The sequence below is a fragment of the Enterocloster sp. OA13 genome, assembly GCF_022440595.1.
Lineage (GTDB): Bacteria > Bacillota > Clostridia > Lachnospirales > Lachnospiraceae > Enterocloster > Enterocloster hominis.
On record NZ_JAKNTF010000001.1, the window covers coordinates 4,671,395 to 4,729,065 of the forward strand.

Below are 57,671 nucleotides of genomic sequence, written 5' to 3' on the forward strand. Positions count from 1 at the left end.
CCGAACAAACAGGCCGGGAACTCCCGGTCAGGAATATCCGGTCTTTCTATCTGTTTCAGGATTGTCTCCCTCAACTGTAATTTATCCATGGAAAACCTCCTGATTGGTTTTAATCTGTTCATGGCTGTCTGTTAACTGTCTAAGGTGGACAGCCAGGTCCTCCCCATGCCATTGGTGGGGTCCTTCGCATATTTCATGGATTACCAGGCCGGGTGCGTCCATCAGCCTGTATGCATTCCGTATAATGTCCACCTGCTCCGTGACATTGGCAATCCCACGCGGCCCGTTCAGCCTGTCACCCCTGCAGGACTGGATAAGAAGGGGTCGTGGGGCAATCAGGCTGGCAATGTCCCCCATATCCAGGTGTTCCCAAAGATGGGGCACATAGTTGCAGGAACAGTTCCGGTTCAGGGCCAGCAGCGCATCCCGGTATCCATACATGTAGCCGCTGATCACAGCCAGCCTGACCCGTTCATCCATGGCTGACAGCCAGAGGGTCTGCATCCCTCCGCCTGAAAATCCCAGGCAGCTGACAGCCTCCGTATCCCATTCCCCGCGTTCCATAAGGTAATCCACAACGCGCATCAGATCCCAGGCCAGCATTCCGGCCACAGGGATTCCCAACGGCTCCCCCATATGGGCCAGGCGGTAACAGTCGCCCTTCATGGCGGCTGCCGCATCCCTGGTGTCCTCCAGGTCCTCGCGCCGTTCCCCGAAGCCGCGGCAGTCCGGACAGACCGCCACATACCCAAGTGTGGCAAGCTGATAGCCGTAGTCATAGTTATACTGCCGGATTTTATCCCGGATTGGCTTATAACCATCCAGTCCGGCCACTGAATATTTTCCGGCCCCATTATGCCCGGGCGGGCATAGGAAGGGACGGGAGGAGGGTCCGGCTCCCGGCGGCACCAGCACGAACATGGGCATCCATACATCCGGTTCCACCTGGATCCTTATGTGTTCCCGCCTGATTCCTCCGGGTAGCAGGAGCACATCCTCCAAAACCGGGGACAGGGCGCAGTCCTCCATCTTATCAAGCCCCAAAAGCCCGTGCAGAAGGGACCGAATCCCGGACCGCCACTGCTCAAACTCCTCCCTGGTATTTCCCCGGAAGGAATCCTTGCGGGCATACCTGTCAAACTTCCTTATCATGGAGGGAAGGGTGCCATAACACTGTCCAATCACGGGCAGGCCGTTATTAGGGTCAGTCATCCTTTGCTTCACTCCTGCCGGCAGCAGGTACTGCGGCCCCTGCTTTTTTCTTCTTCAGGTGCTCTGACAGAAGCGGCCATACAACGCAGAATACGGAAACCAGCAGCAGGGCACAGGAAATCGGGCGGGTGAAAAACTCCTTATAACTGCCGTGGGCATAGCTGATGCCCTGGCGGAAATAACGCTCCAGCTTGCTGGACAGGATGAAGGCCAGCACCAGCGGGGAGGTGGGAAGTCCTGACATGCTCATGAAGATTGCCAGCAGGCACAGGGCAAGCATCACGTAAATGTTAAACATGGTATTGGAAATCCCGTATCCGCCGATGTAGCAGATGACCAGGATGACCGTGTACAGGTAATGGTAGGGAACCTTCAGTATGTAAGGGAACCACCGTTTCCCAATGATCTGTACGATGTAAGTCACGATTGCAGACACCATGACGCAGGCAAAGATCAGCATGGCCAGGTCAGGCTGTTCGGTCATGAACAGGGGGCCTGCCTGAAGTCCGTGGATGGTCAGTCCTGCAATCAGCATTGCTGTAATGCCGTCGCCGGGGATTCCCAGGGCCATCATGGGGATGAGCGCCCCGCCAAGGGAGGCGTTGTTCGCTGTCTCAGAAGCCCACACACCGGCCGGATTTCCTTTTCCGAAGCTCTCCGGGTCCTTGCTGATGCTTTTTGCATAGCCATAGGCAACCATGTTGGAGATACCGGAGCCCATACCCGGAAGGAAGCCAATCCACAGGCCGGATACAAATGCAAATACAATGGTCTTGATATTCTGCAGGATATCCCTCAGGCCCACTCCCAGACCCTTCATGTCCACCATGTCGGCTTCCGGCATCTTTGCCTCGCCCTTCGCGGAGTCACGGATGATCTGGCACATTGCAAACATTCCTAACATCTGGGCAACCGTACTGATGCCGGAACTTAAGTACACATTGCCAAAGGTGAAGCGGTTGGAACCATTAATCGGATCCATGCCGATGCAGCCCATCAGAAGACCGATTCCTGCCGCCATGATACCCTTGAAGATATTTCCCTTGGATAAGGAAGCAACCAGGGTGATGGCGCAGAAACACAGGGAGAAATACTCCCACGGCCCAAGGTGCAGGGCAAACTCGGCAATCACCGGGGAAAGCACGGTAGCCAGGGCCACGGAACCCACCGTTCCGATGAAGGAAGCCGTCATACCGATTCCCAGGGCTTTGCTGGCCTGCCCGTTCTTGGTCATGGGAAATCCGTCAAAGCAGGTGGCGATTGCGGACGACGACCCCGGGATACCAATGAGCACAGCGGAAATGAATGTGCCGGACACGCCTCCGATCCAGATGGCAAGCAAAAGCACAAAGGAGGTCTCAGTGGGAAGGCCAAAGGTAACCGGAAGCAAAAGGGCAATGCCCAGGGTCGCGGAAAGTCCCGGAATGGCCCCGAACACGATTCCCAGGGAAACCATGGCAACAATCAGCAGCAGATTGATTGGCTGCAGGCAGACCATTAACGCACTTATATATTCTGTCATTTATCCTGTTCCTCCTTTTCCTTATTCAAACAGCCGCCCGGCCGGAAGCTTTACCTGGAAGCCAAACACGAACATGGCGTAAAGGCCTGCGGTTACCAGCACGGAAATGATGACTGCGGGAACGGGTTTCACCTTGCTGACACCCTTCAGGTCATAAATCAGGGCAAAGGTGGCAAAGGGCGTTGTCATAAGGAACCCAAGCCAGGTCATGGCAAAGGCATAGACAATCAGAAGCAGGTAGCTCTTAGTAATCTTCAGGGCGCCGCCCTTTGGAAAATACGGTTTCTCTTCCTTTGCGCGTTCCTTAATTCCCTTGATGATCAGTGCAATGGAACTCATTGCAATCAGTACGATTGCCACATAGGGCAGAAGGCGCGGGCCTGGCTCCAAAAGCTTGGCTGGCTGCTTGATGGACTGGGTTGCTAACAGGAAGAACGCACACCCCAGAAGGCCCACAATGCCGGTAACTGTATCTCTGCGCATTTTCATGGATAATTCCCCTTTCTTTTAAAATGTCCCGGGAGGTTTCTCCCAGGACATCCGGTAAATCGTTACGTATATAGGTACTGCCTGAACATGACAGGCCTACTCCTGGACAAACATATCCAGTTCCTTGGCAATCTCCACAAACTGGGCATACTCCCCATCGTGGATTTCCTTGGATTCAGCAAGGTCATGCCATCCCGGGATATTACCGATACCGGCAATACCGGCGCTTACAGTCTCATCCTCGCAGACAGCCTTCATGGCGGCGTTCATGTCTGCAACCATGGTCTCATCCATGCCGGCCGGTCCCAGGAGGTAGTGGTAAATGGACATTACGCAGTCATCAAAGCCCTGTTCCTGAAGGGTCTTATAGTTGTCCGGCAGCGCTTCCGGATACTTGGAAATGGTGGTCCCGTCAGAGGATACGGTGCCGATTACCTTCAGCTTGCCCGCTTTCTCATATTCCTGTGCATTACCAACGCCTACAACACCGATGTCAATGAACCCTCCTGCCAGGTTGGTCAGACGGTCGGACTCGGATGCACACTCAACGGAATTAAGCTCGATACCGGTGGTGGAGGTCAGCATACCAAAGAGGAAGGTGTTGGCGCCAGCCGCAGGCATACCTGCGTTCAGCTCGCCCGGATGTGCCTTTGCATACTCAACAAATCCAGCGAAATCATCATATGGGGCGTCGGCCGGTACCGCCAGGGTTGAGAAGCCATTGTCCTGCAGGCAGGCAATCAGGGTGAAATCTTTCATCGGGTTGACCTCGGCGTTGCCTGTTATGTACTGGATGTTCAGGGCTGAGGTGGCAACGGTCAGGGTTGTGCCGTCCGGTTTAGCCGTGGCAACGGTCTGATGGCCGATGGTGTTGCTGTCATAGTTGGTAACGGTTGTCTTCAGGCCGTAAATCCGGTTCAGCCCTTCGCTGTAATAACGGATGCCAAGATCGGAGCCGCCGCCTGCCTTGCCAGGCACCACCAGGGTAATGGTTTCCTTTTTAGGAAATCCGATGTCATCTCCTGATGCTGCTGCTTCATTCCCAGCGCCGCCGTCCGCCGTGGTGGCTGCCGCCGTGGTATCACCTGTGCCGGTTTTGCTGCCGCAGGCAGTCATTCCCAGTACTGCTGCTGCCATAACCCCTGTCATTAAGAAACGATACATACTCTTTTTCATAACGTTTTTCTCCTTTTATTCCACTTTTTAGGCAGACTTATCCCGCCTGATTTTAAGAACTGACTCTCAACACACCGCCTGGAAGAAACTGGATATATAGGGAAATATTGTATAATCTGTCTGTTTTTAACCCTTCGTGTGTTTACATTTTGTATTATATAGTATTTATAAAGATTTTACAAAGCAGATTTAATTATAGCTTTCATACCACTTTGGTTATAGTAAAACTTTTTCTTCTTGACACTCCGCCAAAATCATATATGATGGAAATAAATCCTGCACATGCCGTTACGGACCGAAAGGAGGCAGCCATGACCACGCGCCAGCTTTATTACCTTGTTACCATTGCCGACCTGGGAAGCCTTTCCAGCGCAGCCCAGGTGCTGGGGATCTCACAGCCCGCACTGAGCAAATTCCTGACTGAGTATGAAGCATCCCTGGGCTTTCTTATATTCCTCCGGTATCACCGCCATCTGACCCCCACTTCCGTGGGCAGGTACGTCATAGACTGCGCCCAGAAGATTCTGGACGAGCAGACCCGTATGCTGCAGATGCTCCGCGCCGTGACGGACAGCAACCACGCCCGCATACGCCTGGCCACCGCGCCCAACCGGGGCGCCATTATCTACAGCCGTATCTATAACCAGTTTTCACACCGTTATCCGGACATCTCCCTGACGCTGACCGAGCTTTATGCCCGGGACCAGCCGGGGGCCATCCTCCATGGACAGATTGACCTGGCCATCGGTTCAGGCAGGGATTCCGATAAGGTGACGGACCTGCCTATTGCCTATGAGGAACTGCTGGTATCCCTTCCGGTCTCCCATCCCCTGGCAACGGCGGAGAAAATCCGCCTGTCCGACCTCAGGGATACCCCCTTTGTACTACAGGGGCCCAGGCACAGTATCCGTATCCTGGCAGAAGAGCTTTTTCAGGAAGCCGGATTTAGTCCGGTGGTAACTTTTGAATCCAATGACGTCATCCTGGTGGACTCCATGCTGCACCAGGCCGTGGGAGTGGGGCTGGTGTCCCAGGCACATGTGTTTCCATGTGAGGAGCTGGTTTACCGCTCCCTGGACCCTCCCATCCACCAGACCCTTCATATCCGCTATCCCCTGGGGCATACCCTGACAGAACCGGAACGCTATCTTGCAGGCCTTCTGATCCATGAGCGGTTATCCGATTCCCGCTACAAGGCCATCCCCTCTGCCGGGGCAGAGGAGCTTCTCAGGATGGTGGACCAGGACAGCCAGCCAGCGGCCGACGTCATTTCCCCGTCCCAGGCAGCCATCCGCGCCCACACAGCCCACTATACTGCCCCGGAGCTTAACCTGAACACCCAGCTTCTCAAGTACGTCATCGCCATTGTGGACGAGAAGAGCCTGACAAGGGCAGCGGAAAAATACTTCCTTACCCAGCCAGCCCTGTCCCGCCATCTGCACAACGTGGAGGGCATGCTGTGCGCCCAGTTATTCACCCGGGTGCATAACCGTCTTAAACCCACTAATGCAGGTAAGGTATTTGTCAACTTCGCCCGTAACATACTTCAGATTGAGGCTGAGATGACGGCCCATATCCATGCGTACCAGACCGGACATGGAGGCGGTATCTACCTGCACTGCGACCCAGGGCTGTCCGGCATCCTGCACAGCCAGGTGGCGGACAGCTTCAGCAAACTCCATCCGGATGTCAACCTGTACATAATAGAAAGCGGCCGCGAAACCGCCCAGGAAGCCCTGCTCAATGCATCGGCGGACTTCGGCCTTTACTTTTCCTGCGAGGAGGAGCATCCAATCCTGGACAGCCGAATCCTGGACGAGGATGAGCTGGTGTACTGTTTTGGGACAGAGGATGAGCTGGTACGCTGTTTTGGGACAGAGGATTGCCCCGACCCGGTGCAGGATATCCGGGTCCCTATTCCGGTTTCCACGGCCATGCAGCCCCGCCGGATCATGCTCGCGCCTCAGGACAGCGCCCTTCGCATGGAGCAGGACCGCCTCCTGGGGGAGTGGCCCGGACGGCCTGGAGCGGTTGTGTGCGAGGCCCGGCCGGATATCCTGCGGACCCTGTCCGTGTGCGGTGCCGCCGCCACCATACTTCCAGCCCGTTCCCTGGGACAGGAGGCATTGTCCCGGTGCAGGTCCTTTGAGGAACCGCAGAATTATTATCTGCTGCTGGTCCATCACCCGGGACGCAACCTCCCGGCCTTTGTAAAGGACCTGGTCCGGCTGCTGAATGATACATTTGAAACTTATTTTTCCAACCATGACCAATGATAACAAGGAGGCCCATGATGAACCAGTTATTCTGTCACCCCGAAACCATTACAATCAAGAAAGCAGTGTACTACGACATTGCCCCCATCCCCTTGCCCACGCCGTTTAAGGACGGCACCGGCGGCGTACGGCATGCCTCCTTTTTCAAAGGCTGGATGAAGATATATGATGAGGACGGCTTCTGCGGGCAGGGACCGGCCGGCCCTTTGATGACCGACTTCTTCCTTCCCAGGATGTTGGACGCCCTCGGGAAATCCAATGGGGAATGGATGGAATATTTCTGGTGGGAAATCCGCAATTTCGGCTATCAAAGCCCCTATATTCCTGAAATGACCAACCTGGACTGGCTGCTTTTAGACCTTCTGGCCAACCGCGCAGGGCTGCCCCTGCACCGCTTCCTGGGAGCTGACCGGGACTGGGCCTGCGTGTATAAAGGGGGCGGTTCCGTCCTTCTAAGCGACGAGGCGCTGATTTCGGACCTGCAGCGTTTCAAGGACGAGGGGTATAAAACCACGAAATTCAAAATCGGCGGCAGCGGCGCTGACTTCTCCCAGGACATACGCCGTCTTGAAAAGGCCCGCCAGGCGCTGGGGGACGGTTTTGGGATTGCAGTGGATGCCAACCAGGCCTGGGACGCCAAAACAGCCTTTGCCTTTGCAAAAGAAGCAGCCCCCTTGGGCGTGGCATGGCTGGAGGAGCCGGTCCACGCCTATGACATGGATGCCTTAAGGGAGCTTCGGGACCTGTTAGACGAGGCCGGGATTGCCATGGAGATTGCCATGGGCGAATCCGTGCGCAGCTACCACACCCATGTGGCCTACGCGGAACATGGCGTGGACCACCTGCAGCCCGCCCGCCTTTACTGCATCGCGGAAAACATGCGGGTCCGGGAATACGCCCGCCGGCACGGGTGCCGGATCTCCACCGGGGGATTTACCTTCCAGAACGCTGCCCTGGGAGCGCTTTACTCAGAGGACGAACTGTTGGAATACCACCAGCCCCTCAACGAAGTGCTGGTCCCCTACTTCAGCCTTGTATCCGAAATGAAGGACGGGCGCTTCTATCTGCCCGATGTCCCGGGACTTCCGGTGCATCTGGATTTTGAGCGTCTGGAACGGGACGGGCTGCTGAGAGGGATACGGTTTTACTACCATAAATGATAAAAAAACATTGACATATGTTTTTCTTTGGGATATAGAAACCCCCTTTCACCAGACAGTTCAGCCTGATGAAGGGGGCATTTTCATTTCAGGGACGTGTTTAAAACCTGCTATCCGGCGTCTGTGCATCCCACATTCCGGGAGAATTTAAGGCTTTTTATTGTACTCTCAGGCATTTTACATTATAATGGAAAATAATAGACTTTTTGTCAATATGTAACCCGGACAAAAAGGCACAGGATCTGAAGGCTGTCAATGAGGAAATATCATGAAAAAAATAATTAAAAAGCATTTGCTTGTCTGTAATTGTATTGCAGTTGTTTCATCTGTCTTAATGGGCATCCAGGGATGCAGGCAGGACAGGGAACCAGAGATTGAGGTGGCGCTTTGGAACCTGGATGTTTACGAAGATTACACGAAGCAGGTCCAGGATCTGGTTCCTGATGTAAGGATTAAGTGGGTCAAGGGCCAGCGGGACCTTGGATATTACAGACAGCTGGCTGAAACCGGCAATATCCCCGATATCATAACGGTCCGTAAGTTTTCCCTGAAGGACTCCCTCAACCTGGATCCCTATCTTATGGATCTGACCAAAACAGAAGCAGCGTCCGCTTACTACGATATTTATCTTGAAAATTATAAAACCCTGGATGGAAAGGTGTTCTGGGTTCCCATGTCCGGCACGGTGGATGGGATTGTAGCAAACAAAAGGCTGTTTGACAAATATGGCATTCCTGTCCCTAAGGATTTCGACAGCTTCCTATCAGCCTGTGAGGCGTTTGACAAGCATGGAATCACCGGATATTCCCTTGATCTGCACCAGGATTACAATGCCCTGCACCTTTTACAGGGTATGGGAATTGAAGAGCTGTCCTCCGTTGATGGGATTATTTGGAGAAGAGACTATGAGGACGGAACGATAAACCAGCTGGATACCAAGGTATGGTTGCCGGCTTTTAAGAAACTGGAACGGCTTAATATGTCAAACATCCTGGACCAGGATACGATGTATTCAGATGACCTCCTCTGCTATGATAAATTCATGGACGGAACACAGGCCATGGTCAATATCAGCAGCGAAAGTTTTTCCAAAATCCTTCCCGGCCAGGACCTGGAAATCCTCCCCTACTTTGGCAGGGAGCAGGACTTCCTGCTGACCTATCCCACATTCAACGTGGCCGTCAGCAAGGGTGTGGAAGAAAACAGCAGGAAAAAGGAGGCGGCCTGGAAGGTCCTGATGGCCATGACATCTTCCCAGGCCCAGGAAGTGCTGAATGAACATACGGACGGATTGATTTCTTATAAGAGGGACATTACCTTTGAATACAGCGGCGCCATGAGTATGGTACAGAAATATCTGGAAACCAACCGCACTTATCTGCGCCTTGGCTCTGAGGAATTTTTTGGAATTTCCACAAAGACCCTGGATGGGATGCTGGAAAACCATCTGTCAGCTGAACGTGCACTGGACTTAATGAACACATATCTGTCCCATCCTGAATGAAGCATAGGGATTACCGCCCGCCAATACGAATGAAAAGCTGGAAACCATATGAATCCAAATAAAAAAAGAATGTATGACCATAGCAACCGATATAAACATATGCGCAATACAATAGTAATCAGCTCATTGATTGCCATTTCAGGCGTTATCTGCCTCATGTCCGTTTTCCTGAAAAATATGGAAAATAATGCCAGAAAAGAAAATGAATATCATCTATCAGAAATTGCGTATCAGGTAGCCGATAATATAAATTCCAAGCTGAATCAGAATTGGTCCTTACTGCATAGTATCGATTATGATTTAAGCCTGTTTTCCCGGATTCCGGATATGGATACCCGTGAATACAGGCAGAACATGGTAAAGGAATGGAAGTTCAGCCATATTTATCTCATTGATGATGCAGGAAACTGCCGGGATGAATACGGGCAGAAAAGCCGGCTCATATCCAGGGACAACTCCATTGCGCTTTTAAAGGACAAGACGGATGTCTCATTTTTAAGACGGGATGTAAATGGCAATGCCACACTGTTTTTTGCAATTCCGGTGGAGAAGAAGCAGGACAGCTCCGGAGCCATTTCCGCCATTGCCCTGGAATATAAGCTGGATACCATTCTGGACATCCTGACCATATCGGCCTTTGAAAAGAAAGGGGTATGCTATGTCATCGACCAGAACGGGAGCAGGCTGTTCAACACCCAGACTGACAAGGCCATTAAGGATTATAATCTTTTCAATTATCTGGAGTACGCATCAAGGGATGGTAAAAACAGCGCTGAAGCGATTCAGGCAGCCATGGACAGCGGTTTGAGCGGGGTAACCGTCTATACAAAGGACGGATACCAGGAATATATCAGCTACACGCCTCTGGAAAACGGAAAATGGACCCTGCTTCTCTTTGTGGGCGGGGATATCATCGGGGCAAACATGAACCATTTTTCCAGGAATGTATTTTCTACATGCGCGGTAATTGTGTTTCTACTTATCCTCATAAGCGGATTTATATTTTTCAGGCTTAATCAGATTGCAGACAGAAAAAGGGATGCCGACGTATATAACCGCGAGCGGATGCTAAACCTTCTGATTGACCGGGGAAATGAAGTATACATGATGTACAACAGAACAAAACGCTGCCTGGAGTATGTAAGCCCTAATCTTGAAAGCGTGATGGGCTGGAGCCGGCAGGAAGCAGAGCAGCTGTTTTCAGAGGGCGGGGACGGGGACGCGGATGATATTGCCGGGATTAAGGATGAATTAGCCAATTGGGACAGACAGGGGGATTTTGTAGGTTCCATACACAGACATCTGAACCGGAATACAGGGGACCTGCGCCGTATACGCCTTCAGGTCAATCCCGTGCACCTTGATTCGGAAGAAGTATGGATTGCCAATCTTTCCGATATGACCAAGGAGTGGGAGCAGCGTGAGGATTTAGAGCAGGCGCTTATCGCTGCCAACAGCGCTAATATTGCTAAAAGTAATTTCCTTTCCAATATGAGCCACGACATCCGTACGCCTATGAATGCCATCCTTGGAATGGCAGACATCGCAAAGCAATATGCAGCGAACCCTGAAAAAGTAACAGGCTGTATGGAGAAGATTTCTTATTCCTCAAAGCACTTATTGTCGCTGATTGACGAGGTGCTTGACATGTCAAGGATTGAAAGCGGGAAAATGCTCCTGGATAATACGGCCTTCTCACTGTCCTGCATGCTGGAAGGCATCGTATCCATGTTCCAGGCGCCAATCAAAGAAAAAAAGCTAACATTCCACATGGAGAAAAACCATATTGAAAATGACTCCCTCATAGGGGACGAATTCCGCCTCAGCCGTATCCTGGTAAATATACTGTCCAATGCCATAAAATACACGCCCGAACAGGGAGAAATCTCATTTTCCATTGCTGAATCCGAGCCGGACAAAGAGGGCTATGCCAGATACCGTTTTATCATAAAGGATACTGGCCGGGGGATGACGGAAGAATTTTTAAAAACCATCTTCCTGCCATTTACCAGGATGGAGGAAAAAGATGGAAACCATACCCAGGGAACCGGGCTTGGCATGGCCATTGCAAAAAGCATGCTGGATTTGATGGGTGGAAGTATCCATGTTGAAAGCGCGCCGGGGAAAGGAAGCACCTTTACTGTTGATGTGGAACTGGAAATGGGGGATGCCGGGGAAAGCCAGGAAGAAAATAAGGAACCGGATACCATCCCGGGCAGACGTTTTGACTTTACCGGAAGAAGGATATTGATTGTTGAGGATAATGAAATTAACGCGGAGATTTTAAACGAGCTACTGCACATAGAAGGCGCCCTGACGGAAAGGGCAGGGAATGGGCAGGAAGCCGTGGATCTGTTCATGCAATCATCTCCTGGTTATTACGGCCTTATCCTGATGGATGTCCAGATGCCGGTCATGAATGGATATGAGGCTGCTTCCAGGATCCGCGGCCTGGACCGGCCGGACGCAGGGACAATCCCAATCATAGCCCTGACCGCCAATGCCTTTTCCGAGGACAGGAACAGGGCTTTAGCGGCCGGTATGGATGCCCATGTGGCAAAACCCATTGATATGGCAAGTCTCAGCAAAGTGCTGGGTGAAGTATTTTCCTCATGAGGAAGGAAGCACCCACTCGATGCTCCCAGCGGATTACTTAAATGTCCTTACAGACACCGCCCACCCTGTGGTTCAGACAGGGCGGGCATTTTATTTACTTATTTTCCATCACACCAATCCTATGCCTATTCCGTTCCATCCATATCAGCTGATTCCTTTCCACAGCTGTTTAATGAATACATGACTTCTCCATACGGCACTGTTATATCGATTGGCCCTGCAGCGTACGGCGCAATCGTGCTTTCATCAAACAGGATATGGATTCCATCCTCTAAGAGCAGCCAGTCCTAGGGTGTGTTTGAAAATTGCTTTCCGTCAGCTGTGCGTCCCACTTTGTGGGAGATTTGGTCCCGATGAGGGAGGCGTAGCGGGCTACGTTGACCGAATTGGGACCAAATATACCGCGAAGTGGGGCGTGCAGATGGCGGGAATGAATTTTCAAACACACCCTAGTCAAATGCTATAGTTATATTTTCTGGTTGAACAGTAAACATTCCTTCCTGGCCATCGATTTTAGACTTAATTGTTCTTTTAACAAAGGCTGTGATGTCAGCTTTCAGCTGTCCGCCGCCGATATCACTTATTTTCAGTATTCCTTTGTCCGGAGTAATTGTATAATATGCATGGGTATTATAGTTGTATTCCGGAAAGCCGGTGGGAAGGAGACAGCAGTTGTTCAAGTGCAATCGAAATCCGCCCTCTTGTCCTACCCAAAACAGCCCATTCTCTTTCCGGCTTTTTTTCGGATTTATTATCATTTTTGAAATGCAGATGTGTTTTTTCTGCCTTCTTCTCTGCTCTTTTTCCGGCTTTAGATCAGCCACATCATTTGAGCCTGTCACAACCAAAGAACAGGAACAAAAACAGGTTGAGCTTTGTTTGGATTGGTTCTGGTTTTGAATTTTCCTTATAAATACATTGTTTTCGGGTGCTTTCCTTTTCTCGTTTTCTTTTTCTCTTTGCTCTTTCTCCATTTTGAAAACAGAGAGTGAACAGAAGGAAAAGGGCAGAAATTGATTGGAAAGGAAAGACGGAAAACAAAAAGCAGAAGTACCGGGATTGTTAAGTCCTGATACTTCTGCTTTGTTTTTACTTTATTCTATTTTCGACCGGAACATTGAGTTAAAGCCGGTGGGATGGGAACAGCAGTGTCCCCCGCATTCACACTATGTTCATATTTCATTCAAAAACCTTTTACACAATCAACATTATTTCTTCATGTTTTCCCTATATACTTTAACCATAGACAGTTAGAGATAGCTGCCACACAAAAACGCTTACAAGATTTTTTTCATAATACTCGAGCTGATAAGAAATTATCAGCTCTCCTCCCTTTTAATAATACTTTTTAAAAAACGTATCATCCCCAGGATGGTACGTTTTTTCATGGTATGCATATTCACTTCTGTCAGAAAAACAGGATTTTGCCCAGTCCCAGAAGGAACAGGATGACAACAAGCCCCACAACCAGCTTCATGGCTGCATCCTGGTCTGCAAGCCATCCCCACAGGCCCTCCTTCGCTTCTTCCTCAGACTCACTGCCGGATCCGTCTGTCTCATTCTTCTTATGATCATCCCCAGTCCCTTCCTCCGGCATATCCAAAAATACCACAGGGGCCTCCTGGTCCTTCTTCGTCTCCTCTTTGGCAGACTTAAGCGCTTCCCTGGCTGCTTTCCAGTTACTTTTATCCACATAATAATTTGTAAACGGAACGATTTCCACAATTCCTTCTTTAAACCTGTTGGTAGGCACGGTATTCTGGCCTTCCTCCACATAATACGGCACATTGGCGGCCTTTAACGCTTCTTCCAGGTATACGGTGTCAACATCATGCCCGTTGGACAGGAGCACCGGCTCCTTTACCATTGAGAAAGAGGCCTCAAAATCAGATGCAGCATCAATCAGCTGTTCCCCGCATTCCTCACATACAATCGCATCCTGCGGGAACCGTTTCCTGCATTTCGGACAAATCCTTCTTGTTTCCATAGCTGCTCCTTTCCGGGTTCCGGCCCTGGCGCCTCGCAACACTGCCTGAGATGCACCGGCAGGACCTGGGTCTGTCTTTTGTTTTGCTGTACGTCCATTATAGCTGTACTGTCCGGTAATTTCAAGGGAAGGTTTTCCCATATATCCGGCACCGGTTCATCCTCACGTCTTCCCTGCCCTGAATCCCTCAGGCAGGGTTACCTCCTTATATAAAAACAACAGGGCAGTCAGGTTTGGAAACGCCATAAGCCCGTTCCATATATCCGATAACATCCACACAACGTCCAGCCTGGCCTCGCTGCCAAGAAACACCGCCCCCAGGAACAGCAGCGGATAGACCCTGGCCGCAAACCATCTTCCCGCCTGTTCCCCCAGGCCGGTTCCCCTGATGAAATAGGCGGCTGCCTGCTTCCCCAGATAAAACCACGCCATGATGGTGGCAAATGCAAACACAACCATGGAACCGCTGACCAGGTATTCTCCTGCAATCCCCAGCCGGCCGCTGAAACACCAGGCGGCAAGGGCAGCCCCCTCATAGGGCACCGCATCCAGGGCCGAATCCGTCATGCACAGGATGACCAGGGCCGTAAGGGTACACAGTATCACGGTGTCGAAGAATACTTCAAACATGGCCCACATCCCCTGTTCATGAGACGTTGTGTCCTCGGCCGGACCGTGAAGCACGGCCAGGGTCCCAAGCCCCGCCTCATTGGAGAACACGCCCCTGGAAATACCGTAACGGATGCTGCGGCTTACCACATAACCTGCTCCCCCTCCCGCGGCTGCCTCCGGACAAAAGGCGGATGACACCATGGATGCCAGGGCGCCGGGAATCCGGTCATAGCAGGAAAATATCACTATCAGCGAAAATACGATATAAATACCGGAGGCAGCGGGCATCAGCTTCTCAGCCACATTGCCAATCCGGTTTATGCCCCCGCAGATGACCAGCATCAGGATTCCTGTAAATACCAGTCCTCCTGTGAGGGCCGGTACCTTCCATGTATATTCCATGGTGCTGATGGCTGAGTTGGCCTGCACCATGCTTCCCATACCCAGGGAGCACATCAGGCACAGGAAACTGTAGAGGATTCCCATGCCTTTTATCCCAAGCCCGCGCTCCATATAGACAAATGGCCCGCACACATAATGTCCATCGCTGTCCTTGTACCGGTACCGGATGCCCAGCATGGTCTCGCTGTAGGCTGTTATCATCCCAATCAGGGCCGACACCCACATCCAGAACAGGGCGCCGGGACCGCCTGCGGTCAGGGCCGTGGCCACCCCTGCAATGTTACCGGTCCCCACCGTTGCCGCCAGGGCCGTGCACACGGACTGGAACTGGCTGATGCCCTTTTTTTTGCCGGAATCAGTTCCATTTCCTTCTCCCGTCCCCTCCGATACCTTTCCTGACAGGATACGTCCTGCCGTGTTCCTCCACCAGTATGAAAATCCTCTTATCTGGAAAAAATGACATTTAAGGGTAAAAAATATGCCGACTCCCAGGAATATCACAAGGGTCCATGGCCCCCATACCATGCCATGGATCTGCTCCAGCCGTTCCATCATCTGCTGCCTACCGTCCAGCGTCTGTTCTTATTAAATGTCTTATTCCGGGAAGCGGCACGCTATGACAATTCCAGGAATTTTCTTATGGATGTACCTCGCATTTTATAGTGGTTTATGATAAAATAATGAATAGGTATTATAAAAGAATGAATGAGAAAAGAGGTATGCCGATGCCAGGTTTTACAACCCATTACGTTCTAGGCATGAAAGCATACAATGATATGCCGCAGAACAATCTGAAGTTTATCATTGCCAAGTACCGGTGGCTTTATCAGCTGGGATTGCAGGGTCCGGATATGTTTTTCTATAACCTGCCTATCCTGCGCCACCGTGACCACCGCAATGTGGGTTCCCATATGCACGAACACCATGTGAATGATTTTTTCCGCTGCTGTTTCCTGCAGCTTGCCAGGATTGATTCACGGCAGCAGCGGGAAGAGGGACTGGCCTACATGTGCGGTTTTATATGCCACTATATCGGCGATTCCATATGCCACCCTTATGTCTACGGACGGATTGAGTATGATGTCCATCATCCGGGCGCTTACTACCACGGACTCCATGCCAAGCTGGAGAACGACATTGACGCCCTGCTGCTTCAGAAGTATAAGAGGAAGAAGCCGTCCCAGTTCAACCAGGCTGCAACCATCTGCCTGAACGGCATGGAGACACAGTTCATCTCCCGTTTCCTGTCCGACTGTATCAATGAGGCATTTTATCCCCTCAGCTATAAGAACCGCTACCAGGTCACCGCGCCCATGATCCACAGATCCATACTGGCCCTGCGCTTTGGCTGCCGTACCTTATCAGACCCCAACAGCAGGAAGAAGGACCGGATTGAGTTTTTTGAGTCCATTTTCCTTAAGAATCCGGTGGCTTCCAGCAAGCTGGTGACGGATGTGGTTGAGAATCCGGCCTGGAGCCTGAACCTGCATCATGAGACATGGTGCAATCCATGGGATAAGCGGATTGCCTCCAAGGCGTCCTTCCCTGACCTGTTCAAACAGTCCCTGGGCAAGCTGAGCACCATCTTTTATATGATTAATTCCATGCTGGACACGGGACAGCCCCTCCGTACGGGCAGCCTGGAGATGCTTTTATCCGAACTGGGCAACTACTCCTATCACAGCGGACTGCCCTGTATTGATGAATGAAACCAGCACAAAGACAGAATAAAACATACGGTTTCCCGCTCATATATCACGGGAAACCGTATGTTTTTATTTGGGCTTTCTCTTATTCGATTACCTGGTCCCCATCCTTAATGCAATAGGATGTCCTGATTCCCAGACGTACCATCCAGTTCTTGGTTTCCTGGGTCAGCCACGGACCGGTGCCAGCACCGCTGCCTCCGTCGTTATCCCACAGCCACTGAGGGGTAGGCCACAGGGCAACACTGGGTTTCAGGGCCTTATAAACTTCATAATCAACACCGTTCTGTCCATGGTGGGCCAGCTGTACAACATCGCACTTGAGGGCGCGCAGGTCGTGGTCCGCCATGAGCATCTCGCCTCCGGCCCTGGCAAGATCCCCCAGGAACACCACATTGGTTCCGTTAAGGCTTACCATGTATGCCACACTGCTGTTATTCACAAAGTCACTGGTGGCCTTATAAGCCTTGTTCAGTACCTGTATCTTGGCAGGACCTGCATCAATGACCTGACCGGACACGATGTCACCGTGAAGCGTGTCCTGGGGCACAAGGGCAAATGCCCCCTTGAGGTAGGCAACCATGTTGGCAACCTCTGCATCCTTTTCAGCATACCAGCTGTCCTCGTGGAAGGAATAGTAGATTCCGTCAATGGTTATCTCACCATTGTGCTTGTAAAGTATATCGGCAAGGGCTCCTGCATGGTCTGAATCAGGATGGGTGATAAGCCAGGCCTTAACATGGCCGCCCTTCTGTTTAATCTGGTTTAAAAGATACTCCGTGTTGTTGGTCCATCCGCCGTCCACAACAATCAGCCCGCCCTCTCCGTTTTCAATGATAACGGACAGAAGCTGTGCATTGGTATCGTGGTTTGCCAGCATGGTAAGGCGCCCTTGGCCAAACAGTGAGGACGTGTCTGTCTTTGGTGTGGAAACCTCCCCAAACTGGGCCACCTGGGCCTTGGCCTGAATCACAGGCTGGCTGGCCGCCGCTGCCTGGCTGGAAACCGCAGTCTGGCCTGCGTTGGCCTGTCCGGCTGCCTGGCCGCCGTTAGCCTGTCCCGCAGTCTGGCCGCCGTTAGCCTGACCGCCGTTGGCCTGCCCCGCTGCCTGGCCGTTGGTTGATTGGATCTGCTGGATTACAGGAGCCGTCTGGCCGGACTGAGCGGACTGGTCCTGGTCATCTTTTATGATAATCTTATCCGGTGCAGTAAGGGCCTGTCCCTGGGCCTTGAATGGCTGTGAATCCGTCATTGCAAAGCTGTCCATCCCTCCGCCTGCTGTCATGAACATCATCATGGCAAGCAGTCCTGCTGCCGCCTGTTTCCAGTATCTGTCAATTCGCATCCCCATAATCTCCTTACTAATTCTGGGCTGTCAGCGCCCGCTGTTCGCCTGCCTTCATGGTGTCGTTAACCAGATAAGTATCGGTCTTGCCTTCCTCATCATAGAAGAACACCTGAACGCACACATCATGCTCATCAAAATAGCTTCCGTAATAGGTCTTGTCCGCCTCTTCCTCATCCGGCGCTTCATAATAGAAGTTCTGAGTGGCGATGGAGGACCCCACTGCCTTGAGCACTGTCTCCGCATAGACAACGGCAACCTCGCCCGTGGTCTTATGGGTAACAGGAAGCAGCACGGTAAGCAGGCCGCTGCCCCCGTCGTATCTCACGTCCATGTCCAGTACATAATCGGCAAACTCACCGTAAGGGTCGAGGAAGCTGTCCCTTAAATCTTCCCTTACTTCGGGCCAGTCAATGCTGATATTCTTATCCACTTCCACATCCGGGACCCCATCCCCTGCAATGGTGCCTCCGGTTGGGGATACAATATTACTCTGGGTACATCCGCAGAGCAGAGCCACTAAAGCCGCTAATATCAATGATAATTTTCCAATTTTTTTCATGATATGATAAACCTCCTTTTGTCAACGGTACTATTATAACGAAGATCCATACAATTTAACAGTCCTTTTTTCTTACAAAATTATTGTTATTTTTCCAAATACTACTTGCTTTTTCCATGGACAGGTGATAATATGTTCAATATAATTTCTATTTTTGATTTTTTGAACATTTGAGGAGGACATCGAATGAAACCGGAACCAAACACACCCCAAGGCACCAGCTTGAAAAAACGTCTGGACTGGATAACCACCATCATACCTTTTATATGTATTGTCATATTATGCTTCCTGTTCATGGCATTTCCCCAAGGCTCCACGTCCATCCTGGAGTCGGTCCGTTTCTTCCTGGGCGACCAGCTGGGAAGCTATTATCTGATCATCGGTCTGGGGGCGCTTATCTGTTCCTTTTATATGGCATTTTCCAGATACGGCAAAATCAAACTTGGGAACCTGGAAAAGCCTCAGTACTCTGCCTTCCAGTGGGGCTCCATGATGTTCACCGCGGGACTGGCGGCCGATATCCTGTTCTACTCCCTCTGTGAATGGATGCTTTATGCCAATGAAAGCCATATCACGGACATGGGTGCCAGACAGGACTGGGCTTCGACCTATCCCCTGTTCCACTGGGGCCCCATCCCCTGGAGTTTCTATATCATCCTGGCAGTTTCCTTTGGGTTCATGATCCATGTGCGCAAGCGCAGCAAGCAGAAATACTCTGAAGCCTGCCGCCCCCTCCTTGGAAAAAAGGTAGACGGGATATGGGGGAAGCTTATCGACCTTACCGCTGTATTTGCACTGCTGGCAGGAACCGCCACCACATTCTCCCTTGCAACCCCGCTGCTTTCCATGGCCTTCAGCCGGGTGTTCGGCATCCGTGAAAGCAACCTGCTGACCATCGCCATCCTGGTTGTGATCTGCGTGGTATATACCATGGCCGTATACTTTGGTATGAAAGGCGTTGCAAAGCTGGCGGCTTCCTGTGTCTATCTGTTTTTTGCACTGCTGGCCTACTTCCTGTTCCTGGGCGGCGAGACACGCTACATCATCGAGACGGGCATCACTGCCATCGGCAACCTGACCCAGAATTTCATCGGCATGGCAACCTGGACCGATGCCATGCGCACCTCATCCTTTCCCCAGACATGGACGATTTTCTATTGGGCATACTGGATGGTATGGTGCGTGGCAACCCCGTTTTTCATCGGTACGATCAGCAAAGGCAGGACCATACGCCAAACCGTGCTAGGAGGGTATTTCTTCGGTCTGGCAGGTACCTTCACCTCCTTCATCATACTGGGCAACTACGGGTTAGGCCTTCAGATGCACGGGAAGCTGGACTTAATGGCGCTGTATGAACAGACCGGAAGCCTTTATGAGGCAATCATCGCGGTGTTTGAGACAATGCCCCTGGCCCAGGCAGGGCTGGTGCTCCTGGCCGTTACCATGATTGCATTTTACGCCACCTCCTTTGACGCGCTGACCATGGTTGCCAGTTCCTATTCCTATAAGGCCCTGGGCGCGGATGAAGAGCCGGATAAGATTGTAAAGTTATTCTGGGCCGTCATGCTGATGCTGCTGCCCATAGCGCTTATCTTCTCGGAAAACTCCATGGCAAACCTGCAGACGGTCTCCATCATTGCTGCATTTCCCATTGGGTTCATCATTGTTCTTATTGTATGGAGTTTCTTTAAAGATGCCAGGCATTACCTGGACAATGAAAAACAGATTTAAGATTTTCTTCCATAAAAAAAGCATCAAAAACGAGGGCCGCCCTTTCAGCCCTCGTTTAGTGTGTACACCGCATAGCTGTTATTCTCCTTATCCCTTACTGATCCTCCCAGAGGATACTCTGTATCCTGTCCTCGGCTTCCGTCTCGTCACTTCCCTTAAAGTAAAAAGTCAGAAATCCCGTCATCCTGAGATTCTTAACTTCATCATAACGCTTCACGTTCGCCGTGGTCTTATCACTTGTCACATAGATGTCGCAGTCAAATTGATTTGCTGTCTGAATTAAATAGGAGATGGGGATTGCCTTGAATACCTTCTCCTTACTGTCAACCTGTCTCGTTAACATAGAATCACCTCAATTCAAAAACAAAACCAACTACTTGTTACCACTCTCCCTCGAATAATTATACATGCCCCTATATTGAAAGAATAACATTTTTTTCCTTTAAATGCAAGGGACAATCTGGAAAACTTGTTTATTTTTTGTAAAATGTTAATAAAATTAAGTTAAAAAATATCCTGATTTTACGTCATATTGTCAAAAGACAAAATAAATGGTAAAATCAGGAAATTTTTGTAACCAAACACTTATGGAGTGTTAAGATGCACTTACATCCAGGCCTTTCACTGCCCAGGTATAATTCTGCATTGCCTGCTGCAGGTTCAGGTCAGCGGACCTGTAGGCTGCCCTGGCCTGGAGGTATGCCAGTTCCTGCTGCATATATCCAATCTGGCTTAAGCTGCCTGTCCTGTACTGGATCTGGGCTGCCTGCCATGTATTCTGGGCCGCCTGCCACGCGGTTGTGGCGGAATCATATTCCACTTTCTTTTCCAGGATGGTGTCGTAAAGGGTCTGGATATTGGAGCGTACCAGGTCTTCGCTGTAGGCGACGTTGCGTACCTTGTTCTTGGTCTGGGTGGTGTTCTTTGATATGATCTGCTCAATCTGGTCCATGCCGCCGCCCTTGGCGCCCCTCATGGATATAAGGCTGTAGTTGTTATTGACCGCCTTTTCCTTATCCGCATTCACGTCAATGGCCGCAATGGCCGCCACATCAGAGGTTGGGACTGCCCCGATGACCGGATTGCCGTCCGACCCCCAGCCGGTAAAGGTGCACAAGGTCTTTTTAATGCTTTCAGCCTGTGTATCCAGCGCAGCCAGCTGGGACCTTGCCGAGGTCAGGCCGGAGGCGGCGCTGATTACATCCGCGTCAATGGCCAGGCCCTGGGCCTGCATGGTCTGCTGTATGTTCCTGGCTGTTTCTGCAATCTCCACGCCCTTGGATGCCACGTCCCGGTTCAGCATAATCTGTTCATAACCGTTCATGGCCTGCTGGAGGCTGTAGACGATTTTGTTTACACCGCGCTGGATCTGCTTCAGGTTCTTGTTGTCGTCCCTTATTCCCAGTTCGATGTTGTACCCCATGCTCTGTGCCCCGGAGCGGTAGCCCTTGGCGGTTGCCTTGGCTACCATCAGGTCCCCCATGGCATCTGCCGCTGAAAGCGCACCTGATTTTATGGCGTCCTCCAGGTCATCCGCCGCATCGTCCATTTCCCTTGCAGCCTCAAACATGGAGTTCACGATGCCTGCCTGCTCCTCCTCATAGGTATTATAGTAGGTATCGTATGTATTCTTTATGGGCGGATAGAAATTCTTAACCAGATCCTCAAGCTCATCATAATCCATCTGATTATCATAAAGCCTCTGATACGCCTCTGTGAATTCCTGGTCCGGGGCTACCTGTGGAAGCGCCAGGGATGTCACGGCGCCGGATGCCGATATGACCAGGGCCAGGGACGTTGCAGCCAGGCTCTTTTTGTGTCTGTTCTTCATAATCATTACCCTTTCTAAGCAACTGTCTTACCTTGGCTTTAGCTGAATGTCAGTCCCTTTTTTATCCAGTCATACTTTTCCATGGCAAGGGTGAGCTGCATTTTACCGGTTTCCACGCTGTTTTTGGCTGTTGTGTAACTGGTCTGCTGCTGAATCAGTTCCAGCGCGCTTATATTGCCTGTCGCGGCTTTGGCCGAAGCAGCATTCATGTTCACAGTCTCCAGCTGAAGCTTTATATTGGCGGCGTCCAGGGCGTCCTTTGCATCCAGGACCGCATTGTACTGGGTCTTCAGGCTGCTGTATACCTGGTTGCGCTTATCTTCCAGGTCCGCCTTGGTGGCATCCGCCTGCTCATTGGTCTTCAGGTTCTTAAGTTTATGTTCATCGGATTTGATTCCATAGTTATTCGCAATGGCCTGTTCCCTGTCAGCATCCGGGTTCATTGCCCCAATCCTTGCCAGGTCCGGCTCAGGAATATCCCGTATCTCAGGCTGGGAATCCGCACTCCAGCCCAGCATAAGCAGAAGGGAACGGTATACATTGTCCGTTGATTTCTGTGTGGACAGGATGTTGGCGTCTATGTCCTGAACACTCTTGAGGGAGGTCAGCACATCGGTCTGCGTGGCCAGGCCCGCTGCCTGACGGGCAACCGTGGCTTCATAGGAAGCCTGGGCCAGGGCACGGTTGGCATTAAGGTTTTCCATGGTGTAGGCGGACTGTTTGTAGGTGGTCATCAGCTGCTGGGCCTGGAATACCAGGTTGGCCTCTGTCTGGTCATATGAAATCTTGTACATTTCCGCGTCCATGAAGTTCTTGTCTGCTGTCTGCGCAAGGGTATTGCCTGCAAAATCCAGGTTGGCTGCGGTCATCCTCCCTATATAGCTGTCCGTGTCGGTGGAACCTGCGTCATCCCACAGATCCATGGCGTCACTCAGAAGCTTGTCATTGATTTCCGTCAGATCCTGATTCTTCTTATCACTGAGCGTGGAGCGGTTACTGCGCACAGTGGGGTTGTATTCATGGATTAAATCGGCCAGTTCCCCGTACTCCATCACATTGTCCCTGAGGGACGCCCATTTATCGGCGGAATATGCAAATTCCGGGCTGATATCCTTGCTGATATCCGGCGCCGGCGGCTCTGCCACTGAAAAGTTCTCATCGGGTTTGCTTGCCAGGGTGGCGAAGGCGGTCATGGGCGTGGTTCCGGCAATTGCCGATGCTGCCAGAATGACTGCTGCCCGGTATCCATATTTCCTGTCTCTGATATTCCTCATATTGATTCTCCTCTTTTTTCTGTATGCCCTTTCATATCTTCCTGACATGTGCCTGGGCAGACCCCGTTTTCCAGAATCTGCATTTCCTTCCTGGCCACATCCAGAAGCTGGTCCTTGCCTGCAACATTTTTATAATACATGGTTATGGCCCTGATGACGATGAGCATGAGCATATCCACCAGATATGCCAGCATTTCCTTCTCAATGGGATAACGCTCCCCATCAATCGCCTCATGCACCTTCTCCACAAACTCCATGTACGTGCTGTCCTGGAACAGGAATCCTTTTATGCCAAACAGGTGGGTCTGGTTCACCAGGCTCATATCTGACAGCATGTTCCTGTACATCCTATACCCCAGGCCATCCTCTCCCTGTTCCATCACGATTCCCAGCAGCCCCATGGCCGCTTCAAACGGATTGCCATGCTCTGCCCTCAGGAATTCAAATATCTTCCTCTGGCAGTTATCCCTGAACCCGCGCAGCATATACCGCATCAGGTCATCCTTATCCTCAAAATATGTATAGAAGCTTCCCCGTGAAATGTCAGCTTCCTTGATAATCTGGTTAATGGATGCAGATGAATAGGGAACCCTGGAAAACTCATGGACAGCGGCCTCCAGTATGACCTGCTTCTTTTCTTCCTTTAACTTCAAAAAACGTTGTGTCGGCATAGAACCAGCCTCCTTGCTATCATTCGTATCCTCATATTCCCTAAAATGACATAATGTCATTGTGACATATTGTCACGAAGCCAATTATAAACACTTATGGCATGGATTGTCAAGAAAGGAAGCATTAAATTTCCATTAAAAATCACTCCGGCGCCGGGGAACTATTGTTTGGAAGGTAAAAACAGGTAAAAAAAATCCGGGGAACCCCTTACGGGCGTTCCTCGAAATTCTCAGTTCTGTCAACAATATAGATTGGCCTGTCTTTCAATTCAGTGAACAGGATGGCAATATATTCACCGATGATTCCTATAATAATGAACATCATTGCAAACATGAAGCAGAGCAGGACCACGATGGTGGCGTAGCCGCTGGGAGCACCCCTGCGGGTCAGGAGCGTGTAGACCATGACCGCAAAGCCCAGGAGGGCGGAAAAGATGCCTGCATAGATTCCCAGCTTCAGGGGCATATTGGAAAAACACAGGATTGTGTTGATGGAGAATACAAACAGCTTCTTGATGCTGTATTTGCTTTCACCTGCAACCCTGGCCCTGGCCTCATATTCAATGGTGGTCTTCTTAAAGCCCACATTCTGTACATAGCCCCTCAGGAAACGGACCTTTTCACGGTAGCTGTCCTTAAGGACCTGGGCCACATGACGGCTGATGGCAAAAAAGTCTGAGGCGTTGGACTCAAAATGCACGTCTGAAATATGGTTAATCAACCAGTAAAAACCGGAAGAGGTTATGTTCTTAATGACCCCGGCCGTCTTATTCCTGGTGCGGACCATGTTGATGACCTCATAGCCTTCCTTGAACCGCTCCAGGATGACCGGGATACATTCCGGCGGGTGCTGGAGGTCTGCGTCCATGCAGATGATCCCGTCCCCGCTGCTGTAATCCAACCCCGCAATCATGGCCGCCTCATGGCCAAAGTTCCGGGAAAAACTGACCACCTTGACCGCGCTGTCAGAAGCAGACAGACGGTCAAGTATGGCAAGGCTCTGATCCGAGCTTCCATCATTGACAAAGATAAGCTCATAGGCCCAGTCAATGCCCTTTAATATCCCGGTGGTTTCTTTGTAAAATTCTTCCAGCGCTTTTTCTTCGTTGTAGACTGATACCACAACTGATAACAATCTGTCCATGAACTATGTCTTAAGTCCTTTCTTTAGTCATATACCTCAATCTCAAGGCTGGAATGGGAGGGAACCCGCTGTTCCTCTGGCGGAAGCTTCATATATTCCCCGTACACCAGGGTAAGGACCTGGTGCCAGCCTTTTGGTATCATAAGCCGGGTGTCCTCAAAATCAATATCCTCCACCTCATCGCACCAGTCCTTATCCAGTGTGACATACAGGAAATCCGGCTGGTAATTGCTGTAATAGCGCAGGCGTCCCTTGCTGTTCCTGTCTTTAAGGGCCAGGGCCTTCTGCATGGCAAATATGGCCTTCATGGGGATGACACGTCCCACCATGGCAAGGCCGCCCACGAAGATTTTGTTCATCAGGCTGTATTTGCTGAAATCCAGCTTATCCCGGTGGGCCATGGCCATGCCGTAAACAACCATGTGCAGGAACTTCGTAACAGCCGCGCCCGCCCTGCCGGCCGGAAGCCTGTCAATGACAAACAGATCCACCCACAGGTGGTTCAGCTTGCCTTCATAGAAAGCCATCTGCGGGCTGTCCTCATGGCACCGGCTGTTCTTATAGATGATGCGGGCCGTAAAGTCATAGAATCCCTTCCCGCCCCTGAAGCTGTTTGGTTCCAGCAGTTCCAGCCCCTCAGGCAGCTCCCTCCTCACCACCTTCATGAAGGCCTCATACTGGTTCCTGGTAAATGCCACATCCGCGTCATCATCCCAGGGAATGAATCCATTGTGGCGCACGGCCCCAATCAGCGTGCCTGCGTCCAGCATATATTTTATATTGTATTTGCGGCATATCCTGTCAATCTCCTTGAGGATCTTAAGGTTAGCCCCATGAACCTTTCCCATGTCATAAGATGGTTTCATTCCACTGCACTCCTTCAGGGCCTTGGGCCCTTTCATCCATTGTTATTGAGGCGCTGCCGGCCAGGACCTTATGCCTCCACTGCCTGGCGGATTGTCTTAGCCATATAATCAATCATATCATCTGTCATGCCAGGATACACGCCTACCCAGAAGGTATCCGACATGATCCGGTCCGTGTTTGAAAGGCTGCCAACAACCCGGTATCCCTCTCCCCTGCTTCTCATCTCATCAAAACAGGGGTGTCTGGTCAGGTTCCCGGCAAAGAGCATCCTGGTCTGTACGCCTTTGCCTTCCACATACCGCACCACCTGGTTCCTGTCCACGCCTTCCCTGCAGGTAATAAGGAAACCGAACCAGCTGGGGGTGGAGTGTTCCGCGGGTTCAGGAAGGATCAGCCTGTCCTCCAGCCCTGCCAGTCCCGCCTTTAAACGGGCAAAATTCTGGCGGCGGCGTTCCACGAAGGATGGGAATTTGTCCAGCTGGGCGCAGCCCACGGCTGCCTGCATATCTGTCGCTTTCAGATTATATCCGAGATGGGAATACACATACTTATGGTCATACCCCAGGGGCAGTTGGCCGAACTGCCTGTCAAACCTGTGTCCGCACATGTTATCGCGTCCGGAGGGGCATACGCAGTCCCGTCCCCAGTCCCGGAAGGAGCGGATGATTTTATTCAGCAGCGGATTATCCGTGTACACGGCGCCGCCTTCCCCCATGGTCATATGGTGGGGCGGGTAAAAGCTGGAGGTGCCGATATCGCCGATAGTCCCGGTAAATCTTTCAACTTCCTTCCCATCCTCTTCCATGGTATACCTGGTTCCCAGGGCGTCACAGTTATCCTCCACCAGCCACAGATCATGGCGTTCACAGAATGCCTTCACAGCCCTCAAATCAAAGGGGTTGCCAAGTGTGTGCGCAATCATCACTGCCTTTGTCTTATCAGACAGCGCCTCCTCCAGCTTTGTCACGTCAATATTATACTGGGGAATGGTCACATCCACGAACACCGGCACGGCGCCATACTGGATTGCAGGCGCGACCGTGGTTGGGAACCCGCATGCAACCGTAATGATTTCATCTCCCCGTTTCACACGGCGCTCCCCTAAAAGAGGGGAGGTAAGTGCCATAAAGGCCACCAGGTTTGCCGAAGAACCGGAATTCACAAGGGAACAGAACCTGACGCCCAGATATTCCCCAAGCTTTTTCTCAAACTCATCCGTAAACCTGCCAGAAGTAAGCCAGAACTCCAGGGCGCTGTCCACCAGGTTCACCATCTCGTGGTGGTCATAGACACGTGAAGCATACGGTATCCTATCCCCCTCCTTAAATGGTCCCTTCTTATTATGGAAGGTATCACAGTACTCCTCCACCAGACCCAGAATCTGCTCCCGGGCTTCATTTTCCGTCATATTATCAAATTTCATATCATCATCTCCTGTCCCAAAATCCCAGCGCCGTAGGGCGTGTTTGAAAATTGCTTTCCGTCGGCTGTGCGTCCCACTTTGTGGGAGATTTGGTCCCGATGACGGAGGCGTAGCGGGCTACGCTGACTGAATCGGGGCCAAATATACCGCGAAGTGGGGCGTGCAGACGGCGGGAATGAATTTTCAAACAGGCTCTAGGGCGCCGCCTACTCAAAAAACTCCATGATCTGCCTGTCCATCACATCCAGCATTTCCTGTCCGTCCAGATAGGCCTTGGACCATTCCACTGTTTTTTCAACAGCCTGTTCCACACCGTACCTTGGACGCCATCCAAACACACGCTTAATCTTAGAACAGTCCAGCTTCAGGAAATTAGCCTCATGGGGGCCTCCGTCGTACCGGTCCACCCATGTCATCCCGCCGCCCCATGCGCGGCAGAAGATATCCACCAGATTCCCGGTGGTCACGCAGTCCCTGTCATCCGGTCCCACATTATAGTATCCCTGGAATTTCCCATCCTCATACTGTCTCATGGCAATGGTCAGATAAACCGCCAGCGGTTCCAGCACCAGCTGATAGGGCCTGGTGGAATGCGGATTCCTTACTATTATATCTTTGCCGGAAGCAGCCGCCCTTACACAGTCCGGAATGATCCTGTCATTGGCAAAATCCCCGCCGCCGATTACATTACCCGCCCGGGAGGTGGACACAGCACACCGCCCGTCCGCCAGGAACGACTTCTGATAGCTATGGGTCACCAGCTCCGAGCAGGACTTACTATTAGAATACGGATCATACCCATCCAGTGGATCGCATTCCCTATAGCCATACTCCCATTCCCTATTCTCATACACCTTATCCGTGGTCACATTCAAAAAAGAACGCACGCTTTCCGTGAGCCGCACACACTCCAGCACATTCACGGTCCCCATCACATTGGTCTCATACGTATACACCGGCTCCTTATAAGAGTCCCTGACAATCGGCTGTGCCGCCAGATGGAACACAACCTCGGGCCTGACCCGGTCAAACACCTCCCGCAGATGCTTAAGGTCCCGTATATCCCCAATCACGCTGTCCATACAATCCTCCAGCCCCGCAATCTCAAACAGATTCGGATCCGTCGGCGGCTCCAGCGCATACCCCGTCACCTGTGCCCCGGCCAGCCCCAGCATCCTGCAAAGCCAAGCCCCCTTAAACCCAGTATGTCCGGTAACCAGCACACGCTTACCTTTATAAAAATCTCCCAATTCCTTAATGGTCATAAAAAACACCTCACTCAATCCATCAATCATTACGCAACGTTTTTTCCTCCCTGGCGTTCGCGGAAGCGTAGCAGGGCTGCGGTATTCCTTCCTGCTAAAACCATCTTTTCACGCCGGCACTTAGGCGCGGTCTTTCACGCGCCTTAGTACCGCTGCGTGGAAAACAAGCGCGAGCGGGTTGCAGCAGGAAGGAATACCGCAGCCCTGCGGACCTCCGCCAACCCTACCCCCATATCTTCCACGGCGCCTTCCCCGACTGCCACAGTTCCTCCAGCTTGTTCATCTCCCTCTGGGTATCCATGCACTGCCAGAAGCCGCTGTGATAGAAGGATTTAAGCTGTCCCTCCATGGCCAGCCTCTGCATGGGCTGCTTTTCAAACACAGTGGTATCGTCTTCCAGATAATTGAAGATTTCCGGTTCCATCACCATGAAGCCGCCATTAATCAGGGCGCCGTCGTTATCCTCCTTCTCGCGGAAGGAAAGGATGGTATTGTCATCATCAATGTCCAATACCCCCTTCATCTGGCCGATGTTCACCGTGGTGATGGTGGCTGTCCTGCCATGGGACCTGTGGAACTGTACCAGCTTATCCAGATCAACCGTGCTCACACCGTCCCCATAGGTCAGCATGAAGGTTTCATTGCCGATGTAGGGCTGGATCCGTTTCACCCGCCCTCCGGTCATGGTGTTAAGGCCGGTGTCCACAAGGGTCACCTTCCATGGCTCGGAATAATTGTTGTGGACTTCCATCTTGTTATTGGCCAGATCAAAGGTTACATCTGAGGTGTGAAGGAAATAGTCAGCAAAAAATTCCTTTACCACATACTGCTTATATCCAAGGCAGATGACAAAATCGTGGAAACCAAACTCAGAGTAATATTTCATGATATGCCACAGGATGGGCCTTCCGCCGATTTCAATCATTGGCTTTGGTTTTAAATGGCTTTCCTCACTGATCCTGGTTCCAAGTCCGCCTGCTAAAATAACAACTTTCATCTTTATCCTCCATTGTGTCCCAACAGCCCTCCATGGGGCTGCCCGTCATCTGAATACGTTCCATCCATGTTCCTTCAGGATCCGCAATGCATCCTGTATCTTGTCCACACCCTTCCTGTACTCAAACAGGTCGGATAGTTCCTTGTCCATGGCCTTAAGCTCCTCCTCATCCATATCTGGCACCTGAAGGGCCATGGCCGCCATATTTTCAAAGTTTTCTTCCCTGTACGGCGCCTTCTGGATCTCATGGTAAGTAGTATAACCATTTCCTGACAGGATTGCAAGACAGAATAGTGCAATCAGGCACCGACGCCATATGACCCAAACGGTATGGGACGTTCCTGTGGAATCCGGATTTCCATTTACATACTGGTTTCCTCTTTGTTTCCCATGTATATCCCGTTTCATTCCCCGGTTCCCTTGTACATCCTGCTTTATTCCCTGGTTCCACGCAAGGGCAAAGGTGATGACCATTCCAAGGATCCCTACCTGGAACTGCAGGGCGTACCTGGAACTCAGGGCATATGACTCGCTCTCAAATATATACCTGGATATGAATATGAGTATATGGTTCAGTCCGCCTCCCACCAAGAGCATCATGGGGAGCAGTGTTTTCTCATAAAACCGGAACCTCAGGTTAAGCCAAAGCGCAAACAGGTATCCGCAGACCACAAAGAGGCCGATGAGATAAATCGTGCGGTCCGTAATCATGCCCTGTTTCACCAGCTCCTGCAGCTCCTCCCCTCCCACAAGGATACCGGCAAAGGATTTAAGCAGGAAGCGGACGGGAAATGCAGGATGGTCGGAAAGGATTTCCATCAGGGAACGCCCGGTTGCCCCGGCATGTTCCTCCACTGCAAATGAGTTGCTGAGGATATAGAGAAGCAGCGGAATCAAGGTACAGGCCATATAGGCGATGTAGCGCATGTCCCATTCATTTTCCCGCATCCTGCCCCGGACCATGCAGAATAAGTAGGACATCAGGATTGTCACTGCGTAGATTGCGCAGTAAGGGCCTGCCGTTCCCAGTATGATAAGCCATGGAAGCACCAGAAGCTTTATCCTGTCCCCGTTCTTTTCCTCACCGGCCCATACCCGGTCCAGCACCAGTTCGTGGTAATAAAAGCAGGCAAAGGCGAAAAAATGGGACCAGCCGCTGCCGTTTGTAAGCATTTCCCATTTATTAAGACTGAACATCACTGCCATGAGAAGCGCAAACCAGCCAATCCCAATCCTTCTGTTTTTACAGTAAATCCCAAGTACCCAGCCAGCCAGCCCCAGGCTTATAACCCCCAGGACACGTTCCAGGGTAACGGAGAATCCAAACAATCCCACATTGATGATCCGGCACAGATAGTTGATGGGAATCCGGGTAAGCACGTCCGGCACAAAGAATCTGGCCGGGTCATACACATCGGGAAGATAGCTGTTGACCAGACGGATGTAGTCGGAATACACCACGTCGCAGGTGGAATTCTTAACATACCAAAGGCAGAAGCCAATGCCAAGAAGGGGCAGAAGCCAGTATATGATTTTTCTGTACCTGGATGTGTCCATGGTTCCTCTCCTTTTCTGATGCGTATTTACCTGGGCGGATATCGCTCCGGCAGGGCATTGCCTACCTCGCCGTCATATGCACAATTGCAGCCAGACGGTCCTTACCGCGTTGTTCCTGGGCATTGTGCATATAGAAATTATAGTCAAAGGTCAGGTGTACCATCTGCCACGGTTCAGCTTCAATGGTTTCATTCACCACGGTGGAGCGCACCGGGATTGTGACCGGATCATCCTGGTCCTTTGTTATCTTAATGCCCTCGCCTCCGCTCATGACGCCCGGATATATGATTTCCAGGTCAATCATCCCTGTCTCACCTGCCATGACCGTCAGGCTGGCATGTTCATCCATCCATCCGTCATCATAATATCCATACTCCACATTCAGCTTCAGGTCCTTTACGAACTGGGTGATATCCTGGAAACCATTGTGCTCCGGATCCTCCCTCAGCACAAGCATACGGTCGTCCACCAGCCCGATGTCGCGGATACTGTCAATGAATTCCACGCTGGTTCCCTCCGCCGTCCGTTCCTTGTCAAAGACCTTAAAAAAGGTACGGGCTGTAAAATCACTCATCTCATAGCTGTTGCCTATGATGTAAATATTCTTTCCGAACAGGCTGTCTCCATACCGTCCGTATGTTTCCTCCGCCAGCGAATTATAACGCAGCTGGCTGGGCCACAGATACAGGTTCGGGTACTGCGCCCGGTAAAACAGCTCCACCGGAAGCATGAGGAATACATAACAGATAAATGCCGCCCCCCAGGGCCACAGACGTTTCAGGTAAAGCTCCGGCTTCACCCCTTCGGTCAGGACCCCGTACATGTACGCCAGAAGCAGAAGGGCTGCTGTCAGGGAAACATAGACCCACCGCATCTCCACCCGGATGGTCACGCTGGAGGACGCGATACAGGCCCCGATGAATAAAAGGAACAGGGCCAGGTTACATAGTACCTTCCCCTTCACGTCCTTCCTCTTATCCTTTATGACCTTTATAAGGAAGCCCAATACAATAACGGCGATGGCCACGTCAGCCAGCAGGACCAGAATCCTGATTGACAGGGGGCTCTGTCCCCACGGGCAGCCGTTGAGATGTTCCGGGCCTGCATTCATGCCGAACACATACGCAATCTGGCTCAGCCCATAGCGGACCGTATCTGCCAGGCTGAAGGTATCCGCCACCTGGGTCCCTCCGGTGCCCGCAGGCAGGACGCTTCCGATGGTAAATGCGCGGATTACCTGGACCAGCAGGAAGGACACCAGGCCGGCGGCCCATTCCGCCAGATTCTTAGACCGCTTGATAAGCAGTACAAGGAGCAGGAGCGGAAACAGTACCATATACCGTTCATGTACAAAGCACACGCCGAAATACAGGGCGCAGGACAGATAATAATACTTCCTGCCGTCCTCCCCGTTCATGTAACGGTACAGGTACCAGAGGATACCAATGGCCATCCAGAGCGCCATGGTTTCCATCAGCCCCAGGACCTGGCCGATCTGGTAATAAGCCATCCGGCTTATGAGATACATGAAGCCGCACAGGAAGCCGATTCCCTTGGAGCGCGAAAGCCGTCTTCCAATCAGGTAGACCGACCAGGCAACAGCCGTGTTCAACAGGATGTTAAACGGCACGAACCAGTTCACATGGTTACCGACCACCGCCATCTCAAGCCAGGCCGCCAGATAGTAAAGGAAACGGAACCTGGTGCTTCCCAAAGGGAACACATACTGGAGAAAGCCCTGCTCGCCATAACAGGACCAGAAATACAGGTCATCCATATAAAGCCCTTTGATTTCAATATTCCTGTTCACCCACACTGCCATGGCCAACAGGATTCCCATGAAAATCACATGGTCTTTCCACTCATATTTCTTCTCCATCCTGGAGAAACCAATCCTGGTTCTCGACCGTTCTTTTGTCTCCACAGCTTATGCCTCCTTTGCAGTACCTTCTGCGTAAATTCCCCGGTGTCCATGTCAGTGCCGCCCGGAAAGGACCTCGCCGGGACATGGTCATGACTTCAGTCCGATGAAAAACTGTAATTATTGTGGAAATCCCCTACCGCCGCCTCCGGATCCGCAGGCAATACCGGCGGCAGCGTGACCCTGGCCGACAGATTGCCCCACTCATACTTAAGATCCGTAAGGCTGCCCTCTTCTATCATATCCTCTATCATCTCAAGGGCACGGGGCTGCGCTGCCAGATATCCTTTTTCCACAAAAAAATACTCTGTGCCCGCATATTCCAGGAATTCCTCAAAATATTTAAGCCTCTTCACCAGATATACATTGCCTCCGCTGCCAGTGACATCGTAATAACTCTGTACACTGCAGGATATATCCAGGACATCCGGATGGTTCCCGAACGCCAGCACCCTTGTCCTTGGGGAAAAGCCGGATACAAGGTTCATGCACCCTATTTCCAGGTCGCGCTGACGCGCCTCCCTCCGGTGGTCATAATATCCCATATGCTTTAACCGCACCGGCGTAAAACCAGGCTGCCCAGCCCAGCTGGTCAGGCATGTAAGCGGGACATTCACTATCATGAAACAGATGACCGCCATACCAATCCCACGTCCCAGTCCATGCATTCCGTCAGGAGCCGTACCACGGCCCAACAGGCTTCCTTCCATCCTCATGGAAATGATGACCAAAAGGGAATAAAACAGGATGAAATAATTGCCATCCACCTGGGACAGTGTGTAAATGCTGGCAATACATCCCAGTGTCATGACAGCCATCAAAACCCTGTCAAATACTTCCAAGGGCGTCCGCGCCTTTCTGCCCCTTATGGCAGAAACACTCCATATAAACAGGAACAGTGTCACAAGTCCGGTTCCCCAGGCAATGACCACATGGTCCATGTCCACGGAGACAGGAGCCGTAAGCATTTCCCCAAGACGCCTGCCCAGGCGGGCCAGTTTTTCCCCGGCTGTCAGCATGGACGGGTCCCCAATCACATGGCTGAAGGAGAAGGGGTATCTGACCTTCCATCCCAAGCGCTCACAAAAGCCGGCAAATATGGAAGTCACCGGAACCCCGGTCATGAGCCATGTGCGATACCATAACCCGGCTGCGGCGCCTGCTGGAAAAAGAAGCAGAAGCCATCCCTTTTTATCTCCCAGACTGAACCTGCCTGTGGCCATGAGACAGATAAGGGCGGTTCCCCCAAGGGCGGTTGAAAATACCAGGGCCGTGGGCTTATATACCAGGGTCAGCAGATAGGTTGCCACCGCCATGAGAAGCCATGGCGTCCTTTCCTTTTTCTCAAATGCACGGCACAGGAAGTCATATATAATCAGCTGGTGCAGCAATGTGATGATATCGCTCTTGGCCGTGGCAGCCATGTTCATGATTCCCGGGATGGAGGAAAGCACAGCCGCCGCAAAAAGCCCCATTCCCAGCCCCCTTTTGCGCCTTACCATAGACACTGCCAGTACCAGGACCGCAATTGTCATCCACAGGGAAAACGCCAGCACAAATCCATAGGTGGGCGTGCCGCTCAATGGAAGGGCCAGCACCTCCAGACCCTTACTGTAGGTGTAGACCAGATTAATCATACCCAGGTTTTCATAGATCCCCTTCCCATTGTCCAGCACGAATGCCGAGCGCAGCCCATAATGCAGGGAGTCATAATCCAGCTCTATATTCAGACGTCCAGCCTGGATCAGGACCATGGTGATGATAAATGCCAGAAGCCATGGATAGGTCTTACAGGACTGCTGCCGCAGACATCCCGGCGTTCCTGGCATCCCCGGCGTCCCCGAAGTCTCCGGCATTCCCGGCATCTTCTGCCCAATCCGGCCTCTTCGGACAACCAGATACGCCTCCGCCCCAATTGCCGCACCGCCCAGAACCAGCGCCAGCACACGCCAGAACTTAATCCCGCCATGGCCTGTCAGGGATATGAGACACACAATCACCATCCAGAACGCGCTTCCGGTCACCAGGGACATGGACAGTTCCTCAACAGATGACCGCCGGATTTTCCAAGCAAATAAGCGGTGGATCCATCTTCCCCAGAGAATCAGGACCGCCACATAAAGGCCGGATACGGCAATCGGCACCAGGATCTGGTGGCACCAGGTAAAAACCGCCGCGCCGCCAGCCACACAAAGCCAGCAGGTCCTGGGGTTTCCTGCATTCCCGGCTCTGGATATTTTATCGACCGGGTTTCCATTCCCACCCGTTTTGCCACCTGCTTTCCCATTCCCGCCATAAGCCTTCCTGAGCCAGAACAGGTTCCATGCAAATACAAGCGCAACCTCCCCAAACATGATCCATGTGGCTTTTGACTCCAGGACACTCCTTAAAGGCCCGGCCATCACTTTGTAATACGATATGATAAGAAACGCTCCTGTCAGCCCCAACAGCACTGCCAGAAGCAGATTCCCCCTTTTGCTACCCTTCATATTCAGAATCCTTAATTTTTTTCATCACTCATATTCACCATAAGCAGTTTTATAAAAATGCATCAGCAGCCGGGCAGCCGGCCCGGGCCAGAACCGCCTGAACATGGCTTCCTCCTCCTCTGCCCTCCTGCCCCCCACGATACACGCCTTGGTGGTGGCTTCATCATGGACCCGGTAATACAGAAGAGGACGCTCGTCACAGATAAACCGTCCCTTTTCACAGGCCAGCTGATATAAGTTATCCCAGTCCAGGGCAAACCTGTATTCCGAACGCACCAGGGGTGTGCCCAGCAGTTTCTTCTGATAGGTTGTGGCAGGACAGCAGATGGGATTGCCGAAAATCAGGGACATTTTCTTAATCCATGCCCGGTCATTCAGGGCCGGAACCCGCAGCGGAAGGCGGAGGATACGTTTCACCCACAGCATGGCGTCACCTGTGATCAGCCGTCCATTTTTCACAATCACATAGTCCGTGGTGAACACGGTCATGTCAGGATATGCCCTGTAGGCGGCCAGAAGCCGCTCCACGTATTCCTTATGGTACATGTCATCCTGGTGGGCAATGGTGACCAGCTCACCGTCCGCCATTTCATATGCAAAGTTCCAGTCATCCCTTATATTGCTTTCGCCGTTCCTTACGAATACCTGGATGCCGTATTTCCACGCCAGTCCGTCTATGTATGGGCTGGGGGTGGAGGTGCACAGTATGATATGGCTGGGCACGCTCTGGGAAACCAGGGAGCGGATCAACGGTTCCAGATAGGGCGAATCCTTGTAAGCGCATATGGAAAACACATGCTTATACTTCATAAAAATGTTCCTCCAGCATCAGGCAGAGGGTATGGTAAACCGGCAGGTGTAATTCCTGGATTTTAAATGTCTCCTGCTCCGGCACAACGATGGACACATCGCTGGCCCTGCCAAGCTCTCCCCCGTCCTTGCCCGTAAGGCCGATTGTCCTGATACCCGCAGCTTTTGCCACCGCCAATGCATACATGATATTCTTAGCATTGCCCGAAGTGGAGATTCCTATGAACACATCCCCGGGCCTGCCGTAACCGTAAAGCTGCTGGGCATAGGTCAGTTCCCCATTCACATCATTGGAAAATGCAGTGGACAGGGATATATGCCCGGTAAGCGCAATGGCCGGAAGGCTTCCCTGAAGATGTGCCGCCAGTTCCCCGCCCCGCACCGGATCCGCTGCCCTCAATGCGTCAGCAAATTCCCCGGCTACCGGACGGCGCTTGACAAATCCCTTCATCAGCTCCCCCACAATGTGCTCACTGTCAGCACAGCTTCCACCATTTCCCGCAATGAGGACCTTTCCCCCATGCTCATAGCATTCCTTCATCATCTCATAAGCAGCAAGGACATCCGCCTTCACCGCATCAAGCACCGGATACCTTCCGGTCAGTTCCTCCAGATATTCCATTTCCCTCATGGGATTCACACCTGTCCTTTCTCTACAATCCACCGGGCGGCAATCAGCAGGTCCTCCGCATAAAAGTCATATGCCGGGCTTACCCCTGTGCGCATGTCCTCCTCGTGCTGATCCCTGCCGTATCCGGTTCCCACCAGGATGGAGGTAAGGCCATAATTCTTCCCCGCCTCCACGTCCAGCAGCTTATCGCCCACCATGAAGGAGTGGGCCTTATCCACGTCAAACCGCTCTCCGGCCATCTCAAACATCCCGGTTCCGGGCTTGCGGCACCGGCACTGTATCTTATATGGTCCAATTCCATGCACCGGGTGATGGGGGCAGTAGTAAAATGCATCAATACCGGCCCCGTCCCGCTCCAGCAGTTGGTTCATATGCAGGTGAAGCTTCTCTACGTCCTCCGTCCTGTAATAACCCCTGGCCACACCCGCCTGATTGGTCACCACCACCAGACGGTATCCCGCCGCTTTTAACATCCTCAGCGCTTCTTTAACCCCTGGGAGTATGTGCAGGTCCTCCGGTTTGTAGAGATAGCAGACCTCTTCGTTCAGCGTCCCGTCCCTGTCTAAAAAAACAACCCGTTCCATGGCTTTTAACCGTCCTTTATATGTCAAACTTATATTCCCCATCCGGCATATGGACACTGACCTGATCATACTGCCATCTGTCATCGTCCATGACCCAGCTCTGGGCGCCCCGCAGTTCAAAGTTCCAGTCAGCCAGCTGACCGCCCACCTGTTCCATCCTGGCCGCCACCTTGTGGCGCACGTTATACGGGCAGTACATAAGCAGGTAACCGCCGCCGCCAGCGCCCAGAAGCTTACCGCCCAGCGCCCCTGCCTTCAGGGCCTCATCGTAAAGCTCATCAATCTGGGGCGTCGTGATCTTGGCGCTCATGCGCTTCTTGCTCTGCCATCCATAGTCCAGAAGCTTCCCAAAGCTGTGAAGGTTGCCCTTTAAAAGTTCATCCTTCAGGGCATAGGCCAGGGCCTTTACCTCGCACATGGCCTGAAAGCTGTCCTTTTTCTCATAGTTCTGCACCTGGTCCTTGATGATGTTGGCAGACACGTGTATCTTACCCGTGTAGCACAGCAGCAGGTTGTATTGGAGTTCGTGGATGATATCCTTCTTGATACGCAGCGGATTCACCACCACATTATTGCGCCCATGGAACTCAATGAAATTAAAGCCGCCAAATGCAGCCGCATACTGGTCCTGGTATCCGCCGTCTATGCCCAGGTCAATCCTCTCCACCTGGTAGGCCAGGTCAGCCATGGCATACGCGTCCATCATGATTCCCTTCCACCGGGCCATGGCCATCAGCATGGCCACCATGACGGTGGATGAGGTTCCAAGGCCGGAACCCGGAGGCGCGTCGCACTGGAGGTATACCTCGCATCCCTGCTTGATATCCATGGCCTTGAGGGCCGCTGTCACAAGGTCCAGTTTTCCGTCATAGACATAATTCTCATTGGTGTTATATTTGACCGTCATATCAAAATCAATGGAATTGACAATAATCTGGTCATCCTCCCTGGGAACAATGGAGCAGTACGCGTATTTATTGATTGTACTGCCGATGATGGCGCCTCCCTGCTCCACGCAGAATGGCGCTACGTCCGTCCCGCCTCCGCCAAAGCTTACCCTGAGAGGCGCCCTTCCTCTGATTACCATATGTTTCTCCTTCCGTATACCTTCCGTATATGAACATACCGGGTTTCCCGGCAATTACATAGGCTAAACCACCACCTGGTTCCTCACATCCTCCTGGAACTGGCGGTATGCCTCCGGGATCCCGATGTCAATGAAGTATCCGTCATTGACAAAACCTCCCAGGCCTTTCCCCTCTGTTAACCACTTTGGGATCATGTCATTTTCCAGCGATACCTTGCCCTCGGGTATGGTATCCATAAGGCTGCGCCTCATCAGGTAAATGCCGCCGTTGATGGTGCCCATCCTGGTTTCCTCTGTTTTCTCGTTAAATGCAGTCAGGAATCCCTTCTCATCCAGGATGGCCTGGCCGTATCTGGACACATCCGGCACCTCCCGCAGCACCAGGGCCATGTCCAGATCCAGCGAGTCCTGAAGCCGCTTCAGGCGTGTATAGTCAATCTGGTAAAATGTATCCGCATTCAGCACAAAGAACCTTTCCTCAGTGACAAAGCGTCCCGCGTTCTTAATCGCGCCCGCCGTCCCCAGCAGGGTTTCCTCATAGGCATAGGAGGCGTGAAACCCAAACCGCTCCCCATCCCCAAAATACTCCTCCACCATGGTTCCTTTGTATCCAACGGCAAATATGATATCCGTCATGCCGCTGCGCACCAGTTCCCTGGTAACGTATTCCATGAAAGGCCGTCCCTCAATCAGGGCCATTGGCTTGGGCCGGTCGCTTACCACGCTGCGAAGCCGTGTCCCAAGGCCTCCGGCCAAAAGTATTGCCTGCATCATACTCCTCCTTCTTCCTGTGATGTGTACAGCTGAACATGGGATTCCTGGCTTTCAGACTGAAAGCCACACCGGTCCATCCTCATAATCACACCCGGAAGTCCTCGTCAATCACCTTCCAGGCGCCGTCCATGCTGAAATGCTTCTTGATATAATCCTGGGTCCTGCGGCACAATTCCCGGCAGCGCCCGTTATCATTGTAAAGCCCCACCACCCGGTCCGCAAACGCTTCCGGCTCATCCGCAATCTCCAGCACGGACTCCACAAACGGAATCCCCTCCGCACCCGTGGATGTGGTCACAATGGGGGCGCCGTTATAGATGGCTTCCACCACCTTGCCCTTGACCCCTGCGCCATAGCGCAGCGGGACCACCACCAGCTTACAGGTGGAATAAAGCGCCTCCAGCTCTTCCTCGCTGACAAAGCCCTTTATGATGATTCCCTCTTCCTGGCCAAGCGCCTGTATCTCCTCTGTCACCTTCGAGCCTACCACATAGAACCGTATGCCCGGGATCCGTTCCCGGATGGCAGGGAATATCTCCTTTGCAAACCATAAAACCGCATCCGCATTGGGAGGATGGGCAAAGCCGCCCACAAACAGAAGGCCTTCCCTCTTAGCAAAGTCATCCTGTATACCGGACAGGAACGTGTCATAGACATATGCGGTAATGGCCTTTGCGTTGATGCTTCCGTCAATGGCATGGATCGCATCTATCTCCACATAGGACGGATAGTAGGAAACCGCCGCCTTATGCATCATGGTCAGCTCCACTGATTTCCAGTAATCCGCCTCCCGCTTGATGTTAATATCCCCGGTCAGCCCATACTCCCTGCCCAGTCTGAGGAAATGAAGGTCGTGTCCGTAATAGATGACCTTCATCTTCGTATAATCCTTAATATAATCCACATACTTGGTGGCAATATGCGGTCGGTTCAGATATGCATAGTCCATCTCGTCCCCATTTGTCTTAAGCCAGTCCCAGATGCCGGCTGCATATCCATCCCCGTACAGAACCTCTATGCCCATCTGCTGGAGCGTGGTGGAGTATGGTTCTTCATGGAGGAAGTTGTCTCCCAGGAATTTTACCACAAAACCCTTTTTCAGGAACATTTTCAGGTACTGGTACGTGGTCTTGGAACCAGCGTCCTTATCAAACGTGGGCACATAATGGTCCACCACCAGGATGATTTCCTTTCCCTGGCTGCGCTCCCTTGCCCTAAAGGGGTTGGGATTGCCTGTATTGACACACTGCTGTTCCAATTCCTCCGCCCATTTCTCCTTAAGCTTCCTGCTGTTTTCCACCTGGTAGCGTTTTAGCCCGGCTCCGTTTACATCCGTGCCATTGGACACTCCCTCAAAATGGATTACCTTTGAAAGGGGCTGATACACGACCCGGTATCCCGCCTTCCTCACCTCGAAGGCAAGGTCTGAATCCTCACAGTACGCAGGGGCATACCGTTCGTCAAAGCCTCCTATCTGCTTCCACAGCGCGGTGGACAAAAGGATGGCTGCGCCTGATATATAGTCTACATCTTTTACATAATTGTATTCTGCCTTGTCCGGATCATCCAGACGTCCATAATTCCAGCCGGAACCGTCACTCCAGATGATCCCGCCCGCCTCCTGGAGACGCCCGTCCGGGTAAACCAGCTTGGATCCCACCATGCCGATGGTGTCATCCGATTCAATCAGGTCCACAAGGGAGGAAAGCCACCCCACAGTCACCTTGGTGTCGTTGTTCAGGAACATGAGGTATCTGCCCCTGGCCGCCCTGGCCGCCTGGTTGCAGTTTTTCAAAAAGCCCTGATTGGTCTCATTGCGGCAGATAACCAGGCCTTCCACATACTGCCCCAGACGGGCCGTGGCGTCCGTGGACACATCGTCCGCAATAATCACCTCATAAGTCACATCCTTTGTAAATTCCAGGATGGACTGGAGGCACGCATAGGTATAATGCACCTGGTTATAGCATGGGATTATAATGGAAACCAGAGGTCCGTCCCAGCCATCCGGGCCTTCCCCGCCCTGTCCCGGCACCTGCGGGAATATGAGCCTGCCATACTTAAGATAGTCCTCTCCTATCTTAAAATCCCCGTCAATCTGGTTGCGCCCTGAACTGGTGGCGTAAAGCCTGCCATAGCGGATTGGATGCTTAACCGTATTAAAGCAGTAATTCAGGACCTTGCGCTTTTTCGTCCCCTTTGGAAACGCCTTATTGACCTGGGTGCCCAGCCTGCGGCGCGCCTTGAATATCAGGGCCTCATGTCCGTTTAAATAAGTGGCCAGCTTGCCCAGTTCCTCAATCTCATGGCGTAAATCCTTAATCATCACTTCCAGGTTGGCAACATGATTGTTGGTAAGGCGCTGCACTTCCTGCTCCTTGCGTATCTGGAAATTCTTTTCCTCCACCTCTGCCTGAAGCGCGTTTATCCTGTCCCTGGCCTTGGTAAGCTCTCCATCTGTCTTCTTTAACTCATTAAGGCCTGTAACCTTCTGGCTGTACCTTGCCAGATATCCCTGGCTGCCATCCCCGTGCACATAGGACTGGAAGGCTTCTTCCATGGATGCATACAGCGCCGCCATCTGCCTGGATATGGAAAATTCCTCTAGAAATCCCTCCAGGCCCGGGTACTTAAGCAGCCCCTGGTATTTATAATAGAAGTAGGCAAGGTTGCGGTACTGTACGAAGTGGGCCGGGACCGGGAAATCGAATACCCACTCATAGTCCAGGCAGCAGAGACTTTCATCCCCTGCCGGACCAGCCTGTTTAGCCGGTCCGCGGTCATCCGCATCCCCCTTCACAAGCATCAGGTTCTCGAACAATCCGTCTATATTACTTACTTTATAGGAAATGTCGTCTATATCCGGTATTTCCCCAAAGACCTCCGTAAACTCCGGTGTCACGGCAAATGGCATGGTCTGGTCCTTGTCCACATCAAAAATCACCTTCATGGCCGCCCGGATATCCTCCACCGGAGCCTTCCCGTTCCTGATCCGGCTGCCCAGCTCCTCTGCCAGGGTAATCCCCCGAAGGAACCGGAACCGCACCGTCATGCCGTCCTCTGCCAGCAGCGGCTCCAGTACACGGACCGCCGGGTTAAATGCCTTCAGCTGGGCGTATTTCTTTGCAAAGGAAAGGATATGCCAGCTTCCCTCGCTGTCCAAGGCCGCCTTTTCCACATACCGTGTTCCATTTTCTTCCAGAATGCTGGTGCGTATCTGAAAGCCCTGCTTCCTGGTGCGGTTATATTTTACATAAACCGTCTTCTGGAGAGGCGCTTCCTTTGACGTAATCAAAAGGAAGCCATTGGAAAACCTGGGGAAATCCCCCTCTTCCAAAAGCATGTCATAAACTTCTTCCTCATTCAGGCAGGCATATCTGGGCCTGTCATAGGATACGTCCATATGGGAGATGTCGCCCTTGCCCGGAAGATACCGGTCCGAATAAATGGATACAGGAAGGCGGTAATCCGGCATGGGATAATAAAATTCCGTACTTGTAAAACCGGCTTCATGAAATGCAGACAAAAGGCGGCCCTTTGTATAGGATGCCTCCTCGCCGTCATGGTCACCGCCCGCCAGGAACCTGAGGCCCATTGCATTTTCACAGGCAAATACAAGCCTGCCTCCGTCCTTCAGATATCCCGCGGCCCTGCGGACCGTTTCCTCAAGCGGTTCCTCACGTCCGGGTCCCACAAGGAAAACCCAGTCATACAATGACTTCCGGCCTTCCAGGTCTCCCCTGTCCGGCAGGTCTTCCCCGCCTTCCAGCCCATAGGTTATATTTCCCCTTGCCTGGTTCCGTTCCCGGTTCACTAAAAGGTTCTCATCCCTGTCATCCACCACGGTCACGTGGGCGCAGCGCTCTGCCAGAAGCCCGGTAAACACGCCGTATCCCGAGCCGATCTCCAGGACCTGTTCCTGCCCGGTCAGATCCAGCCATTCCAGAAGGTTTTCCCGGATTGGCGAAAGGGCGTGAAGCACCTGTGGGCGTTCATCCTGTTCCAGGGCCTGGTCCATGCCTTCCCGGGTACTGCCATATGTCTTGAACAAATCTAAGATTTCATAACTGATATCCTTCATGAATGTCCTCCGCCACAGCTTTTCTTCTCCGCCTTCACCTGGGATTCCATATCATAGACACCCACCGTGTTCTTATTGGAGATAACCGTAATATTCGTCACATTGTACAGGCGGTGATAGACCACATGTTCTCCGTGCTCAAAGCCCGTACAGGACATGCTCAAGAGATATTCCCCTCCCTGAAGCGTCATTTTCTGGGAAAATTCCACCGTGTATTCGTCCCCGCGCTTCACCGGCTTTATATCCGCGCCTTCAAACATGGTATTGGTCCCTGTCAGGTCGCTGCCCTTCTTGTCCTTGATGGTGTAGGTGAAAATGGGGGCCTGGATATCCGTATTAAAACGGATGCATTCCCTGATGGTGAAGGTTTCCCCTTTTAACAGCAGATTGGTAAGATTGCCCCGTTCGTCAAACAGGCCAAGGTCATAAATCTCAGCCCGGCCGTCCCCGTATTCCGTCCTGTCATAATTAATGGTCAGCTGGTCCTTCATAAGGCCTTTGCCATGTGCGGCACTGCCGTCCTGCCGGGCGCCCGTCCCTTTCCGTCCGGAGCCATCCGGCTTCCCTCCGGCCTCTGCGCCTTCCTGCCCCATCTCCATGCCGCCGGAAAAATCAGACATTTCCACTTCGTTTTTCTTCTCAAGTTCCGCTTTCAGCGAATCCAGCTGGCCAGCCAGTATTTTCTTATATAAATCCACCATATGTCCGGGAGCGCCTTCCGACACAAATTCCCCTTTATTAAGGAGGACGACCTTGTCGCAGTACTTGATGATACTGCCCATATCGTGGGTCACCATCAGGATGGTGGTTCCCTTCTTACGTATCTCCTCCATCCTGCGGTAACACTTGGACTGGAAGAAAACATCGCCAACGGACAATGCTTCATCCACAATCAGGATTTCCGGGTCCACATTGATGGCTAACGCAAAAGCCAGCCGTACAAACATACCGCTGGAATAAGTCTTGACCGGCTGGTACACAAAATCCCCGATTTCCGCAAAGTCCAGGATATCCTGAAGCTTGGCGTCCATCTCCTTTTTCGTGTATCCCATCATGGTGCCGTTCATATATATATTTTCAATTCCTGTATAATCCATATTAAAACCAGCGCCCAGCTCCAGAAGGGCCGATATCTTACCATCCACCCTGGCCTCTCCCGTGGTGGGCGTCAATACCCCGGTAATGATTTTCAATATAGTGGACTTGCCGGAACCGTTGGTTCCGATGATTCCCACTGTCTCCCCCTTCTTCACATGGAAGGAAAGCCGGTTCAGTGCATAAAAATCCCTGTGGTAATTCTTATGGGAAATGCTCATGGATTCTTTCAGACGGTCAATGGGTTTCTCATATAATCTGTATACCTTGGTCACGTCCGCGACCTTAATGGCGTACTCACTGTCCTTTTCTCTATCTGGCATAACTGTCTCCATCCTAATACTGCATACTTTTCCACTTTAGGCATAAGTATAGCATAGAATGTGGGATTTTTATACCTCTAACAATATTTTTCAAAAAAAGTTAAGGATTACCTATTGACAAATACAACTGTATATACTATAGTTACAGTAACAACTGTATCAAAATTAATTACAGAAAGAGGAGGCGTAAAATGACGAAATGGACCTATCTCATAGCGGCGGCATTTATCTGTACCGCGGCATTGACAGCCTGCAGCACAGCCAACAGTGCCGGCGCGGCACCAGGCCAGGGTAATATGGCCGCACAGGGTTCGCAGGACAGTATGGATTCCAACGATTCAAAGGGCAGCATGGACGCCCAAGCTTCGCAGGGCAGCATGGACGCCCAAGCTTCACAGGGCAACATGGACGCCCAAACTTCACAGGGCAACATGGACGCCCAAACCACACAGGGCGAAAGCGTCTATCATAAAATCTCAGCAGAAGAAGCCAAAGCGATGATGGATAAAGGCGGCGTTACCGTGGTTGATGTACGCAGGGAAGACGAATATGCGGCCGGACACATACCAGGCAGCATCCTTGTTCCCAATGAAGGAATCAGGGACACACAGCCCGAGGAACTTCCGGATTTAGACGCAGTCCTTCTGGTCCACTGCCGTACCGGAGTCCGCAGTAAACAGGCATCGGATAAGCTGCTGGAAATCGGATATAAGAATGTCTATGATTTCGGAGGCATTGTGGATTGGCCTTATGAAACAGTGACAGAGGACTAAAATCCATATTTTCATAAGTCAAGCTTAACAGCAGATAATAATATATTAGATTTAAGAATGAATGTTTCGTGACCTTTGTCACATAACTATACGCCAAAATGTGGTATGCTATAACCAATATAAGAAATAATATTAATGAATATAAATCAGGAGGTTCTATTATGGCAGTAAAACATTTATCTAAAAGTGAATTTGATCAGGCAGTAAACGCTGGTGAGGATCTGGTAGTAGTTGATTTCTTCGCAACATGGTGTGGTCCGTGTAAGATGCTTACCCCGGTTGTGGAAAGCATGGCTGAGACACATCCGGAAGTACATTTCTACAAGGTTGATATCGACGAGGAGATTGACCTGGCATCCCGTTTCCAGGTAATGAGCGTCCCCACCCTTCTTTATATGAAGAAAGGCCAGATTGTCGGGAAGTCCGTTGGTCTTGTTTCAAAGGCTGATATGGAAAACGAGATTGCACAGAATAAATAATGCTCCCTCTTCTTTTTTATAATTATATATAATTGACTGGCCGGCAGCAATGCCGGCCGGTTGTCATATATCCCGTGCCAGCCGATGGTACTTATCATCCCACGCCCTTGCCACACAGCATTATCATTACTTCTTATTGATTCCAATACCTGTCAATCAAATCCTCCATCTCGTCCATAGACAGGGAAAATTTTTCCTTGGCCTTGGAAACCACATCTTCCTTTGAAAGCCCAAACTCCCTACATACCTCCACAAGCGCGCTAAGCCCTTGTCCAATTCCCTGTTCAAGTCCCTGTTTAACCCCCTCAATCCTTCCATCTTCTATCATCCCGCGTATTGCCTCACACATATTGATTTTTCCTCCTTCCTCACAGTACATATCCTTTACCTGCTCCAGTTCAGCAGAACCCGTTACTGACACAATCACATCAAACGCATCCTCGTCCAAACACTTGAATGCATCCTCATTTTGAATTGCAAATTCCCATTCGCTTTTCTTGTCATTAGAATGTTTGATGAATCCAAACACTTCCCTCAAGTCAGTCCGAAAGCAGTCAATGTCTCCAAAGTTCCTGAGTTCCAGCACCTGAATCTTATAATTGTTCAGGATTCCCCGGAACCGGTCAGGCAGTGTTTCATAATCCATCATATGGAACAGCTCTTTTGCCCCATCATACGGCTCTTTCCCAAAATAGATACATATGGTAACAACCGGATAAACCTTATCCTGCTTTGCAAATCCTCCCACATACTCAGCATCCCTTAGGTCACGCTTTCGACGATGACGCTTTCTTATTTGCCGCAGCTGCTTGTCATAGCCGGCTGCATCTTCTAGCATGATACGAGCAGGCATGGCGTAGTGGACCTTGTCCTGATTTTCAATCCCAACAATCGCAAAACCCGTGTCAAAGATGATTTTCCTGACACAATCCCGGTATTTCTGTACCATGAACCTGTTCCTTAGTTTTCCGAACACACCGGTAACATTGGAATCCATCTCCTGCACATCGTCTTCTGAAACCACCTGTTCCCCACAGAAAATAAAACCATTGATTAAATCCGCATAACGCGCCCGGTCATCAAAGTAGCGGACCAGGGAAATGTCTTTCTGACCCATACATCGTCCTTTCTTCCATTCATAACATAAGACAATACAGGAAGATGCACATTTCCCCAAAATAGCATTGATATCTGGTTCCATTATACCGGGTCTGCACTAAAAATGCAATAAACCCTGTCCTCCCATATTACCAGTCCTGAGATCCTGCCAGCGACATTGCCGGCCAATGAAAATATTAGATATGGATGGCAAATGATTTACCATCCTGTGATTGAATCATAGCATAACACATATTATCCCAAATGACAACTTCCATTTTGATAATGCCATAAACCTTACTCCGCGGAGACTGCCCAGTCTCTGTGACCCCGGTCACCGAATCACTCCCCTTTTTGTGGTATTCTTAGCACACAGACGCATCGTCAAAAAATCCGGGAGGTATTATCTTATGAAACCCCAATCCAAATCAATCGCATATATCCACAGGGATTCCTGTGTTGCCTGTGGCTGCTGCCTTAAGGTATGTCCGCGCCAGGCGCTGGATATATGGAAAGGCTCCTATGCCATCGTCAGCCACGACCTGTGTGTGGGATGTGGAAAATGCGCCAGGGAATGTCCTGCATCCGTTATTGATATTGTACCGCGGCATACAGACACCCAGGATTCATCCAGTTCCCCCATCACTTCCGTCAGTCCGGAAAAAGGAGGCATACGCCATGAGCAGTAAAAATACAAAAAAAGATACCCGCCACTGGTACGACTACCTGTGGATTGCATCCCTCACCTATCTGATCCTTGGCTTTTTCAATATCATGTTTGCATGGCTGGGACTGATCTGCTTCTTGGTCCCCCTGGCAATCTCCATGGTAACAGGGTCCAAACTCTACTGCAACCGTTACTGTGGCAGGGGACAGCTGTTTTCCATACTTGGGAGCAAGCTTCACCTTTCGCCAGGCCGTCCGGTTCCACGCTGGATGAAATCCAAAGGGTTCCGTTACGGTTTCCTTGTTTTCTTCCTGTTCATGTTCTGCCAGATGCTGTTCAATACCTGGCTGGTGTTCAGGGGCGCCTCGGGCCTGAAGCAGATAGTGACGATCCTGTGGACCTTCCGTCTTCCCTGGAACCATGCGTATCATACTTACGGCGTGCCTCTGTGGATGTCCCAGTTTGCATTCGGATTCTACAGCGTCATGCTGACCTCCACCATCCTTGGTCTGGTCACCATGGTCCTGTTCCGCCCCCGTTCCTGGTGTGTCTACTGCCCCATGGGAACCATGACGCAGATGATATGCAAGGCTAAGGCCGCGGGTTCCTGTGAGGGAAATGCATCCTGCGGCGCCTCTTCCTGCCACAGCCCTGTATCCGGATCCTCAGGCATCACGGAGCCGGACATGGATTGAGCAAAAGACATCAAAAGCATACTTTGACAAAAAATAAAAAACAGGATACACTAATGACAGATGACTGATACAAAGCAAAAGGAGTAACATCTGCCATGAGTAACGATTCCTATGATATTGCCAAAACATTAGAGGACAATTATCCCTTCTGGGACTATCTGGACAACAGCCAGAAAACCGACCTGGTTTCCTGCTCCCATATCCGCCGCTATTCCCCCGTCAGCTTCATACACAGCCGCACCGAGGAATGCCTTGGGGTCATCCTGGTACTGACAGGCCAGATACGCACCTATATCCAGTCCGAGGAAGGACGCGAGGTCACCCTGTTCCGGCTTGGAACGGAGGAAGTGTGCACCTTGTCCGCATCCTGTATGATGCAGGAAATCACGTTTGATATATTCATAGAATCCATGGAGGAATCCACACTTCTCATCACGACCGCGGCCTGTGTCCACAGGCTGATGGAGAAGAATATCCATGCGGAAAATTATATCTACCGCCAGACAGCGGAACGTTTCTCCGATGTCATGTGGTCCATGGGGCAGCTTCTGTTCTCCAGCTTTGACAAGCGGCTGGCCGCATATCTGGCGGATGAACAGGTCAAATCCCACAGCAGCACCATTTCCACCACCCATGAACAGATTGCCAAGAACCTGGGCACTGCCAGGGAAGTAGTGTCCAGGATGTTAAAATATTTTGAAAAGGAAGGCCTGGTGTCTCTCGGAAGAGGTACCGTCACCATAAAGGACAGCCAGAAGCTACGGGGGCTTTTGAGTTAACCCGCCATTCATTTTCCTTATACATTATCATTATGCATTATCTTCATGCATTTCCTTTGCACAGATTCATCAGTGCCATCGCGCTTTTGGGAAGGAATTTATTCCTGTGATAAATGACCGAGAACTTCCGGTTCAGGGTCAGACCCTTTATCTTAAACTCAGCCATCTCTCCCTTTTCCAGGCTTTCCTGCACCAGGAAATAAGGGAGGATGGATATTCCCAGCCCCTCTTTTACGCCATGGATGATGGCCTGGTTGCTGGCGCTCTGCCACATCGGGGTGATGGCCAGTTCCTGTGATGCCGTCAGGCCGTCAAAAATCTCCCTGCCCGCACTTCCCTTTTCCCTAAGTATGAAATCCTGGCCTTTTATCTCCCCCAATTCATTTAAGGTCTTACCTGCGAATATGTGGTCCGTGGCGCAGATAAAGGCCAGCCGGTCCCCAGGAAAGCTTTCACTGCATATATAACTGCTGTGGGCCACCCCTTCTATAATCCCAATATCAATCTCATTATCCAGGATCTGCTGTTCAATGCATCCTGAATTCCCGATAAATGCCTCTACCTTAACAGAGGGATACCGTTCCTTCAGCTGGCGGATATAATGCGGAAGCAGATAGGTTCCAATGGTAATACTGGTCCCCACCCGCAGCTGTCCTACTGTATCCAGGTCCTTAATGCCCTGTTCCATCTCATCCAGCAGATTAATGATATGCCTGGCATACTGCAAGGCCCTCCGTCCATTCTCCGTCAGATAGAGCTTGCGTGAAATCCGGTCAAACAGCTTTACCCCATAATATTCTTCCATCTCTGAAACCGCCAGGCTGATGGAGGGCTGGGCAATAAACAGCTGGGACGCCGCCGCTGTCATGCTGCCCGTTTCGCACACGGCAACAAATATCCTTAAATGGCGCAGTGTCATGGAATCCTCCTTTAATAAATGCTTCTATTAATAAATGCTTCTATTAATAAATACTTCTATATAATAAATACTTCCATACAAAATATATATAATATTTTTATTATAGTTATTATTTAATTATAGTATTTTACATATGTATTTGCAAGCTGTATAGTAAGAGGGAACAGGAAGGGGAATCCAACTTTCCATTTTTCCATTTTCCCCTCCGCGCGCTCCCAGAAAGGAAGATTTCTCCATGGTTGTTAATGTTAAAGCTAAGAAGGACACACGGTCCGGCAGCAGCCGGGCTTTATTATGTAAACTTTTTATTTCTACCCTGTATCTCAGCACCTTTACCTTTGGCGGCGGATATGTCATCGTCACCCTGATGAAAAAAAAGTTTGTGGATGAGTATCACTGGATTGACGAGCAGGAAATGCTGGACCTGGTGGCAATCGCCCAGTCCTCCCCAGGCGCCATTGCTGTTAACGGCGCCATTGTGGTTGGTTACAAACTGGCCGGAATGGCCGGGGTGCTCACCTCGGTGCTGGCTACCGTAATCCCGCCTTTTGTGATTCTTTCTGTCATCTCCCTGTTTTACGCCGCCTTCCGCTCCAACCTGGTGGTCGGATGGATGTTGAATGGAATGCAGGCCGGCGTGGGAGCTGTCATTGCCCAGGTGGTGTGGGAGATGGGAAGCGGAATCGTGAAAGACAGGCAGTGGATATCCGTATGCATTATGATTGCAGCCTTTGCGGCCAATTATATCTTTGGGGTAAATGTAATCCTCATCATCCTGTTCTGCGCCCTGATTGGCGTGGCCCGGACCATCCGCAGTGAAAAGGCCAGAAAGAAAGGAGTGCAGGCGTCATGATTTATTTCCAGTTATTTTTAAGCTTCCTCCAGATTGGCGCATTCAGCTTCGGAGGCGGATACGCAGCAATGCCATTGATACAGAATCAGGTGGTAGACCTGCACCACTGGCTGAATCTTTCTGAATTTACCGACCTGGTCACCATATCCCAGATGACCCCCGGGCCCATTGCCATTAATTCAGCCACATTTGTGGGCACCCGCATTGCCGGGGCGCCCGGCGCCCTGGCCGCTACGGTGGGATGCGTTCTTCCATCCTGCATCCTGGTAACCCTGCTGGCACGCATTTACCTAAAATACCGTGATTTAAGCATCATCCAGGGCGTCCTGAAATCCCTGCGCCCGGCGGTGGTTGCCATGATAGGCGCCGCAGGTGTCAGCATCCTTGTGACGGCCTTCTGGGGCCTGGGAGGCTTCTCCCCCAGCATCAGCGCGTTGAACCTGCGTTCCGTATGCATCTTTGCAGGCGCATTGATTTTACTGGTACGGTTTAAGATGAGTCCAATCCTTGTCATGGTTTTGTCCGGAGTGGCCGAGACTGCCTGCCAGCTGGTTCTGAGGGTCCTGTAAAATGTCCCATTGACTTTCATCTATTTCCGCTATAGAATCAAATAAGTCCCACGGCTGTAAGGCGGCTGCGGGACTTATTGCGGCTTTTGGCACTTCCTGATCAGGTTCCTGATTCATTTTCCGGTCCGGGATGCCGCCAGCATATTATGTAAATATACGGGAGATTACTTATGACAGCGGAAATCATCACTCTTGGACTTTTTCTCGCCGGGCTTGGCCTGTGCATTTTTACAGGGGCCCAGATTCTTTACGCCCTTGTGTTCGGTCTGGCCTGTTTTTCTGTTTACACTTTGTTAAAGGGGTATTCTGTCAAGGCGACCTGCGGCATGCTCATAGAGGGGATGGGGAAGGTGAAGAACATCCTTTTCATTTTCCTGCTTATCGGTTCCCTTACATCCATATGGCGCACCTGCGGGACCATACCATTCATCCTGTATCATGCCATAGGGCTTATCAATCCGCGGTACTTTGTATTGTGCACGTTTCTGCTGTGCTCCATGATGTCCTTCCTCACAGGCACCTCCTTTGGTACCGCCAGCACCATGGGGGTCATCTGCATGCTCATATCCAATGCAGCGGGTCTGAATCCCGCCCTTACAGGGGGAGCCATTCTCTCCGGCAGCTTTTTCGGCGACCGCTGCTCCCCCATGTCCACCAGCGCCCAGCTGGTGTGTACCCTGACCAGGACTGATATCTATATTAATATAAAGCATATGTTCAGGACCTGCCTCATCCCCATGGCTGCCAGCTGCATCCTTTATGTGGTACTGGCAGGCCGCGACGGTGGGGCCAGGGTGGACTTAAGCCTGCTGTCCCTGTTTCAGGACAACTTCTCCCTGCATCTGGCTACTGCGGCGCCCGCGCTTTTGATTCTCCTTCTGGCCCTTCTTCATGTGGATGTCAAATACGCCATGGGCGCCAGCATTGCCGCGGCAGCGGTGGCAGCCCTTGTTTTGCAGGGGACAGCGCCGCTGGAGCTGTTAAAAAGTCTTTGGACCGGCTATCGCGCAGATGGGGATCCACGTCTTGCTTCCCTCCTAAACGGCGGAGGGATTGCTTCCATGGTAAAAGTGGGAATCATTGTCCTGATATCCTCTTCCTACTCCGGCATCTTCTCGCACACCCGCCTGCTGGCCGGGGTAAAGTCAGCCCTCCAGCGCTCTGCCAGGGTGCTCACTCCCTTTGGCACCGTGGTCCTGACCTCCGTGCTCTCCTGCGCCGTAAGCTGCAACCAGAGCCTGGCAACCATCCTCACCTGCCAGATGTGCGACACATTATATCCCAGCAAGGAAAACCTGGCCCTGGCTCTTGAAAATACGGTGATTGTCCTTGCAGCCCTGGTTCCATGGGGAATCGCAGGCGCTGTCCCCGTGGCAACCATCGGAGCGCCCATGGCGTGTATGCTATATGCATTCTATCTGTACCTGCTGCCGGTGTGGAACCTGTTTACTGCCTTTTACCATGAATGGCCCAGGTCACCGGTGCCTTGCCGGGATACATGATATCGGGATGCATGGTATTGGGATACATGATATTGGGATACATATATCGCGATACATGGCGCCAGGGTATGGCGCCGTGTTGATAGTGCCATGACAGACGGTACTGTGATATGCAGAACTACAAGCATTTTTTACTCATGCAGTTCCAGCGGCAGGCCGTCCGGGTCATGGAAGAATGTCATCCGCTTTCCTGTAAATTCATCCACCCGCACGGGTTCTGTCTCAATCCCCTTTTCCCTCAGTTCCGCTATGACGGCATCCATGTCATCCACCCTGAATGCCAGATGTCTCAGGCCGCAGGCTTCGGGATAACTTGGCCTGGGCGGATTGCCGCTGGCCGAAAATAGTTCCAGTTCGCATCCATCCAGTTCCAGGTCCAGTTTGTAATCCCCTCTGGAGGGCCTGTAATTTTCCCTTATGATTTGAAATCCCAGTGTCTCAACATAGAATTTCCTCGACTTCTTATAATCTGATACAATGATTGCAACATGATGGATCTGTCTCAGGTTCATGTTTCCTCTCCTTCGTGTGTCCGTATGTACTTTGTGTCCATATGTACTTTATGTCCGTATGTACCTCGTGTCCGTATGTACTTCGTTTCCATAGTTCTTCGTTTCCATAGTTCTTCGTTTCCATAGTTCTTCGTGTCAGTCATACCGTGTTCCAGCCTACTGTCCCCTCTTATACAACCGGCCTGTTATATTGGCCCGGCCCCCTTATTTCAGCTTATCATCTCAGCGCCAATTTTATATGTCCACGCGCCGTCCTTATAAGTGGCTGTTACATCCGAAAAATAGTAGGCCCCGGTTCCGCTCCTGTATTTTCTTGCGCTGCATGTCAGCTGGCTGCCGCTGTTGGATGTCTCCTCTATGGTAACAAGGATTCCATGCTCCAGTCCCTTCTGAGGGTCAAGTGCCCCGCTCTCCACCAGGTCCTTCTCCGTAGCAAGCTCGCCCCAGGCGCCAAAGCTTGTTCCGCCCATATAAGCCAGGCCCTCTTTCTCCGCATCAGACAGGGAACCCACCATGGTCAGGTCAAAATAGCTTTGGGTAATCCCGTCGTTCAGTCCAGGGTCAACTTCCGCCAAATTCTTTATCAGCTGTTTATAAAACTCCAGTTCCCTGCTTCCCATATCCTCTGTTATCCTGAGTTTCTGGTAACCGAACTGCCCTGGATAACTTTCCAGTACATAACCTTCCCAGCTCAGTTCCACTATCATGCCGGATTTCAGTTCCGATATCAGGGCAGGCTTTCCATCTGCATTTTCCAGGACAGGACCGTGTCCAACCCGGAACAGTCCGCTCATGTCATTGGCGCCTGCACCGCAGACCAGCATACTTTTATCATCCACATCCAGAATCTCAAAACGTTCCGTCCTGGTATCCCCGGACAGCCCTTCGGTATCCGCAGGCGCCTGTCCCGGCTTTAATCCGTCGCTGTCATCCTCTGCTGATGTTCCATCGCCGCTACCCATCCCGTCAGGCCCTGCCGATATCCCATCGCCGCCGCCCATCCCGTCAGGCCCTGCCGATGTCCCATCGCTGCCCCCCATCCTGTCATCCCCTGCCGCTGATTCCCCCGCTGATGCCGCGCCGCTGTCCATTCCTGCCCCATTGCCCGGATTCCCAGCAGCCGCTGTCTTCTGTCCGCAGCCGGATATACATATCAGGAAAAATACGGTAATCCATACCACCCCAAAACGCCTGTAACCTTTTTTCATAAACGCTCTCCTCCCATCATGATCACTTTATGGAATACACTGATTATAACAGACCGGAAGCTTCCATATCTTATTATTTGCTGAATATTCCATTACCAGGAACTTAATATTCACAGTCCATTCCTTCCCAAAATGGTATGGGATATATTCGCACTTTAAAAGGATGCCCAGGGTTATCATCACACAGCGGATGATGATAATCCTGGGCATCCCTAATCTTTATTCAACCTTATTCCGTCCCACCACTGCCTCAATCTCCCCCGGTTCCGGCATGGACTTAAGCGCCCCTTTCCTGGTGGTAACAATGGATGCAGCGGCTGAAGCCATTGTCAGCATTTCCCTTACACTGTCCCGGTCCAGGGAATCCACCGGATGGTCCAGAAGATAGTTCAGGCAGCATCCGCAAAAGGTGTCCCCTGCCCCAGTGGTGTCAATGGTCCTGTCTGTAAGGAATGCCTCTGCCTTCAGGGATTCCTCCGCCCAGTATGCCGTACTCCCGGCAGCCCCTGCCGTCACAAGGATCAGGGGAATGCCGTAAACGGCCTGCAGATGGCCCACTGCCTGTTTCTCATCCTCTATCCGGGTCATGAAACGCAGTTCCTCATCCTCAATCTTCAGGACATGGCATAGGGATGCACCATAGAGCATCTGCCTTCTTGCCTCCTCCATGTCCTCCCATAAGGGCGGCCGCAGATTGGGGTCAAAGGAAATCAGGCATCCGCTTTCCTTTGCACATGCAGCTGCCCTTCTGGTGGCCTTCCTTACCCCTTCATGGGTCATGGACAGGGTGCCGAAGTGGAATATCCTGGAACGGCGGATCATGTCCAGGTCCACCTCTTCCTCGGTCAAGGCCATATCAGCGCCCGGATTGCGGTAAAAAGAAAAGTTCCTGTCCCCCGACTCATCAATGCTGACAAATGCAAGTGTTGTGTGTACCTCATCCGACATCACAAGTCCCTGGATCCCGATTCCCGCATCCCGGACAGCCCTGCTCAGGAACCTCCCATGGATATCATTTCCAATCTTACCGATGAATCCTGTGTTCCTGCCGAATCTTGCCAGCATGGCCAGCACATTACACGGCGCGCCTCCCGGATTCTGCTCCAGGACGGGATTGCCCTGGGCACTGGTTCCGGCAGGTGTGAAATCTATTAAAAGCTCCCCAAGGGCAGTTACGTCATAATCTTTCTGATTTTCCATCACAATCAGGTTCCTCCTTCATACATTTCCTTCATAATCTCGTTGTAGCGCCTGCGGTTCAGACGGTAGAAGAAAAGCACAATACCAGTGATGACCCAGAACAGGCCCGGTATGGTGGTAAATGAATGCTTAATCACTGCCAGAACGGCAGGGTTCTGCCGTCCCCCGGCCACATATCCGCACATCCCCAGGACCATGGCCAGAAGCGAGGTGCCAAGAGCCATGCCCATCTTGTTGCCAAGTGATATAAAGGCATACTGGAATCCATCGTTGCGCAGTCCTGTCTTCCACTCCCCATATTCCACACAATCCGGGATGATGGCATAGATGGCTGTGTTAAACCCTGAAAAGAAAAACTGGGTCAAGGCCGATACCCCGTAAAACAGAACCGGGGATTCCTTTACCGTAAACATCCCCAGCCCCATCATGGACATACCGGTCAGGAATGCAAAAATGGATGCCGCCCTTCCCTTGTTGTTGGTCCAGTGGAACAGCATGGGGAAACAGGCTGCCCCAATAATGGAAGGGATTATGATGCACATGGAATATACGGTAAAGAATGCCTTGTTGCCCTCCACATAGGTGAAATAATACAGCGCATCCGCATTCCTTCCATAAAGCGTGAACCCGAACAGCAGCTGGCCTGCCAGGGCCAGGATATAGGGACGGTTCTTAGATACGGCCCCAAGCTGTTCCTTCAGGGAAATCTTCTTCCGCTCAGGTACGGCCACCACTTCCTTTGTCTTTGCGAAACAGAAAATATGGCACAAAGCAAAGATACCTCCGTAAATCACGGCTATCAGGAGATATCCCCTTCTGTCGCTGCCAGCGCCCAGCGTTTCAATCAATGGCACGGTTATGATATTGATGATACCGATGGCAATCATGGCTGCCACGGACCGGAAGGTGTTAATCTGCGCACGTTCCTCTATGTTCTGGGTCATGGCCCCGCACAGGGTCCCGTACGGGATGTTGACGCAGGTGTAACCCAGAACCAGGATACAGTATGTAATGGCCATGTAAACAACCTTGGCCGTACTGTTCCAACCCGGATGTGCCCAGAAGGTCAGTATCAGCACAATGGCCGTCAGGGGCGCGGCCGCCAGAAGCCATGGCCTGTATCTCCCCCATCTGGAATGGGTCCTGTCGGTCAGGCTTCCGATGATGGGGTCATTCACAGCGTCCCAGAACCTTGAGAAAAGCATCAGTCCCGCCACAGCCCCCATACTGATTCCAAACACATCGGTGTAAAAAATCATCAGGAAATTCCCCACAAACATCCAGCTGAAATTA

General features: G+C 51.5%; 53 protein-coding genes and 1 pseudogene (2 of these 54 running past the window's edge). 16 read left to right on the top strand and 38 right to left on the bottom strand.

Annotated features, from left to right (window positions below; all coding sequences use genetic code 11):
- The 5 genes from MCJ35_RS20700 to MCJ35_RS20720 all read right to left on the bottom strand — a co-directional run.
- Positions 1-89 carry the 5' portion of a glycoside hydrolase family 28 protein gene (locus MCJ35_RS20700; protein ID WP_240299635.1) on the bottom strand. Its footprint begins 2,062 nt before the window's first position, so 89 of the gene's 2,151 nt are visible here — the first part of the coding sequence; it begins with the start codon at positions 87-89; the stop codon falls past the left edge of the window.
- Positions 82-1,212: a dienelactone hydrolase family protein gene (locus MCJ35_RS20705; protein WP_025485526.1), complete on the bottom strand. Its 1,131-nt coding sequence runs from the start codon at positions 1,210-1,212 to the stop codon at positions 82-84. Before MCJ35_RS20705 ends, MCJ35_RS20700 begins: the two co-directional genes overlap by 8 nt.
- Entirely contained in the window at positions 1,205-2,734 is a 1,530-nt protein-coding gene (locus MCJ35_RS20710; protein WP_025485525.1) for a tripartite tricarboxylate transporter permease, read from the bottom strand. Before MCJ35_RS20710 ends, MCJ35_RS20705 begins: the two co-directional genes overlap by 8 nt.
- 21 nt (positions 2,735-2,755) lie before the next feature.
- Positions 2,756-3,223, bottom strand: coding sequence for a tripartite tricarboxylate transporter TctB family protein (locus tag MCJ35_RS20715; RefSeq protein WP_008719865.1), 468 nt, complete (start codon positions 3,221-3,223; stop codon positions 2,756-2,758).
- A 96-nt stretch (positions 3,224-3,319) separates the two neighbouring features.
- Entirely contained in the window at positions 3,320-4,399 is a 1,080-nt protein-coding gene (locus MCJ35_RS20720; protein ID WP_025485523.1) for a tripartite tricarboxylate transporter substrate binding protein, read from the bottom strand.
- A 311-nt stretch (positions 4,400-4,710) separates the two neighbouring features.
- Between MCJ35_RS20720 and MCJ35_RS20725 the strand changes: the two genes are divergently transcribed.
- The 4 genes from MCJ35_RS20725 to MCJ35_RS20740 all read left to right on the top strand — a co-directional run bounded on the left by MCJ35_RS20725 (position 4,711) and on the right by MCJ35_RS20740 (position 11,955).
- Entirely contained in the window at positions 4,711-6,675 is a 1,965-nt protein-coding gene (locus MCJ35_RS20725) for a LysR substrate-binding domain-containing protein (protein WP_025485521.1), read from the top strand.
- Between the two features lie 17 nt (positions 6,676-6,692).
- Positions 6,693-7,835: a mandelate racemase/muconate lactonizing enzyme family protein gene (locus tag MCJ35_RS20730; RefSeq protein ID WP_240299636.1), complete on the top strand. Its 1,143-nt coding sequence runs from the start codon at positions 6,693-6,695 to the stop codon at positions 7,833-7,835.
- A gap of 268 nt (positions 7,836-8,103) precedes the next feature.
- A complete protein-coding gene (locus MCJ35_RS20735; protein ID WP_025485520.1) occupies positions 8,104-9,339 on the top strand; it encodes an ABC transporter substrate-binding protein in 1,236 nt (411 codons plus the stop codon).
- A 327-nt stretch (positions 9,340-9,666) separates the two neighbouring features.
- The gene (locus MCJ35_RS20740; protein WP_240299637.1) at positions 9,667-11,955 is read left to right on the top strand and encodes an ATP-binding protein; all 2,289 of its coding nucleotides are present in this window, start codon (positions 9,667-9,669) and stop codon (positions 11,953-11,955) included.
- Between the two features lie 125 nt (positions 11,956-12,080).
- Here MCJ35_RS20740 and MCJ35_RS32230 read toward each other — a convergent pair whose 3' ends face one another.
- Both MCJ35_RS32230 and MCJ35_RS32235 read right to left on the bottom strand, forming a co-directional pair.
- Positions 12,081-12,236, bottom strand: a complete 156-nt coding sequence (locus MCJ35_RS32230; protein WP_081739193.1) for an RsiV family protein — start codon at positions 12,234-12,236, stop codon at positions 12,081-12,083.
- Positions 12,227-12,355 (bottom strand): DUF6783 domain-containing protein, encoded by a 129-nt coding sequence (locus tag MCJ35_RS32235; protein WP_329602472.1) that lies wholly within the window; start codon positions 12,353-12,355, stop codon positions 12,227-12,229. Before MCJ35_RS32235 ends, MCJ35_RS32230 begins: the two co-directional genes overlap by 10 nt.
- On the opposite strand from MCJ35_RS32235, the pseudogene MCJ35_RS32240 reads away from it, so the two are divergent.
- A pseudogene (locus MCJ35_RS32240) lies at positions 12,314-12,421 on the top strand (DUF6783 domain-containing protein); the annotation flags it as partial. The gene MCJ35_RS32235 and the pseudogene MCJ35_RS32240 overlap by 42 nt on opposite strands.
- Here MCJ35_RS32240 and MCJ35_RS20745 read toward each other — a convergent pair.
- The 3 genes from MCJ35_RS20745 to MCJ35_RS20755 form a co-directional block, all read right to left on the bottom strand.
- A complete protein-coding gene (locus tag MCJ35_RS20745; RefSeq protein ID WP_155858464.1) occupies positions 12,405-12,929 on the bottom strand; it encodes a hypothetical protein in 525 nt (174 codons plus the stop codon). The pseudogene MCJ35_RS32240 and the gene MCJ35_RS20745 sit on opposite strands and share 17 nt — an antisense overlap.
- Positions 12,930-13,363: 434 nt before the next feature.
- Positions 13,364-13,942 carry a zinc ribbon domain-containing protein gene (locus tag MCJ35_RS20750; protein WP_227795829.1) on the bottom strand — a complete coding sequence of 193 codons (579 nt, stop codon included), beginning with the start codon at positions 13,940-13,942 and terminating at the stop codon, positions 13,364-13,366.
- A 162-nt stretch (positions 13,943-14,104) separates the two neighbouring features.
- Positions 14,105-15,511 carry an alanine/glycine:cation symporter family protein gene (locus MCJ35_RS20755; RefSeq protein WP_025485515.1) on the bottom strand — a complete coding sequence of 469 codons (1,407 nt, stop codon included), beginning with the start codon at positions 15,509-15,511 and terminating at the stop codon, positions 14,105-14,107.
- A 170-nt stretch (positions 15,512-15,681) separates the two neighbouring features.
- Between MCJ35_RS20755 and MCJ35_RS20760 the strand changes: the two genes are divergently transcribed.
- Entirely contained in the window at positions 15,682-16,665 is a 984-nt protein-coding gene (locus MCJ35_RS20760; protein ID WP_025485513.1) for a zinc dependent phospholipase C family protein, read from the top strand.
- Between the two features lie 82 nt (positions 16,666-16,747).
- On the opposite strand, the gene MCJ35_RS20765 is transcribed toward MCJ35_RS20760, so the two are convergent.
- Positions 16,748-18,007 carry a ComEC/Rec2 family competence protein gene (locus MCJ35_RS20765; RefSeq protein WP_025485512.1) on the bottom strand — a complete coding sequence of 420 codons (1,260 nt, stop codon included), beginning with the start codon at positions 18,005-18,007 and terminating at the stop codon, positions 16,748-16,750.
- A 16-nt stretch (positions 18,008-18,023) separates the two neighbouring features.
- Entirely contained in the window at positions 18,024-18,569 is a 546-nt protein-coding gene (locus MCJ35_RS20770; RefSeq protein ID WP_025485511.1) for a hypothetical protein, read from the bottom strand.
- 186 nt (positions 18,570-18,755) lie between these two features.
- On the opposite strand from MCJ35_RS20770, the gene MCJ35_RS20775 reads away from it, so the two are divergent.
- Positions 18,756-20,300, top strand: a complete 1,545-nt coding sequence (locus tag MCJ35_RS20775) for a BCCT family transporter (protein WP_008719888.1) — start codon at positions 18,756-18,758, stop codon at positions 20,298-20,300.
- Between the two features lie 94 nt (positions 20,301-20,394).
- Here the strand turns inward: MCJ35_RS20775 and MCJ35_RS20780 are convergent, their stop codons facing one another.
- The 8 genes from MCJ35_RS20780 to MCJ35_RS32590 form a co-directional block, all read right to left on the bottom strand.
- Positions 20,395-20,643, bottom strand: a complete 249-nt coding sequence (locus tag MCJ35_RS20780) for an HPr family phosphocarrier protein (RefSeq protein ID WP_008719889.1) — start codon at positions 20,641-20,643, stop codon at positions 20,395-20,397.
- A 252-nt stretch (positions 20,644-20,895) separates the two neighbouring features.
- The gene (locus tag MCJ35_RS20785) at positions 20,896-22,131 is read right to left on the bottom strand and encodes a TolC family protein (RefSeq protein ID WP_240299638.1); all 1,236 of its coding nucleotides are present in this window, start codon (positions 22,129-22,131) and stop codon (positions 20,896-20,898) included.
- Between the two features lie 38 nt (positions 22,132-22,169).
- Entirely contained in the window at positions 22,170-23,405 is a 1,236-nt protein-coding gene (locus MCJ35_RS20790) for a TolC family protein (protein WP_025485510.1), read from the bottom strand.
- Entirely contained in the window at positions 23,402-24,076 is a 675-nt protein-coding gene (locus tag MCJ35_RS20795; protein WP_025485509.1) for a TetR/AcrR family transcriptional regulator, read from the bottom strand. The genes MCJ35_RS20790 and MCJ35_RS20795 overlap by 4 nt, the downstream gene beginning before the upstream one ends.
- Before the next feature lie 208 nt (positions 24,077-24,284).
- On the bottom strand, positions 24,285-25,220 hold the full coding sequence (locus MCJ35_RS20800) for a glycosyltransferase family 2 protein (protein ID WP_008719894.1): 936 nt from the start codon (positions 25,218-25,220) through the stop codon (positions 24,285-24,287).
- A 23-nt stretch (positions 25,221-25,243) separates the two neighbouring features.
- The gene (locus MCJ35_RS20805) at positions 25,244-26,086 is read right to left on the bottom strand and encodes a LicD family protein (protein ID WP_025485507.1); all 843 of its coding nucleotides are present in this window, start codon (positions 26,084-26,086) and stop codon (positions 25,244-25,246) included.
- 68 nt (positions 26,087-26,154) lie between these two features.
- Entirely contained in the window at positions 26,155-27,510 is a 1,356-nt protein-coding gene (gene rfbH / locus MCJ35_RS20810) for a lipopolysaccharide biosynthesis protein RfbH (protein WP_008719898.1), read from the bottom strand.
- A gap of 4 nt (positions 27,511-27,514) precedes the next feature.
- Entirely contained in the window at positions 27,515-27,697 is a 183-nt protein-coding gene (locus tag MCJ35_RS32590; RefSeq protein WP_488473303.1) for a DUF6783 domain-containing protein, read from the bottom strand.
- Here MCJ35_RS32590 and MCJ35_RS32255 point away from each other — a divergent pair.
- Positions 27,671-27,736, top strand: a complete 66-nt coding sequence (locus MCJ35_RS32255) for a hypothetical protein (RefSeq protein WP_353656126.1) — start codon at positions 27,671-27,673, stop codon at positions 27,734-27,736. The genes MCJ35_RS32590 and MCJ35_RS32255 overlap by 27 nt on opposite strands.
- Here the strand turns inward: MCJ35_RS32255 and rfbG are convergent.
- The 12 genes from rfbG to MCJ35_RS20870 form a co-directional block, all read right to left on the bottom strand.
- Entirely contained in the window at positions 27,717-28,775 is a 1,059-nt protein-coding gene (gene rfbG, locus MCJ35_RS20815; RefSeq protein WP_025485505.1) for a CDP-glucose 4,6-dehydratase, read from the bottom strand. The two genes, MCJ35_RS32255 and rfbG, sit on opposite strands and share 20 nt — an antisense overlap.
- A 223-nt stretch (positions 28,776-28,998) precedes the next feature.
- On the bottom strand, positions 28,999-29,772 hold the full coding sequence (rfbF, locus tag MCJ35_RS20820; RefSeq protein WP_025485503.1) for a glucose-1-phosphate cytidylyltransferase: 774 nt from the start codon (positions 29,770-29,772) through the stop codon (positions 28,999-29,001).
- A 45-nt stretch (positions 29,773-29,817) separates the two neighbouring features.
- Entirely contained in the window at positions 29,818-31,329 is a 1,512-nt protein-coding gene (locus MCJ35_RS20825; RefSeq protein WP_025485502.1) for a hypothetical protein, read from the bottom strand.
- Between the two features lie 61 nt (positions 31,330-31,390).
- Positions 31,391-33,253 (bottom strand): hypothetical protein, encoded by a 1,863-nt coding sequence (locus MCJ35_RS20830; RefSeq protein WP_008719906.1) that lies wholly within the window; start codon positions 33,251-33,253, stop codon positions 31,391-31,393.
- A 95-nt stretch (positions 33,254-33,348) separates the two neighbouring features.
- On the bottom strand, positions 33,349-35,739 hold the full coding sequence (locus tag MCJ35_RS20835) for a hypothetical protein (protein WP_025485501.1): 2,391 nt from the start codon (positions 35,737-35,739) through the stop codon (positions 33,349-33,351).
- A 24-nt stretch (positions 35,740-35,763) separates the two neighbouring features.
- On the bottom strand, positions 35,764-36,549 hold the full coding sequence (locus tag MCJ35_RS20840; RefSeq protein WP_025485500.1) for a glycosyltransferase: 786 nt from the start codon (positions 36,547-36,549) through the stop codon (positions 35,764-35,766).
- Positions 36,539-37,180, bottom strand: a complete 642-nt coding sequence (locus MCJ35_RS20845; RefSeq protein WP_025485499.1) for a D-sedoheptulose-7-phosphate isomerase — start codon at positions 37,178-37,180, stop codon at positions 36,539-36,541. The genes MCJ35_RS20840 and MCJ35_RS20845 overlap by 11 nt, the downstream gene beginning before the upstream one ends.
- Before the next feature lie 5 nt (positions 37,181-37,185).
- Positions 37,186-37,764: a D-glycero-alpha-D-manno-heptose-1,7-bisphosphate 7-phosphatase gene (locus MCJ35_RS20850; protein ID WP_025485497.1), complete on the bottom strand. Its 579-nt coding sequence runs from the start codon at positions 37,762-37,764 to the stop codon at positions 37,186-37,188.
- Between the two features lie 16 nt (positions 37,765-37,780).
- Positions 37,781-38,851 carry a GHMP family kinase ATP-binding protein gene (locus MCJ35_RS20855; protein ID WP_008719911.1) on the bottom strand — a complete coding sequence of 357 codons (1,071 nt, stop codon included), beginning with the start codon at positions 38,849-38,851 and terminating at the stop codon, positions 37,781-37,783.
- A gap of 63 nt (positions 38,852-38,914) precedes the next feature.
- The gene (locus tag MCJ35_RS20860; RefSeq protein ID WP_025485494.1) at positions 38,915-39,622 is read right to left on the bottom strand and encodes a nucleotidyltransferase family protein; all 708 of its coding nucleotides are present in this window, start codon (positions 39,620-39,622) and stop codon (positions 38,915-38,917) included.
- A gap of 88 nt (positions 39,623-39,710) precedes the next feature.
- On the bottom strand, positions 39,711-43,706 hold the full coding sequence (locus tag MCJ35_RS20865) for a glycosyltransferase (RefSeq protein ID WP_025485493.1): 3,996 nt from the start codon (positions 43,704-43,706) through the stop codon (positions 39,711-39,713).
- A complete protein-coding gene (locus tag MCJ35_RS20870; protein WP_025485492.1) occupies positions 43,703-45,124 on the bottom strand; it encodes an ABC transporter ATP-binding protein in 1,422 nt (473 codons plus the stop codon). The genes MCJ35_RS20865 and MCJ35_RS20870 overlap by 4 nt, the downstream gene beginning before the upstream one ends.
- Positions 45,125-45,315: 191 nt before the next feature.
- Here MCJ35_RS20870 and MCJ35_RS20875 point away from each other — a divergent pair, with 191 nt between their 5' ends.
- Both MCJ35_RS20875 and trxA read left to right on the top strand, forming a co-directional pair.
- Entirely contained in the window at positions 45,316-45,897 is a 582-nt protein-coding gene (locus MCJ35_RS20875) for a rhodanese-like domain-containing protein (RefSeq protein WP_025485491.1), read from the top strand.
- A 161-nt stretch (positions 45,898-46,058) separates the two neighbouring features.
- Positions 46,059-46,376: a thioredoxin gene (gene trxA / locus MCJ35_RS20880; RefSeq protein WP_025485490.1), complete on the top strand. Its 318-nt coding sequence runs from the start codon at positions 46,059-46,061 to the stop codon at positions 46,374-46,376.
- A 133-nt stretch (positions 46,377-46,509) separates the two neighbouring features.
- Here trxA and MCJ35_RS20885 read toward each other — a convergent pair whose 3' ends face one another.
- Complete coding sequence (locus MCJ35_RS20885; RefSeq protein ID WP_025485489.1) at positions 46,510-47,493, bottom strand: hypothetical protein; 984 nt, start codon at positions 47,491-47,493, stop codon at positions 46,510-46,512.
- A gap of 391 nt (positions 47,494-47,884) precedes the next feature.
- Here MCJ35_RS20885 and MCJ35_RS20890 point away from each other — a divergent pair, with 391 nt between their 5' ends.
- The 3 genes from MCJ35_RS20890 (at position 47,885) to MCJ35_RS20900 (ending at position 49,615) form a co-directional block, all read left to right on the top strand.
- Positions 47,885-48,163 (top strand): ATP-binding protein, encoded by a 279-nt coding sequence (locus MCJ35_RS20890; protein ID WP_025485488.1) that lies wholly within the window; start codon positions 47,885-47,887, stop codon positions 48,161-48,163.
- Positions 48,153-48,836, top strand: a complete 684-nt coding sequence (locus tag MCJ35_RS20895) for a 4Fe-4S binding protein (protein ID WP_025485487.1) — start codon at positions 48,153-48,155, stop codon at positions 48,834-48,836. Before MCJ35_RS20890 ends, MCJ35_RS20895 begins: the two co-directional genes overlap by 11 nt.
- A 95-nt stretch (positions 48,837-48,931) precedes the next feature.
- Positions 48,932-49,615, top strand: a complete 684-nt coding sequence (locus MCJ35_RS20900) for a Crp/Fnr family transcriptional regulator (protein ID WP_025485486.1) — start codon at positions 48,932-48,934, stop codon at positions 49,613-49,615.
- Between the two features lie 43 nt (positions 49,616-49,658).
- Here MCJ35_RS20900 and MCJ35_RS20905 read toward each other — a convergent pair whose 3' ends face one another.
- Positions 49,659-50,534, bottom strand: coding sequence for a LysR family transcriptional regulator (locus MCJ35_RS20905; protein WP_240299639.1), 876 nt, complete (start codon positions 50,532-50,534; stop codon positions 49,659-49,661).
- A gap of 235 nt (positions 50,535-50,769) precedes the next feature.
- Here MCJ35_RS20905 and MCJ35_RS20910 point away from each other — a divergent pair, with 235 nt between their 5' ends.
- The 3 genes from MCJ35_RS20910 (at position 50,770) to MCJ35_RS20920 (ending at position 53,458) form a co-directional block, all read left to right on the top strand.
- Positions 50,770-51,387: a chromate transporter gene (locus MCJ35_RS20910; protein ID WP_025485485.1), complete on the top strand. Its 618-nt coding sequence runs from the start codon at positions 50,770-50,772 to the stop codon at positions 51,385-51,387.
- The gene (locus tag MCJ35_RS20915; protein ID WP_025485484.1) at positions 51,384-51,956 is read left to right on the top strand and encodes a chromate transporter; all 573 of its coding nucleotides are present in this window, start codon (positions 51,384-51,386) and stop codon (positions 51,954-51,956) included. The genes MCJ35_RS20910 and MCJ35_RS20915 overlap by 4 nt, the downstream gene beginning before the upstream one ends.
- A gap of 170 nt (positions 51,957-52,126) precedes the next feature.
- The gene (locus tag MCJ35_RS20920; RefSeq protein ID WP_025485482.1) at positions 52,127-53,458 is read left to right on the top strand and encodes a Na+/H+ antiporter NhaC family protein; all 1,332 of its coding nucleotides are present in this window, start codon (positions 52,127-52,129) and stop codon (positions 53,456-53,458) included.
- A gap of 131 nt (positions 53,459-53,589) precedes the next feature.
- Here the strand turns inward: MCJ35_RS20920 and gloA2 are convergent, their stop codons facing one another.
- From gloA2 to MCJ35_RS20940, 4 genes are all read right to left on the bottom strand, one after another.
- The gene (gloA2, locus tag MCJ35_RS20925; RefSeq protein ID WP_025485481.1) at positions 53,590-53,970 is read right to left on the bottom strand and encodes an SMU1112c/YaeR family gloxylase I-like metalloprotein; all 381 of its coding nucleotides are present in this window, start codon (positions 53,968-53,970) and stop codon (positions 53,590-53,592) included.
- A 209-nt stretch (positions 53,971-54,179) separates the two neighbouring features.
- Complete coding sequence (locus MCJ35_RS20930; RefSeq protein ID WP_240299640.1) at positions 54,180-55,178, bottom strand: hypothetical protein; 999 nt, start codon at positions 55,176-55,178, stop codon at positions 54,180-54,182.
- 219 nt (positions 55,179-55,397) lie between these two features.
- A complete protein-coding gene (locus tag MCJ35_RS20935) occupies positions 55,398-56,378 on the bottom strand; it encodes a carbohydrate kinase family protein (protein WP_025485477.1) in 981 nt (326 codons plus the stop codon).
- Positions 56,379-56,383: 5 nt separating this feature from the next.
- Positions 56,384-57,671, bottom strand: the 3' portion of a protein-coding gene (locus MCJ35_RS20940) for an MFS transporter (RefSeq protein WP_275891642.1). 203 nt of this gene lie beyond the right edge of the window; only the last 1,288 of its 1,491 coding nucleotides appear in the window; its start codon lies beyond the right edge, outside the window; the stop codon is at positions 56,384-56,386.

Coding starts and splice junctions, on each gene's coding strand:
- MCJ35_RS20705 (WP_025485526.1), bottom strand. CDS start 1,212: ATGACTGACCCTAATAACGGCCTGCCCGTGATTGGACAGTGTTATGGC.
- MCJ35_RS20710 (WP_025485525.1), bottom strand. CDS start 2,734: ATGACAGAATATATAAGTGCGTTAATGGTCTGCCTGCAGCCAATCAAT.
- MCJ35_RS20715 (WP_008719865.1), bottom strand. CDS start 3,223: ATGAAAATGCGCAGAGATACAGTTACCGGCATTGTGGGCCTTCTGGGG.
- MCJ35_RS20720 (WP_025485523.1), bottom strand. CDS start 4,399: ATGAAAAAGAGTATGTATCGTTTCTTAATGACAGGGGTTATGGCAGCA.
- MCJ35_RS20725 (WP_025485521.1), top strand. CDS start 4,711: ATGACCACGCGCCAGCTTTATTACCTTGTTACCATTGCCGACCTGGGA.
- MCJ35_RS20730 (WP_240299636.1), top strand. CDS start 6,693: ATGAACCAGTTATTCTGTCACCCCGAAACCATTACAATCAAGAAAGCA.
- MCJ35_RS20735 (WP_025485520.1), top strand. CDS start 8,104: ATGAAAAAAATAATTAAAAAGCATTTGCTTGTCTGTAATTGTATTGCA.
- MCJ35_RS20740 (WP_240299637.1), top strand. CDS start 9,667: ATGGATACCCGTGAATACAGGCAGAACATGGTAAAGGAATGGAAGTTC.
- MCJ35_RS20745 (WP_155858464.1), bottom strand. CDS start 12,929: ATGGAGAAAGAGCAAAGAGAAAAAGAAAACGAGAAAAGGAAAGCACCC.
- MCJ35_RS20750 (WP_227795829.1), bottom strand. CDS start 13,942: ATGGAAACAAGAAGGATTTGTCCGAAATGCAGGAAACGGTTCCCGCAG.
- MCJ35_RS20755 (WP_025485515.1), bottom strand. CDS start 15,511: ATGATGGAACGGCTGGAGCAGATCCATGGCATGGTATGGGGGCCATGG.
- MCJ35_RS20760 (WP_025485513.1), top strand. CDS start 15,682: ATGCCAGGTTTTACAACCCATTACGTTCTAGGCATGAAAGCATACAAT.
- MCJ35_RS20765 (WP_025485512.1), bottom strand. CDS start 18,007: ATGCGAATTGACAGATACTGGAAACAGGCGGCAGCAGGACTGCTTGCC.
- MCJ35_RS20770 (WP_025485511.1), bottom strand. CDS start 18,569: ATGAAAAAAATTGGAAAATTATCATTGATATTAGCGGCTTTAGTGGCT.
- MCJ35_RS20775 (WP_008719888.1), top strand. CDS start 18,756: ATGAAACCGGAACCAAACACACCCCAAGGCACCAGCTTGAAAAAACGT.
- MCJ35_RS20780 (WP_008719889.1), bottom strand. CDS start 20,643: ATGTTAACGAGACAGGTTGACAGTAAGGAGAAGGTATTCAAGGCAATC.
- MCJ35_RS20785 (WP_240299638.1), bottom strand. CDS start 22,131: ATGAAGAACAGACACAAAAAGAGCCTGGCTGCAACGTCCCTGGCCCTG.
- MCJ35_RS20790 (WP_025485510.1), bottom strand. CDS start 23,405: ATGAGGAATATCAGAGACAGGAAATATGGATACCGGGCAGCAGTCATT.
- MCJ35_RS20795 (WP_025485509.1), bottom strand. CDS start 24,076: ATGCCGACACAACGTTTTTTGAAGTTAAAGGAAGAAAAGAAGCAGGTC.
- MCJ35_RS20800 (WP_008719894.1), bottom strand. CDS start 25,220: ATGGACAGATTGTTATCAGTTGTGGTATCAGTCTACAACGAAGAAAAA.
- MCJ35_RS20805 (WP_025485507.1), bottom strand. CDS start 26,086: ATGAAACCATCTTATGACATGGGAAAGGTTCATGGGGCTAACCTTAAG.
- rfbH (WP_008719898.1), bottom strand. CDS start 27,510: ATGAAATTTGATAATATGACGGAAAATGAAGCCCGGGAGCAGATTCTG.
- rfbG (WP_025485505.1), bottom strand. CDS start 28,775: ATGACCATTAAGGAATTGGGAGATTTTTATAAAGGTAAGCGTGTGCTG.
- rfbF (WP_025485503.1), bottom strand. CDS start 29,772: ATGAAAGTTGTTATTTTAGCAGGCGGACTTGGAACCAGGATCAGTGAG.
- MCJ35_RS20825 (WP_025485502.1), bottom strand. CDS start 31,329: ATGGACACATCCAGGTACAGAAAAATCATATACTGGCTTCTGCCCCTT.
- MCJ35_RS20835 (WP_025485501.1), bottom strand. CDS start 35,739: ATGAAGGGTAGCAAAAGGGGGAATCTGCTTCTGGCAGTGCTGTTGGGG.
- MCJ35_RS20840 (WP_025485500.1), bottom strand. CDS start 36,549: ATGAAGTATAAGCATGTGTTTTCCATATGCGCTTACAAGGATTCGCCC.
- MCJ35_RS20845 (WP_025485499.1), bottom strand. CDS start 37,180: ATGAGGGAAATGGAATATCTGGAGGAACTGACCGGAAGGTATCCGGTG.
- MCJ35_RS20850 (WP_025485497.1), bottom strand. CDS start 37,764: ATGGAACGGGTTGTTTTTTTAGACAGGGACGGGACGCTGAACGAAGAG.
- MCJ35_RS20855 (WP_008719911.1), bottom strand. CDS start 38,851: ATGGTAATCAGAGGAAGGGCGCCTCTCAGGGTAAGCTTTGGCGGAGGC.
- MCJ35_RS20860 (WP_025485494.1), bottom strand. CDS start 39,622: ATGCAGGCAATACTTTTGGCCGGAGGCCTTGGGACACGGCTTCGCAGC.
- MCJ35_RS20865 (WP_025485493.1), bottom strand. CDS start 43,706: ATGAAGGATATCAGTTATGAAATCTTAGATTTGTTCAAGACATATGGC.
- MCJ35_RS20870 (WP_025485492.1), bottom strand. CDS start 45,124: ATGCCAGATAGAGAAAAGGACAGTGAGTACGCCATTAAGGTCGCGGAC.
- MCJ35_RS20875 (WP_025485491.1), top strand. CDS start 45,316: ATGACGAAATGGACCTATCTCATAGCGGCGGCATTTATCTGTACCGCG.
- trxA (WP_025485490.1), top strand. CDS start 46,059: ATGGCAGTAAAACATTTATCTAAAAGTGAATTTGATCAGGCAGTAAAC.
- MCJ35_RS20885 (WP_025485489.1), bottom strand. CDS start 47,493: ATGGGTCAGAAAGACATTTCCCTGGTCCGCTACTTTGATGACCGGGCG.
- MCJ35_RS20890 (WP_025485488.1), top strand. CDS start 47,885: ATGAAACCCCAATCCAAATCAATCGCATATATCCACAGGGATTCCTGT.
- MCJ35_RS20895 (WP_025485487.1), top strand. CDS start 48,153: ATGAGCAGTAAAAATACAAAAAAAGATACCCGCCACTGGTACGACTAC.
- MCJ35_RS20900 (WP_025485486.1), top strand. CDS start 48,932: ATGAGTAACGATTCCTATGATATTGCCAAAACATTAGAGGACAATTAT.
- MCJ35_RS20905 (WP_240299639.1), bottom strand. CDS start 50,534: ATGACACTGCGCCATTTAAGGATATTTGTTGCCGTGTGCGAAACGGGC.
- MCJ35_RS20910 (WP_025485485.1), top strand. CDS start 50,770: ATGGTTGTTAATGTTAAAGCTAAGAAGGACACACGGTCCGGCAGCAGC.
- MCJ35_RS20915 (WP_025485484.1), top strand. CDS start 51,384: ATGATTTATTTCCAGTTATTTTTAAGCTTCCTCCAGATTGGCGCATTC.
- MCJ35_RS20920 (WP_025485482.1), top strand. CDS start 52,127: ATGACAGCGGAAATCATCACTCTTGGACTTTTTCTCGCCGGGCTTGGC.
- gloA2 (WP_025485481.1), bottom strand. CDS start 53,970: ATGAACCTGAGACAGATCCATCATGTTGCAATCATTGTATCAGATTAT.
- MCJ35_RS20930 (WP_240299640.1), bottom strand. CDS start 55,178: ATGAAAAAAGGTTACAGGCGTTTTGGGGTGGTATGGATTACCGTATTT.
- MCJ35_RS20935 (WP_025485477.1), bottom strand. CDS start 56,378: ATGGAAAATCAGAAAGATTATGACGTAACTGCCCTTGGGGAGCTTTTA.